This window comes from Hyphomonas jannaschiana VP2 (assembly GCF_000685215.1).
Classification (GTDB): domain Bacteria; phylum Pseudomonadota; class Alphaproteobacteria; order Caulobacterales; family Hyphomonadaceae; genus Hyphomonas; species Hyphomonas jannaschiana.
This window is the reverse complement of the sequence record NZ_ARYJ01000015.1, coordinates 1-57,095: the sequence shown is the minus strand read 5'-3', so window position 1 is coordinate 57,095 and position 57,095 is coordinate 1. Positions and strand designations below refer to the sequence as shown.

Here is a 57,095-nt window from a genome sequence, read left to right as displayed (position 1 = left end):
CAGGCGCAGCCGTGCAGAACCTCAATATTGCGCTGGGTCTGGACGAAACGGCCGGGCTCGACGCCTAGAGCGGCAGCTTGATGTCGGCCAGGCGCACTTTGGCATAATTGCCTGGGGCAGCGCCAAGGCCCATGTCCTTCGGCTGCTTTGCATCAACTTTTCGCCCCGATTTCGGGCGCAGCCAGTCCCACCAGGTCGGCCACCAGGAGCCGGGGACTTCTTCGGCATTTTCAAGCCACTCGCCGCCGGTTTCGGTCAGGTCCGGGTTCAGCCAGTGCTGGTATTTGTTGGCGTCGGGATGGTTTACCACTCCGGCAATATGTCCGGACCCGGATAGAACGAATTTCGTGTCGCCGCCAAACACGAGCGCCGTGCGGTAAACGCTTTCGAACGGACAGATGTGATCGTCCTTGCTGGCCTGCACCATGATCGGGATCTTCACGTCTTTCAGGTTCACCGTTTCGCCCAGCACTTCGAAGCTGCCGGTCGACAGGCGGTTCTCGTCGTAGCAGTCTTTCAAGTAGCGCTGATGCACCTTGCCCGGAATATTCGTCTGGTCGGCGTTCCAGTAGAGCAGGTCAAACGGGCGGGGTGATTTGCCCAGCATGTACTCGTCGATGACGTAGCGCCAGACGAGATCGATCGGGCGCAGCCAGTTGAACGTCTCGTACATCATCGAGCCCGGCATCACGCCGCCATTCTCTTCAATAATGCCGTTGATATAGCCGCGCCCCGGGCCGTCCGTGAAAACCTTCAGATCGCCGGCGAGTTCAAAGTCCGATTGCGAGGCGAAGAAGGTCGCGGATTTGATCTTGTCATAGCCCGTCTTGGCCATGTGCCCGAGGGCAGACGAGAGCATCGTGCCGCCGATACAATAGCCAACCGTGTTGACCCCCGTCGCGCCGGCCGCCTGCATTGTCGCCTCAACGGCCGCATAGGCGCCTTTCTGGACATAATCGTCCCAGGTGTAGTCCTGCGTGACTTCATCTGCCGAGCGCCAGGACACGACGAAAACCGGTACGCCCTTGTCGACCAGCCAGCGGATCATCGAGTTCTTTTCCTGAAGGTCCAGGATATAGAATTTGTTGATCCAGGGCGGGAAGATGAGAAGCGGGCGGGAATAGGTTTTTTCCTGAGTCGGCGCGTAGTGAATCAGTTCGATCAGGTCATTGCGGAAGACGACCTGGCCAGGCGCGGTCGCGATGTTCTCACCCAGTTTGAAAGGTGTCTCATCTGTCTGGCTGATATAGAGCTTGCCGCCGCCTTTCTTCACATCGGCCCGGGCGAGGCGCAGGCCGTCCAGCACACTTTGCCCCCCGGTTTCGAAGAAGGCGCGCAGCGCGGTCGGGTTGGAGCCGAGATAATTGGTCGGCGACAGTGTGTCGGTCAGGAGCTGGGTAAAGAATTTGGCGCGCAGCTGCAGGTTTTCCGGCAGGCCGGGTGCCTGGTCGGCCAGGCTGTTCATCCAGTTGGCGTTGACTTCATAGGCTTTCCGGATGAAGCGAAAGCCCGGATTGCTGGCCCATTCGGGATCGGAGAAGCGCTTGTCCTTCTCCTTTTCTGCCGGGCCTGAAACCGCCTCCATGGCCATTTCCTGCCACAGCTTCATCCAGCCGGTCATCAGTTCGAGATTGGCGTTGAACATGGCGGCGGGATTGGTGGCAAAACTCCAGCCGACAGCGCGGAAGGCTTCGCCGACCCGCATCGGGTCGCCCTGAGAGACCGTGCCCAGCGGGCCCGACCCCATCATCACATCTGCCAGCAGGCCCTGGGATTCGACGTTCGCCAACGAAAGTGTGGTCATCAGGACCTGCAAACGCGCCGGGTCCTGGCTCATCATCAACTCAGCCAGGGGTGCGGGGGTGTCCTTGATTCGCTCGCTACCACTCATTCGTACAAATTATGCCTGTTTTAGCTGTCCTTTACTATGCGCCTTAATATTTGTGATTTAGTGAGTCCCAGCATGAAAAACACGACGATTCCCCTTTTAAGTGTGTCGTTACTGCTCGTTGCGGGCTGTACGAGCTCTTTTTCGCGTGTTCGTGACGCAATTAACCAGGCGCCTGACTGGTATGATGCCCGCCGGAAGGAAATCCGGGGGGAAGGCTATCCGAAGCTGGCTGAGGTCAAGGAAATCCCGGCGGAGCAGCTACCCGGTCAGACATTACCAGCCTCTGCAGCCCGCGTGGACATATTGCAGGCCTATTTTGACTCTAATGAACGAGCGGAGCCTCCCGTGGATGTTGCCGGCCAGGTGGCCGCGCTGCTGAAGCGGGTAGAAGCGGATTTTGCGGGCTTTCCCGCAGATCCTGCTTTCCTGACGCAGGAAGAGATCGCCGAGATCGAAGCTGCGTTTAACGTTCCCAGAGTTACTGAAGGCCTCAAGGTCAGACGCAAATGAATACCGACTTTCACAAGATCCGCCGACTTCCCCCTTATGTTTTTGAACAGGTGAACCGCACCAAGGCGGCCCTTCGCGCAGATGGGGCGGACATTATCGACCTCGGCATGGGCAATCCCGACCTGCCGACCCCGAAACACATCGTCGACAAGTTGTGCGAAACGGCGCGCCGGCCAGACGTGAACGGCTATTCCGCCTCGCGCGGGATCCCGGGCCTGCGCCGCGCGCTGACCGACTATTACAAACGCCGCTTCGACGTGAAGCTGGACAAGGACCGGGAGGTGATTGTCACGCTCGGTTCCAAGGAAGGGTTTGCGAACCTTGCTCAGGCTATTTCGGCGCCGGGGGATGTGATCCTTGCGCCGGACCCGTCCTATCCGCTGCACCATTTCGGCTTCATCATCGCCGGAGCCTCGATCCGCGGCGTGCCGGCCCAGACGCCGGAGCAGTACCTCTCAAACCTCGGCAAGGCCGTGCACTATTCCGTGCCGCCGCCGACGGCGATGGTGCTCTGCTACCCGTCCAACCCGACGGCAGCCGTCTGCGACCTCGACTTCTACAAGGACGCCATCAAGTTCGCGAAGAAGCACGAGCTGTGGGTCCTCTCGGACCTTGCCTACAACGAGATCTATTTCGACGAACCGACGCCTTCGATCCTTCAGGTGGACGGAGCGAAGGACATCGCCGTCGAGTTCACGACCATGTCGAAGACCTATTCGATGGCCGGTTGGCGCATGGGCTTCGTCGCCGGGAACGAGACGCTGATTTCTGCGCTGGCCCGCGTGAAGTCCTATCTCGACTATGGCGCCTACACGCCGATACAGGTGGCCGCTGTGGCCGCGCTCGACGGTCCGCAGGACTGCGTGGACGAGACACGCGCGATCTACAAATCACGCCGCGATGTGCTGGTGGAGAGCTTCACCCGCGCCGGCTGGCCGGTGCCGAGCCCGGCGGCGTCCATGTTTGCCTGGGCCCCGATTCCGGAGCAGCTGAAGCATCTCGGCAGCCTCGAATTCGCTCTACAGCTGATCAACGAAGCGCATGTTGCTGTCGCCCCCGGCGCCGGCTTCGGCGAGCATGGCGACGGCCATGTCCGCATTGCCCTCGTCGAGAACGAGCAGCGCATCCGCCAAGCCGCCCGCAACATCCGGAAATTCCTGGAGAAACGCGGCGTGAAAGAGATCAAGCCAGCAGCTGCCGCCGCGGAATAACCGATCAGCTGTAGCTGAAACCACCATTATTGATGACGACACGGCCGTCTCCGCCAACGGTTTGGAAGATGGCTGTGCCGTCCTCGCCTTCGCCGGTCCAGATTTTGATGCTCAGTGCCTCGCCGGGCAGCACCGGTGATGAGAAGCGCCCGTCCATAGCCTTGAACCGTGCAGGTTCATTACCGCACAGCGATGCCAGCAGGGCCCGGCCGGTGAAGCCATAGGTGCACAGGCCGTGCAGGATCGGCTTTGGGAAACCGCCGACGTCTGAGAATTGCTTGTCGGAGTGGAGTGGGTTCCGATCGCCGCTGAGGCGGTAGAGCAGGGCCTGGTCAGGTCGCGTTTGATAGGTCACTTCATGATCCGGGGCCCGCTCTGGCGCGACATTCGTCTGGCCCGATGGGCCCTTGTCACCGCCAAAACCACCCTCACCGACAATGAAGACCGATGAGGTCAGGTCGAAGAGCGGTTTGCCGTCGGCCGTCAGGGTCGCCACGGCTTTTGTCGCAACGACGGCGCCTTTGCCTTTATCGTAGATGCCGGTGATTTCATCGACCATTGTAATCTCGCCCTCTACAGGGATCGGGCGGTGCAGGCGGATGCCCTGTTCTCCGTGGACAAGCATGCGGGGGTCATAGGTGCCGGCATTCGACATCGCGCTCTTGCCGCCTTGCGCATTGAACCCGGCCAGCACCCCGAATGTGGGTAGCACTTTCTGGTCCACACCCATCGTGTTCTCTGTCGTGAATTCCAGCTCTGACCCAACGGGGTCTTCCATCCCGCAGCCAACACCCAGCGCGTAGAGCAGGGCATCGCGCGAGTTCCACGCCCATGTACGTGGTGTGCCTTTTGATCCGACGGCATCCTGATTGATGGGCATGTTTGCGTCCTCCCGCTTTTTTCTTTGTTTGCCCATTAAGCACGGGCTCTGAAACCTCTGCAATGGGGACGGTTTGGGCGGTCGCCCCCTTTCCCCGGCGCGCCAAACCAGCTAGGCACCAGCCCGGACATTGAGCAACAAATAGGGGGCCCTGTTGGGACCTTTGAAGATAGGGATCGCCGGTCTGGGCCATGTCGGCTGCGGCCTGATCGAACTGGTCGAGCGCCAGCAGAACCTGCGCCTGCCGGGCGAAGTACAGATCACAGGTGTCAGCGCGCGCAGCCAGTCGCGCAACCGGCCGGTCGACATCAGCCCGTACCGCTGGTTCGACGACGCGGCGACGCTGGCTGAAGACCCGGATGTCGACGTCTTTGTCGAGCTGATGGGTGGGTCTGACGGCCCGGCCAAGTTTGCTGTGGAAACGGCCCTGAAAGCCGGCAAGCATGTGGTCACTGCCAACAAGGCGTTGATTGCCAAGCACGGTATGGCGCTGGCGCGCCTGGCGGAAGAAAAGCAGGTGGACCTGTTGTTCGAAGCCGCTGTCGCCGGGGGGATTCCGGTTGTGCGCGTGCTTCGCGACAGCCTTGCTGGTACTGAAGTCAAGCGCATCACGGGCATCCTGAATGGCACTTGCAACTACCTCACCACAGTGATGCTGGAGCAGGGCCGCGAGTATGACGATGTGCTCGCCGAAGCGCAGCGTCTCGGCTATGCGGAGGCCGATCCCACGCTGGACGTCTCCGGTATGGACGCGGCCCACAAGGCGGCCATTCTTTCCGCGATTGCCTTCTCGGCGGATCTCGATTTTTCCAAGGTCAGCGTGTCCGGCATCGACAAGGTCAGCCTGCTGGACCTGCGTCTGGCGGACCGGTTGGGCTATCGTATCAAACTGATCGCTGAAGGCGTTCTCACCGATGAAGGTGTGGTCTGCCGCGTGGAGCCGCTGGTCCTGCCGGCGAGCCATCCGCTGGCTCGCGTCAATGGCAGCCTGAACACGGTTCGCATCGAAGGCGACCCGGTCGGCGCGATCACGCTCACCGGTCCTGGCGCCGGTGCCGGGCCGACCGCGAGCGCTGTGATGGGCGACGTCGCAAAGATGTTCCGCCCGGCGATCCGTCCGGCATTCGGCCGCGCGGCTCATCATATGGGTCGCCCGTTCGTGCAGGGGGCGCCGACGGAGGTCGCGCCGTTCTTCCTGCGCGTTTACCTGCCTGATCAGCCCGGCGCGCTGGCCGCGCTCACGGAGGCCCTCGCAAAGGAAGGCGTATCCGTCGACAAGCTGTTGCAGGAGTCCGGCGAGGAATCCGGTGCAGCCCCTGTGGTGATCGTTACTCATCGGTGCCCGAGATCCAACATGCAGGCCGCGTTGGAGCGGTTGGAAAAAATCGCAAAGCCGATTGACGCACCACGGCTAATCCGTATCGAAGCGGCAAGCTAATTGCTTACCGTCTAGGCGATAAAGACAAGAATCCCGCGTTCGGAGACAAAATAATTATGGAAAACAACGTTCTGACGCCCAGCCTGGCGGATGCCATGGTGCGCGTGACCGAAGTCGCAGCGATTGCTGCATCAAAACTGGTCGGTCGAGGCGACGAGAAAAAGGCCGATGCGGCCGCCGTCGATGCCATGCGCACCGCGTTCAATCAGGTTGATTTTCAGGGCCGTGTCGTCATCGGTGAAGGTGAGCGTGACGAAGCCCCGATGCTCTACATCGGCGAAGAAGTCGGCACCGGCAAAGGCCCGGCGATCGATATTGCCCTCGACCCGCTGGAAGGCACCACGCTGACCGCCAAGGCGATGGCAAACGCGCTTGCCGTTCTGGCCATCGCGCCGAAGGGCGGCCTGCTGCACGCGCCGGACACCTATATGGACAAGATCGCCATCGGCCCGGGCTATCCGGAAGGTATTGTGAGCCTTGAGGCCAGCCCTGCTGAAAACATCACCGCGCTTGCCAAGCACAAAGGCGTTGAAGTCTCGGACATGACGGCCTGCGTTCTCGATCGCCCCCGCCACGAAGACATTATCGAAAGCCTGCGGTCTGCTGGCGCCCGCGTTGCCCTGATCACCGACGGCGATGTGGCTGGCGTCATCGCGACCACCAACCCTCATACGGGCATCGATCTCTATCTCGGTTCCGGCGGCGCTCCGGAAGGCGTGCTAGCCGCCGCCGCCCTAAAATGCGTTGGCGGCCAGATGTTCGGCCGCCTTGTCTTCCGCAATGATGACGAGAAGAAGCGCGCGGAACGGGTCGGCATCACCGATCTTGGCCGCACCTATGCCCTGAATGAGCTGGCGTCTTCGGACACCGTGTTCTGTGCGACCGGTGTGACCCAGGGCTCCATGCTGAGCGGCGTCGCGCACCGTGACGGCCGCGTCCACACGCACACGCTGGTCATGACCTCGACTGACGGCATGGTCCGCTACATCCGGTCGAACCGGAAGGCATAAGCCCGGGGCAATTGCTCCCTCCTTGTGATAAGCTCCGGGAAACATGATTCCCGGAGCCTCATGACTGCCACTGCCCGAAAAACTGAAGACAGGCTCTTTGCGGTAGACCGGTCTGCAACAGGACGGTTCTGGACGCTTGCGGACGCTGATGAGGCGCTGGTGCGTCGGCTTGCGCCTGCCGTTGGCGGTTCGGACCTGTTGGCGCGACTGCTGGCGGAGCGCGGCGTCGATCCGGATAGCGCAGGCGCCTATCTGGCGCCGACCTTGCGTGAAACGTTCCCGAACCCGTCCAGCTTCGCCGACATGGACAAGGCGGCAGAAGTTGTTCTCGACGCAATCCTCGAAAAGAAACGCGTCACCGTCTTTGCCGACTACGATGTCGATGGTGGCACCAGTTCGGCCATCCTCGCGCGCTATTTCCGCGCCTGGGGGCAGGAGCTTGGCCTCTATGTGCCCGACCGGTTGGAAGAGGGCTATGGCCCGTCACCACAAGCGTTCAGGCACCTCAAGGAGACGGGCTCTGATCTGGTCATTACGGTGGACTGCGGCGCAGCGGCTGTGGGGGCGCTGGAAGAGGCGCAGCGCATCGGACTGGAGGTCGTCGTTATCGACCACCACCTCATGGCCGGGCACAATCCGCCAGCCCTGGCGCTCGTGAATCCCAACCGGCCAGACGATACGTCCGGTCAGGGGCATCTGGCTGCTGCGGGTGTGGTGTTTGTCTTCGTCGCGGCCCTGAACCGTCTCGCCCGTGAGCGCGGTATAGCGCCGCCGGATGGTCTGCCGGACATCATGGCGCATCTGGACCTCGCCGCGCTTGGCACCCTGTGCGACATGGCCCCGCTGCACGGCGTAAATCGGGCGTTTGTCCGGCAAGGTCTCACCATGCTCTCGCGCGGCCAGAATGAGGGCCTGCGCGCCCTGGCTGAGGTGTCCGGCATCCAGAAAGTCGAAACGGTCTACCACGCAACCTTCATGCTTGGCCCGCGCCTAAATGCCGGCGGGCGGGTGGGAGACCCTTGGATCGCTGCGAAGCTACTTGCGACTGATAACCGGGCTGAGGCCATCGCGCTGGCCGAGCAGCTTCATGGCCTCAACGAGGAGCGAAAGGCGGTCGAGGCGGCGATCCTCGACCAGGCCGTCATGCAGGCTGAAAAGGCCCTCGAAAAGACCCCGGATCGGGGTATCCTGATCGCCGCCGGGGAAGGCTGGCATCCGGGCGTTATCGGCATTGTCGCCGGCCGCCTGAAGGACCGGTTCCACCTGCCCAGTATTGTAATCGGTTGGGGTAAAGGGCTGGGGCCCGTCGCCAAGGGCTCGGGCCGGTCCGTGACAGGGGTAAACATTGGCGACGCAATCGCTGCCGCTGCGCGCGAGGGCGTGATCCTTTCGGGGGGCGGGCATGCCATGGCAGGCGGTCTCAGCCTGGAGCCATCACAGCTGGACGCATTCGACGCCTGGATGGTCACTCATATGGCGCAGTTCACTGCAGAACGAGCTGCTGCGCTGGAACTACCCATAGACGCGATCCTGGCGCCAGGCGCAGCGACGCCCGAACTTGTCGACCGCGTGGCCGAGATTGGACCGTTCGGAGCCGGGGCACCCGAACCTGTATTTGCACTTCAGTCCGTGCAGGTGTCATATGCACGGCAGGTGGGCGCTAATCACTGGAAATTCACTGCAGAAGATGCGTCAGGCCGCCTCGATTGCATTGCCTGGCGGGCCGTAGGAGCACCTCTGGGCGAGGCCCTGCAGCCCGGTAGCCGTGTTCATCTGGCCGGACGCCTGAAGGCCGACGAATGGAATGGCCGCCGCCGTGTGCAGCTGGATGTCATGGATGCGGCCGAGGCCTGAATTTATGTGCAGAAACTGCCATCATGATGGCTTGCGCTCTCCGCCAGCAATGGCTATACGGCCTCTTCTTCGAACCGGTGCGGTCCCTTCGTCTATCGGTTAGGACGCCAGGTTTTCAACCTGGAAAGAGGGGTTCGATTCCCCTAGGGACTGCCACCGTCGATTTTCCCCGTCATGTCAGGATTGTGCTTGCCATGCCCATAGGGCTGACGGTGCGGGTAGTATGTGACATCGGCAGAGCCGGTCACTACATTCCTATTGCGGTATGACTTCAAGCGGATGGCGACGTGCTCAGACAGGATTTGCCTTGGCGGGAGCCGGCCGAACTTGCCCGGAAGCTGCACCGACAACCGGGATTTGTCTGGTTGGACAGTGCTGACGCTGCACTTCATCAAGGACGGTATTCTTACATCGCCATCAATCCTGTTTCTCGGTTCCAATGGGGATGCCGAGACAGCGCTGCCAATTTCGCGGGCGCGTTCCGCGCCTGGCGAAACCGGTTTCAGAGTGATGTGATTTCCGGTGGCGCGCCGTTTCAGGGCGGCGTCATCGGTTATGTCAGTTACGAGGCGGCGAGCATATGGATGAGGGATTTTCACTCCCGTCATGCAAGCAGTTGCGATGTTTTCCTGGAATTCTCTGCATACGATACAGTTCTCGCATTCGATCATCAGACGCAAAGCCTGTCGGTTTATTCCGCCGGGTTGTCCGGTCGCGGGGGGCAGCCCGATCCGCTGCTTGCGAGGCAAAACATCACCCAGTTGGTGGCGTTGATTTCCGAAAATGATGCTCCGTACGGGATATGTGAGGGTGAAGAAGCGGACTGGTCGATCTCCCCGCAACAGGCGGACTATACTGAAAGCGTTTCCGCAACGCGCGAAGCGATACTGGATGGCGAAATCTATCAGGCCAATATTGCGACCCTCTGGACCCGGCCTTCCCGATCCGCTGAACACGCATTCAACGACTACCTGGGCCTGAGGGATAAGACACAGGCGGGTGTTTCCGCGTTCGGCGCATTCTCAAACCGAACTATCGCGTGCCTGTCGCCGGAACGGCTTGTCACCATGACATCAGATGGCGCCGTTCGGGCAGAGCCGATCAAAGGCACAGCGCGGCGATCATCTGACCCGGAGGAAGACCAAAAGGCGGCTGAAGCGCTTTCTGCATCCGATAAAGACCGGGCCGAGAATATCATGATTGTCGATCTGCTGCGGAATGACCTTTCCAGAGTGTGTCAGCCCGAATCTATCCGCGTCAGCCGTTTATGCCGTGTCGAAACATTGCCCAATCTTTTCCATCTGGTGTCGACGATCGAGGGGAAGCTCTCGCCGGATAAGGATGCTGTGGACCTGCTCGGCGCAGTCTTTCCCGGCGGCTCAATTACCGGCGCACCCAAGCTTCGGGCGATGGAAATTATCGACCAGCTCGAACCGGCAGCACGTGGCGCATTCTGCGGTTCTTTCGGATATGTCGGTTATGATGGCGCCTGTGATTTCAATATCATGATCCGTACAATTGATCATTTGCCGGAGGAAGACAGGTATTGGTCTGGTGCCGGAATTACCTTGCTTTCTGATGCCGCGGCCGAATGGGACGAAGTCCGGCTGAAGGCTGAGCGGATCATTGGTGCGGCTCGAACAGCGGTGGATGAAGCATGATCCTGATGCTGAATAATCGAGACAGTTTCGTCTACAATCTTGCTCGCTACCTGACTCTGTCTGGTGCAGACATTCAGGTTGAGGACAGCCGCAGTGTCTCCCTTAAAGACATTGTGCGCCTGCGCCCAGAGGCGATCGTGATATCGCCCGGGCCTTCGCGTCCCGATCAGGCGGGTGTTTCCATTGAGGCTATTCAAACTTTCGGCGCAGACTTGCCGATACTTGGCGTGTGTTTGGGGCATCAGGCCATCGCGGTGGCGTATGGTGGATCCGTGAGACGGGCGCGCACTCCGACGCATGGGCGAGCAGCAGGCATTTCGCATCACTCGAGAGGCTTGTTCCGAGGGCTGCCTTCACCCCTGCCTGTCGGACTGTACCACTCTCTGGTCGTCGATCTGCCTTTGGCCGAAACCGGGTTACAGATCGATGCAACAGCGCCGGATGGTGAGATCATGGCGCTGTCCCACACAAAACACCCCATCTATGGTGTACAGTTCCATCCGGAATCGATCCTCACGGAGCACGGGCATGATCTGCTCAGAAATTTCCTAAGCCATTGTAAGTCTGTCCCATGCCTGTGATTCAGCTAAATCAGTCCGTGTCGTCTGCAAACTCAGTGCGTGCCTTCGACCTGACGGACCGGGGGCTGTTGCTCGGAGATGGCGTGTTTGACACATCCTTGGTGGTCGACGGGCATGTCGTCCTGCGTGATCGCCATATCGGGCGGTTGCTTGAGGCATGCGAAATCTTCGGTCTGGATGTATCTGACGCGTCTATTGAGGCGCTTATGGACAGCGCGGTTCCGGCAGGCGAAACCGGCGCGCTGCGTGTCACGGTGACCCGTGGTCCCGGCGCGAGGGGGCTGGTTGGAACCACAGCAACCACCCCCACCGTTCTGACTTCTTTCACGCCGCAAGCGCTGAATTACCCACCGCCGCCTGTCAGGCTTGGTGTAAGCGCCATTCATCGCAATCCAACAGCCCCCTCAGCCCTGTACAAGACACTTTCCTATGGCGACGCCATCATGGGACACAGACGCGCCCTGGAAGCAGGCTTTGACGATGCGCTGTTCGTGACGCCGGATGGCCGGGTGTCCTGTAGTTCCGTCGCGAATATCTGGGCAAGGTTTGGCTCTGCTCTGGTCACTCCGCCGAGAGGAGACGGGGTTGTGGCGGGGGTCATGCGGAACTGGATCCTGGAGCATGCCGCTCAGGCCGGATACCAAGTGTCTGAACGCAGTCTTCGTCTTGAAGACCTGCGTGATGCAGACGGCGTGTTCCTGACAAACAGTCTGCGCTTGCTGGTCCCGGTCCGCGCGATTGACGATCTCGACTTTGCACCGGAGCTTCCGGCGAAGCTGGTTGGGCTTGTCGGCGATCTGCTGACCCAGGCTGCGCGTACTAGGGAGGCGTAGCGCGGTGCCCAGCCTGCGCCTTGGTTCTCTACGGCGGGGTGCATATATGTGAAACTCCGCTACGACTCACGCAGGAGGTCGCATGCAGCCGGTCAGTTTCAAGGGATTTGCAGGCGTTGAGCTCAAAGGGGATGCGTTCGGCTCACCGGATGATCCGGCCGTTCTGCTGATCCATGGCGGCGCGCAGACGCGCGACGTATGGGACGAGGTTGCGGACGCGCTGGAAAAGGCAGGCCGCTATGTCATCCGGATTGACCTGCGCGGACATGGCGAAAGCGAATGGCCTGCAGACCAGCGATATGAGTTCAATGCTTTTGTGGAAGACCTGCGTGCTTTGTTGGCGCAAATGGCATCCCGGCCGGTCATCGTTGCTGCCTCTCTGGGCGGCTGGGCGGCGACGGCAGCGCTGGGGGAGGATGGGGGGCATCTGGCGGCCGGGCTCGTGCTGATCGATTCCGTACCTGAAATGGATTTTGACGCGGCTTGCCGTCCCGACTCGAGCGGCATGCATCGCGCGAGCTTTGACCCGGCTTTCACCCGCGGTTTTGATCCTGAGTCGGCTGTGGCGCGGGTGACTGATGCGGTTGCTCATATCAAGGTGCCTGTCCTTTTTGTCCGTGGGACGAAGAGCGAGCTGTCGGGCGCGGACGAAGCGAGCCGTTTTCTCGGCAATTTTGAGAATGTGGAATATGCGGAAATCCGGGAGGCCGGACAGATGGTCGCCGAGGAGCGGGCGGACATGTTCAGTGCCACGCTTCTGGACTTTCTCGAACGCAGGGTGCCGCGCTTTGCGCCGGAGTATCGCCAGGGATCTGACGCGAGAACGCTCAGAGATGCACTCGGCTGTTTCGCGACTGGTGTGACGGTCGTGACGACATTGGATAAAGCGGGTCAGCCAGTCGGACTGACGGCCAACTCGTTTACGTCCGTTTCTCTTGATCCGCCGCTTCTGCTGGTCTGTATCGCGAAAACCGCGAGTAGTCTTGAGGCGATGGAGGCTGCAGAAAACTTCGCCGTCAACGTCTTGCATATCGGGCAGCAGCCGACGTCCAACCTGTTTGCAAAATCAGGTGAAGACCGCTTTGCGTCCACGCCCTGGAGCCGGGGGCACAATGGGGCGCCTTTGCTCTCTGGTGCATTGGTGAATTTTGAATGCCGGCGCTACGCCCTTCATGATGGCGGAGATCATGTCATACTGGTGGGCGAAGTGATCCGTGCACGGTTTGAACCGAGGCGCGATCCGCTGCTTTATTTCAGAGGCAAATACCGGCGCCTGCATTTTGCCTGACTGCGCATTCTTCGAGATGGTCAGCTGGCGAAAAAGGCTTTGACTCGCTCGATGTCATAGGGGCGCTCGGCCAGGCTTTCTTCATCCCATTCGCTGCGTGGCTGGGCGAAGAAGTCACCCCCGTACACATGGATTGCTCCGGTGGGTCTGCCCAGCGGATTGGTCACGGAGTGAATGATGTCCTTGCCCAGTGGTGCGACGTCTCCGGCAAGAAGAGTGCGCGCCCCGGCGGCCTCAACGCGGGTTGGGTCGTCTTTCGTCCGGCGCCAGAAAATGTTGTCTTCCCGGCCGGTGTAAATTCCGATGATCGCCCACATTTCGTGATTGTGGGGCATCAGCGTTGCGTGTGCACCCCAGACGACATTCAGCACTGTAAGCGTATTCGAACGGTGCAGCACATCGATGCTGGCACCCGAAGGCTCCCCAACTGCCTTCAGAATTGCGTCAGGGGCGTGGAAGGCCGACTCCATCACTTCCAGAACGGCGCGATGCGTTGGATCCTTCGATACGGCGTCGCGGCAGTCGGCGACAAAGCTATGGACGTCAAACATGGCTCTCCTCCCAAAATAGGAGTGTCGGCTCGTAATCCGGCAACGTCAATCCTGCGGTAGGTCTATTCGGCGCGCTGCTTCGGCCAGGACCTTCGTTACGTCGATAGCATTTGTCTTGTGGGGCAACGCGTTGGTGGTGACGACACGGGCTGCGCCGGCGGCGATCAGTTCCTCATAGGCGCCATCGGCGAAAATGCCGTGCACCGCGCAGCAGATGGGACGTGGCTGGCCGCTTTCGCAAAGGGCACGCACCAAAGTTGCGAGCGTGGTGCCGGACGAAATAATATCGTCTACGATGACAGGCGTGTGGTCACCGGCGTCAATACCGGCAGGCACGTCGATCTGAACATCCTTGTCGCCATTCCGCGTTTTGCGGAACACGTCGTAGGGAGCATTGCAGGCTTCCGCGATAGCGCGAACCCATTGCTCGCTTTCTACGTCAGGGCCGTAGATGATCGGCTTGTCGATATGCTCCTTGATCCAGCGCGCGATTGGCGCCGTTGCATGAGCGAGTTCGCCAGGAATGGTGAACACATCGTCCAGGCTGGCGAGTCTGTGCAGATGCGGATCAAGTGTCGTGACCCAGGAGAGGTGAGCAGAGAGTAGCGAGCCGATGTGACGGGCACTGATTGATTCTCCGCGATTGAACGCGATGTCCTGCCTAAAATACGGCATATAGGGGGCGATCAGGCCGACCGAGTTTGCGCCGAGTTCCTTTGCTGTCATCGCTGCGAACAGGAGTGGGACCAATTTCGGATCCGGATGGTCAAGGCAGTCCACAAGCGCGATATGCCGGCCGTCAGGAGGCGTAAGAAAGCGCAGATAGCTTTCACCGTCAGGAAATTTGTGGAACTCGATTTCACCGATGTCGGCGCCGAGTTCATGGGCGAGTGGGGCTGCAAGATGGCCCGTGCCCGGGAGGAAATAGAGGAGGAAGCGCGTCATCGTGTCAGCTCAATAATGTCTGGGTTGGATTTCACATAGTCGAGCACATAGGTCAGCTCGCCAATGGATTCTGTGTGTAGAGTATACAAGGGAGTGCCCTGCCGCACAGCGTCACCGATCCGCACATGCAGGTCCAGGCCTGCGGCCTTGTCGTCCGGGGCACCGGCAAGTTTTGCCACGCGGGCCAGACGGTGATTGTCGATGGCGGCAACACGGCCACTGCGGGTGGCATTCACTGGCCGCTGGAATTTTGCGACTGGTGGATCAAAAACGCCGCCCTGAGCCTTGCAGATGGCAAGGAATTTGTCCCATGCTCGCCCACTGTCGAGTGTTTCGGTTGCAATCGCCAGCCCTTCACCTGTTCCGGCTTTTTCTGTCAGCTCCAGAACCGCGCCAGCAAGAGTGAGCGATTTTTCCCTCAGATCTTGCGGGGCGTTCGGCGCACGTTTCAGTACATTAACGACATCGCGGGCTTCCAGCGCCGGGCCGATACCGCGCCCGATCGGTTGTGACCCATCGGACACTTCTATACGCAGTGCCAGGCCGAACGTGCTGGCAACCGTCGTAAACAGGTCGGCCAGGTCCCGCGCCTGTGCACGATTCCGGATTTTTGCAGTCGGACCGACTGGAATGTCGATGACGACATGCGTCGCGCCGGCTGCGATTTTCTTGGACAAAACAGACGCTACCATGGAGCCGGCCGAGTCAAAATTCAGTGCACGTTCAACACGAATAATCGCCGTATCAGCCGGCGAAAAATCGACTGCATCTCCCCAGATGAAGCAACCGCCTTCGGTCTGAATCACTTTGCGCAATTCGTCCCTGTTCAGGTCCACCCGTGTCAGCGTTTCCATCGTGTCCGCCGTCCCGGCGGGGGATGTGATTGCGCGCGATGAGGTCTTCGGAATGAGCAGTCCGTTGGCAGCTGCGATTGAGACGACGATGGGTGTTGTGCGATTGGCAGGCAGACCGCCAACGCAATGTTTGTCCGCAACGGGTGTCACACCCCAGTCGATACGGTCTCCGGTGTCGATCATGGCGCGGGTGAGGGATATGACTTCGCGCGTAGACAGAGGCTTCGCGGCGGTTGCGGTCACAAAGGCGGTCAAATGAATGTCCGAATAGGCTCCTCGCACAATATCGGTAACGATCTCCCGGATCTGAGCTTCATTAAGACCATCATCAAAGATGCGTTGGCGTACAAACCCCAATGACATCAGAGGTGGGGCGTGCGTGATTCGAACTGTGTCTCCGGCTTCAACACCAAGACGTTCCCATGCCAAATCTGCCAGGCCGACAGTGCCAACCGGCAACCAGTCTTCCGTCACCTGATAAAGCGTGGCGATGATGGAATTGTCGCCATGTGTTATGGTCACCTGGCTGTGGGCGCTCATGCCTTCGGACCGGCACACAGGACAGTCCGCGTGAACCAGCACAATCAGTTCATGCTGGGTCAACACACCCAGGCGCTGAACGTGCATCAGGTTGGTAGGGTGATCGCTCATTTCAGCCGCAGCGTCTCGCCTTGCTCGGGAACCCTGCAGGACCAGCCGAGTTCTTCGCTGATCCGATGCCGGAATGTGTCGGAGGCCGTGGCTTCGCCATGCACGACAAAGGTTTCCTTCGGCGCTGCTTCAAAATTACCGAGCCAACGCATGAGCTCATCTGAGTCGGCATGGGCGGACAGCATATGGAGATTCTGGACCTCCGCATTCACCTCGTAATAACCGCCATGAATCTTGATCTTGCGTGTACCGGCCAACATCGCGGCGCCGCGGGTTCCGCCGGCCTGAAAGCCAGCGAACAAGATCGTGTTCCGGGCATCTGGCGCATAGACTTTGAGGTGGTGCAGGATACGCCCGCCCGTGGCCATGCCGCTCGCCGAGATAATGATCTTGGGCATCATTTCTGTATCGAGCTTTCGGGACTCTTGGCTAATCCGGGTGTAGGTTGCGACATCACATGCTGCCTGGGCCTCTTCCCGGGAGAGTTTGTGAGCCGCAGCATGGCGGACAAATAGTTCGCTGACGTTTATGGCCATCGGACTGTCGAGATAGACTGGCATGTCCGGAATACGACCGCTGGCCCGGAGCCGGCTGATATGAAACAGAAGGGACTGAGCCCGCCCCACTGCAAAGGACGGGATCACGACCGTGCCGCCTCTCTGAAAAGTACGGTTCACGATCGCTTCGAGCGCATCTTCCGGATCGGTCTCAGGATGAACTGTGTCGCCATAGGTGGACTCCACCAGGACATAGTCCGCGTGCCTGATGCCGGCAGGATCATGCATGATCGGATTATCATACCGGCCGAGATCGCCCGAGAACGCGATCTTCGTGGAGCCGGTATCGAGCAGAACAGACGCCGCCCCGAGGATATGGCCGGCCTCGATGAATGTGGCGCTCACACCATTTCCCAGTTCGACCATGTCAGAGAATCCGTGAGTCCGGAATGATTTCAGGCAGGCCTCGGCATCCTCCTGAGTGTACAATGGTAATGCCGGATGATGGCGGGAAAAGCCCTGCTGGTTCGCCATATCAGCTTCGCGTTCCTGTAGGTATCCGCTGTCAGGTAAAAGGATGTTGCATAGGTCTCGAGTGGGCGTGGTTGCGTGGATATTGCCTTTGAACCCGTCGCGAACCAGAAGCGGCAGATAGCCTGAATGGTCTATATGGGCATGAGTCAGAACGACCGTATCGATGTCTTTTGGTGCAATCGGCAAGGGTTTCCAGTTCCGGTTCCGGAGCTGTTTGAACCCCTGGAACAGGCCGCAATCCACCAGAATTCGCTGTCCTCGCGTTTCGACGAGGTATTTTGAGCCGGTTACAGTGCCAACCCCGCCGAGAAACGTGATCTTGTCAGTCATGCCAAGGTCTTTCCGCGCATTACTTGAGATGCCATCAAAGGACAGACCGGCCGCTTGCACAAGCGGCTCATTCGTCGCCAGCCGAGAAGGGAATCTACGGATGGCTGAAAGGCTGTGACTGGAGCTAGACTAATGCGTTTCAAGACCGGGAGGTAAGCTTGGAGGCAACGGAAAATGTCCTGTCTCTGGCAGTCAATCTGCTGGCGTCACTCGCTGTCGGTCTGATCGTAGGATTGGAACGGGGGTGGAAGGAACGTGGGGATCCGAGTGGCAGCCGTGTCGCCGGATTCCGGACTTTTGGCCTCATGGGTTTATCCGGCGGCCTGGTCGCCGTTCTCGACGGAGGTAATGGATTTGTTATTTCCGCAGGAGCAATCGGCCTGGCCTTGCTGCTTCGCCAGGGCTTTGAAGCGCAAATCGATGAGACACGAAATGTCAGTGCGACAACCGCCGTCGCGGCCCTGATCACGTTCAGTCTTGGGGCGGTGTCGGTGAAAATCTCCCCGTTACTCGCAGGTGGGGGAGCTGTCGTGGCGGCTTTTATCCTTTGGCTTCGGGAACCGATGCACCGTCTGCTGGAAAGGATAGATGCTCATGAAATGAGTGCTTTCCTGCGCCTGTTATTGATCACAATCGTGGTGTTGCCCGCCATGCCTGACATTGGGTTCGGGCCTTATGATGTGATCAACCCACGCCACATCTGGTGGATGGTCGTACTGATCAGCGCTCTCGGTTTTGTTGGATATGTCGGCGTCAAGGCGTTGGGGGAACGTGCGGGTGTCGGTTTGCTGGCACTGGCTGGGGGGCTTGCCTCATCCACAGCTGCCACCTTGTCATTGTCTCAACTATCAAAGGATGGCGGGCGTTCGGTCGCCTATGCTGGCGGTGTTGCGGCGGCTTGGGCCGTCATGGTGGCACGAACGGCTCTGATCGTTGCATTTATACGCCCGAGCCTGCTGCCGGTGCTTTGGTTGCCGCTTGGTGCCATGTTTGCGGTACCGTTGCTGTCTGCCGCTCTCATGCTGCGGAGGCAGACTGAGAAGACAGAAGCCGCGCTCTCTCTTCCGAACCCGTTAGACCTCAAATCGGCAATCGTGTTCGCTGCGGTTCTGACCGCGGCGCTTGTGCTGTCCCGCATCGCGCAGGAAGCTTGGGGAGACAATGGCGTCCTTGGTGTGGCATCCATTGCAGGCGCAGTGGACGCGGATGCTGTCACGCTTTCCATGGGACGATTGAGTGCCGCTGATCTATCAGACCTCACCGCCGCGCGTGCGATCGTCATCGCAGTCGTGGTCAACACCTTGTTCAAGGTCATGTTGGCCATCGGTGTGGGCGCAGTGGACTTCAGAAAGCTGGTCCTGCTGACCGGTGCGTTGACAGTTTCAGTTGGGGGCATCGCGATGTTTGCCGCGAGCGCCCTTGGAATGGCTTGAGCTGTCAGGCCCCGTTAATCAGCGCTTCGATGGCCTTAACCGGGCGATGGGCGTGGTCTCCGGTCACGGTATGATCTATCCGGCTCAATGTATGGTCATTCAACGACTGACGCAGGATGCCCATGGATTTTGGGTCTGCTACCAAGACGAACCGGCGTGAAGTTTCGGCCGTCGCCCAGCCGTCCATTTGTCTGGCCAGCGCTGAGACAAAGCGCGTTTCTTCCTGTTCATGCCAGTCCGTATTCCCAACGGATGCATTCTGTCCAGCCGGTCCCGGGAAGCGTCCGGGGCGGTCTGATCCTTGTTGGTGAGTTGGCGGATTGGTGTTTTCGTCAAAGCTCATGACGCGTAGGTCCAGCCGGTCCGTATCGCCCTGATTTTCATAGACGACATATTTTCCGGCATCGCAGACGACCACCCAGTCTCCGTTTCTCAGGTGCATTTGCCTTCTCCCTGTTTGTTTCCTCAGTGACCAATAATAGCGCGGTGTGGCAGGGAAAACGATGCGTAATTTCCGAAAGTTGGGCTAGCGAGCCCCTGTTAATGTTGTTTCCGGCGAGCGCTTCGCTTTCGTTTCCGAACGCACTTTTATTTTGGCGCCAGGCTCCAATTGACGCGGCGGGTGGACAATGACCCGTGTGCCTTCTGTCACACCGTCCAGGATTTCAGCATAATTTCGATTGGTGTGGCCGACTGACACGCCGCGCCATTCGGCGCGCCCATTGGCAACGACATATACAGCCCAGCCATCGGCATCCCGAAACAGGGCAGACATCGGCACAACCAACCGGTTTGTTCCTTCCCAAACGGCAATATTGGCAACAAAGCGATAACCGTGTCCGAGGTTCTGGCGGGCTGCAGGGTCATTCAGATCCATGACGATATTGACCCGTTGTTCTTCTATGCCGAGCGCCGACACCTTTGTGAAACCTGCCGGTTCCACACGGCGGACACGACCTGGAAGCGGTTCACCGCCCCAGTCGGTAAATGTGACAGGGTCGCCCGGTTTTACGCGCACAGCTTCCTCGGAGAGAAAGTCCGCGACACATTCCAGAGAGCCAAGGTCGCCAATCGCGACAATTGGTGTGCCCTGGGCAATCGGACCTTCGCTCTCCCGGTTTACGGTCAGGATCTGGCCGGAAAGGGGGGCGATGACAGCGATCATGTCGCTGCCATTCTGCGTCTCGCTGGGCATCAGGGCCGCACGTGCCGCCGCAAGCTCCTGGCGGCGGACACCGATCAGGGCTTCGCTTGAGCGCAAGGCCAGATAACCTTCCCGTTCCGCGGCTTCGGCGTTGTCGACTGCCTGCTGGGATACTGTCGCAGACTCCAGGAGTTTTTTCGCGCGGTCCAGGTCTCGTTTGAGGCGATTGTGTTCAGCTCGGTAACGTTCTGCGTCAGCGCGTGCCGCTGTCAGGGCAGCTTCTGCGGACGAGATATTCGACTTCAATTGGGCTGTCGTGCGGGCGGGCAGGAGCGGGGGCAACAGCGGGCGGATGGTTGATATAACGGTTTCTTCGGCGGTAACCTGATCCCCCGGTTCGACTTCCACACGCGACATTGTTCCGTCGAGTGGGGCAGACAATACGAACACGTCCCGGACCCGGGTCATGCCGTCGTCCGAAACGGTAACGATCATATCCTCGCGCGTCACATAGGCTGCATCCACCTCAATAGCGTGCGGGGAAAAGGCCCATGCAAACCCCAGGGCAGCGATCGCTGCGAGGCCAATCCAGAGACGCATGCGGACTGATGGCATCACTATTCCCTTGTTTTCAGCACTGCTATGAGATCCAGAGAGCGCACTCGCCGGACAACAAACAATGCGGCAATCGTTGAGGAGAACAGTACGATCATTGCAGCGACGCCCAAAGTGGAAGGGTTCACGACGACAGGGATGCGATATAATTCAGTCGCCATAGCAGTCGCGATCAGATGGGCCAATGCAATTCCCCCAATACAGCCAATCGGAATTCCGACGAGCGCAACCAGCGCGAGCTCTCCAAGCAGGATGTAACCCACTTCATGATGGGTGAACCCGAGAACACGTAGACTTGCCAGTTCACGTCCCCGTTCAGTCAGGCTGATGCGCGCAGCATTGTAAACGACACCTGCCGCGATCGCCCCGCCGATGACGGCATAAATGCTCATCATGATATAGATTGTTTCCTGCAGCGTTTCCTCAAAGGAGTCGATTGCGGCTGCGCGCAGTGAAACGCCTGCAATCCCGGGTCGTTCAATCACACTCTCCTCGAATGCAGCCTGGGCGAGCGGGTCAAGCTTCAGATAAGCGCCGGATATGGTTGGCGGCTGGTCCAGCAAGGCGTTCATTGTTTGCAGGTCCATGAACGCCGGTGTCCCGACAAATTCATCGACCACTGCGGTTACGGGCAAGTCGACCACGGGCCGGGTCGCATCCAGAAAATGAGCCGTTACGAGATCTCCAGTCGTTACGTGCAGCATGTCGGCCAGTTGTGATGAAAGGACAATCCCTGTCGAGGGAATGTCAACGTACCGTCCGTCTGCAGACAGGATGCGCCTCAACTGTGCGTCGGCAGGCAATCCGGTGATGCCAACGCGTTCGGAGCGGTGTCCGGCTTCAAGGCTGGCGGGAATATCCCGTACACCTTCGGCGCTCATGACACCAGGAAGGCGTGAGAGCTCGGACAGGGCCGTATCGTTCCGTCCCTCGAAGAAGGTGATGGCAGCATCATGCGCATTCGTACGGAAAAACATCTGCTCCATAATTGTGTCGATCGCGTCGAAGCTGAAAAGCGTGCTGACCAGCAGGGCGACGGCCGCGGCAATGCCGAACAGGTTGGCAGCCGTTCTTGCGGGAAAGCGGAACAGGTGACGCAGGATGAGGCGCGTAGGCTCATCCAGCCACCGCATCTGCAGGATGTAGCGAAGCCAGCCCTGATGGTAGTTGACCGGCGGGGCGGGTTGCATGGCTTCAGCCGGCGAAAGCTTCGCGGCCCCAAGAGCTGCGCTCATTGATCCGGCTATCGCGGATCCGAGCGCCGCCAGAGCGCTGGCGAAGAGGGCAAAACTGTCTATGCGCCAGGTCAGGTCCGGGATCCGGAACGTCTCGGCGTACAATTGTGTGATCAGGTTCTGGAGGATGAAGCCAAGTGCGAAACCGGCCAGGACGCCGCCAGCCGTTATCGCTATCGCGAATTTCAGATAGTGCCAGGTGATTTCCCGCCGGGAATAGCCGAACGCCTTGAAAAGACCAATCTGCTGGCGCTCCGTCTGGATCAGGCGATTGAGTATCGAGTGTATCAGCACGGCTGAAACAGCTAGGAAGACGGCGGGGATAATCCTCGCCATCGTTTTCAGCTGGTTCATCTCGGATTCGACAAAAGCATTCGACAATTGATCGGACCGGTCGATCGCGCCCGTCCCGCCATAAGGGGCGAGCACGTCGTCCACCTGGTCTATGACAAGCGCGGTATCCGTTCCTGGTGCCACGGTCAGGCTGACACTGTTGAAGGCGCCATCGAGATCAAATGCGGCTTCCAGCGCCTGCCTGCGCATCCAGAATATGCCGAACAGCCGGTCATCGGGCATCAGAGAGCCGGGACCAAGGGCGTAGATGAACTCCGGACTGTCGCCGATGCCGACGATAGTGAGCGCGCGCAGGCGACCATTCATGACGGCTTCAATCGCATCGCCAGTCTGCAGACCGTTCGCCTCGGCAAAGGCATTTGAAATGATGATCTCATCCGGCGAGCGTGTTTCCGGATACCGGCCGCTAAACAGGACGATCCGATTCAGTATGCTCTCGCCCGTATCGGGCAAGGAAACAATCTGTGCATTGGCCGGCTCTTCGACGTCGGGGATGCGTAAAATGACGAGGCGCACGATGCGGGTTTCGATCGTCTGAACGCCATCGATTGCCCGTAAGCGTGCCGCGGCACTCTCCGGGGCTCGGCGTACGGATGTGAAGACGTCTGCGAAGCGGTAACGCTCATAATAGGCGTCGCGGCTCGCGCTCAGTGTGCTGAGCGTGCCGAGGGCCATGACCATTATTGCAACACCGCAGGCTACAATGATGCCGACGGCTATCGCCTGGCCTCGCATGTGCCAGATGTCGCGAAGCAGCTTGATGTCGAGAGGGGAGAGGCCCTTCACCAGGAAATCTCCGAGGGTTTCAGCCGGCGCTTTGGCGCCGTTTCCTCAATGATCAATCCATCCTGCATTCGCAGGACACGGTCTGCAATTTCACCAATTCCGACATTGTGGGTGATGATCAGCATGGTTGTGGATAGTTCGCGGTTCACCCGGTCCAGCGCCTCAAGCACGCGAATGCCGGTCTGGCTGTCCAGAGCGCCGGTCGGCTCATCGCAGAAGAGAATTTGAGGGCGTTTCGCAATGGCTCTCGCGACAGCCACACGTTGCTGCTCACCCCCGGAAAGCTGAGCCGGGAAGTGCTGGACCCGGTTCCCCAGACCCACGAGCTCGAGCGCTTCTTCCGGTTTCATCGGGCTTTTCGCGATCTCTGTGACCAGGGACACGTTTTCTTTCGCGGTCAGGCCTGCGACGAGATTGTAGAACTGGAACACAAACCCGACCGAGCGTCGGCGGTATCGTGTCAGCTCGTCATCGCTTGCATGGGTGAGATCGTGACCGTCGAAATGCAGTGTGCCGGCGGTCGCCCGGTCCAGTCCGCCGAGTATGTTGAGCAGGGTGGACTTGCCGCTGCCGGAATGGCCGAGCAACACAACCAGTTCACCGCGTTTCAGGGAAATATCGACGCCGCGTAAAGCGTGGACGGACACTTCGCCTGTTATGAAGGTTCGCTCCAAACCGCGACCTTCCATCAAAATGTCGGTTTGCCCGGAGGTCTGTTTGTCGGATTTTGAAGCAGGCATTGTAAAATTTGATCCCAATGCGCGACTTATACCCGAAAATCGTGAGAATATCTGCTACGTAGGGACGCGTATTGAAATGAACGACTTTCAGCTATGGTGTGATGTGAAATCGACTATGCCAAGAATGGAGACTTCCCGTGAAGATCAAGGATATTAGCGTCTGTATGGCCTCTCCGGATGGAGACAAGGCCGCGTTCGATTTCGCCAAAATGCTTGCCGTGGCGAATGATGCACACCTCAGCTGTGCCGCATTTACTGTTCTTCCGCCCATGATCCTTGGGTATGGAGACGGTTCTGCAGGGGAAGTTTACGCCTCCATTCTTCAGCAGACGCGGGACACGATGTCCGGTGCCTGGAAAAAATTCGAGGATAGTGTCGACCAGCAGTCTCCCGCGATCGAGATGCGTCATTTCGAGGCGTTCCCGAACAGGGTTGAATCCCTGTCTGCCATGAATGCCCGCCATGCGGACATTGTGGTTGTCCGCGCGCCCGGGAAATCCGACGAACAACCGCATGCCGACCTGCTGGAAGGCGTCCTGCTGGGCGGCGGTCGGCCCGTCCTGATCGTGCCGGAGGAGTGGTCCGGCACAACGGTTGGCCAGCGGGCGATGATTGCCTGGGACGCAAGCCGGGAAGCGACGCGCGCCCTGCATGACAGTCTGCTCCTGATGAATGATGATGCTAAGGTTTGTGTCGCCACCGTCGATGCCAAGCCCGGTGATACGAGCCACGGAGCGGGGCCTGCCTGGGATGTCGGCGCACACCTGTCCCGCCATGTCGGAGATGTGGAAGTCAGGAATGAAGACAGCATTGGCCGCTCTACCGCCGAAGCCCTGATGGATGTTGCTACGTCCTTCGATGCCGACCTCATTGTTATGGGCGGGTATCGCCATTCCCGACTGCAGCAGGCATTCCTTCCCGGTGTGACCCGCACACTGCTGCGCGAGGCGAAAGTGCCTCTGCTGCTGTCGCATTGATGGGGGCGCGAATGAAAAAAGTCATTCAGGGGGATCGTGCCTTCGATCTGACGATTGATCCGGACGTCGCCTACCGTATCGCTGTTCTGGCCCAGTCCTATCAGGGCGAAGGCATCATGCCGATGGAAGAGGACGACGTGGTCGATAATGATCGCGGTGATGATCCGATTACCGATCTTGATGCAATCGCCGATGAGGCTGAAGAGCCGCATGAGGATGTGCTGGATGACGAGCTTGAAGGACTGATCCGCGGGCTCAATGTCGATGCGAAACATGACCTGCTCGCACTGATCTGGGTTGGTCGCGGAGACTATGAGGCGAGGGACTGGGCTTCCGCTCGCCGGGCTGCGCGCGAAGCAGAACCCTTCAATGTGATCGATTACCTGGAAGAGCTGCAAATGGGCAGCGACTATATCGAGAATGCACTCGAGGCGATGGGGTATCCGCCGCCGGATGAGTTATCCTGAGACATCCATGGGAGGCTGGTGGAAATGATGTCGTTGCCGCCTCCCGTTTTTCCTGCGCCAGTATCTGAAGACATCTGGCGACGGAAATACCGGTTTGGAAATGAGGCTGGTATTGATGAAACCTGGCGCCGTGTGGCCCGGGCTGTGGCCTCCGTTGAAGCAAAGGATCAGCCATTCTGGGCGGAGAAGTTTCTTGGCCTTCTGGCGGACTTCCGCTTCCTCCCGGGGGGGCGGATCCTCGCCAATGCAGGGACCGAACGTAGCGCGACCCTGCTGAATTGCTTTGTCATGGGCGCGCTGGATGACTCCATCGACGGCCTGTTCACCGCTTTGCGGGAGAGCGCCATCACCCTGCAGGCTGGCGGCGGAATTGGGCTCGACTTTTCACCTGTAAGGCCTGCGGGGGCGGCAGCCGTAAGGACGGGCAATATTGCCAGCGGCCCCGTCTCCTTCATGCGCCTGTGGGATGCGATGTGTGAGACCATGACCGCAGACCGCGCCCGCCGCGGGGCGATGATGGCGGTCCTTCGCTGCGACCACCCGGATATCGAAGCCTTCATTGATTCAAAAACGGCGGCCGGCGTGCTTTCGCACTTCAATCTTTCCGTCCTGGTGACTGATGAATTCATCCGGGCCGTGGACGCAGATGATGCGTGGCCGCTTGTGTTCGGAGAGCAGGTGATCCGGACCCTGAAAGCGCGCGATCTTTGGGACCGGATGCTTCGTGCGGCTTACGGGAGTGGCGAGCCCGGCGTTCTGTTCATTGATCGGATAAATCGGGAGAGCAATCTCGGCTACATCGAGACGATCCATGCCTGCAATCCCTGTGGCGAAGTGCCGTTGCCGCCTTACGGGGCATGTGACCTGGGCTCCATCAATCTTGCGCGATTTATCAGTCATCCCTTTTCCGACAAGGCCGGGTTTGACTTTGAGTCTGTCGCAAGCACCGTGCATCTGGCGGTGCGCTTTCTGGACAACGTTCTGGACCTCTCGCACTTCCCGTTGATGGCTCAGGCTGAGCAGGCAAGATCCGCCCGTCGGATCGGGCTGGGGATAACGGGGCTGGCAGATGCTCTGATCATGCTTGGGCTGGACTATGACAGCAATGCCGGGCGGGAATTCACGGCCCGTGTGCTGGGAACCATGCGGAATGCGGCCTATCAAAGTTCGGTGGAGCTGGCGGAAGAAAAGGGCAGCTTTCCTCTTTTTGAGGTGGACGCCTTCCTTGACCGTCCGTTTACGCATCGCTTGCCGGAAGGAATAAGGGCGTTGATCCGCAGGAAAGGAATCCGGAACAGTCATTTGCTCGCCATCGCACCGACCGGGTCGATCAGCCTTCTGGCAGGAAACGTCTCTGCAGGCATCGAGCCGGTCTATGCTGCTTCAGTCAACCGGCGCGTAAAGCGCCTGGATGGCGGAGACGACATCATGGAGCTCGAAGATTTTTCTGTGCAAGCTTGGCGGAAAGGTGCGCGTGGTTCAGTTCCGCCAGCTTTCGTCACCGCTTCGCAACTTTCCGCTGAGGCGCACCTGGCAATGCAGGCAACGGCGCAGGGCTTTGTGGACAATGCGATTTCCAAGACAATCAATGTCGATGCCAGCCTGCCGTATGACGATTTCAGGCAGGTCTATCGCCGGGCATGCGATCTGGGCTTGAAAGGGTGTACGGTGTACCGTCAGGGCAGCCGCGGGGAAGACGTGCTGACGCCTGTTGCTGCGGGGAGCATCTGCAACTCGGATACGTGCTGAAAGCCGACGGAGCTGACATCGCTTTAATGTTGCAATGCTAGGCGATCGCTTTCCGCGGCATTAGACTGACTGAACAGACTGAAAGGGATTCACATGTTTCAGCGACGTACCGGGTTTCTCGTTGCCGGGCTTATGACGAGCCTCGCACTTCTGGCAGCATGTAATACGACACCTGCACCGGAGGCCGAAGAAACTGCGTCAGCTCCGCCTCAAGCCGAGGAGGGGAGCGACGCATTCGCCTATGATAGCAAGGTCAAGGTCGGCAGATTGATCGCGGAAACACGGTGTTCCACCTGCCATGCCATCGGCCCGACCGGAAACAGCCCTCACCAGGATGCCAAGCCTTTCAGGCAACTGTCTGAAAACTACCCGGTACGAAATCTCGAAGAAGCGCTGGCGGAGGGCATTGTTGTCGGTCACCCGGACATGCCGATGTTCGTTCTCAGTCCTTACGAGATTGATGCCCTGCTGACTTATCTGGAAAGCATTCAGGAGCCACACCCGGCCTGAGCTCCGCGTCAGTCACTACGGGTCGGGTCATTCGTGGTTTCGGTCGATAGCTCCGGATCGATCGTGACGCCGGTGACCTGACGCTCCAGCATCCGGACGATCGGGGGCGGCCAGCTACCCTGGTGCAGGGTGTGCAGGATGATGAGACTGTCCCGGTCGGCATGGGTGCGCCGTTCATTGTGGAGCACATAGTCCATCCAGCGTCCGAACCGGTATTTTTCAATCCACAGGTCCGGATCGCTGAGGTCACGCACCAAAGCCCAGTTGCGTGCCCCATCGCGCAGTCTCACGCGGCGGCTCTCATTCATGGCGGCCAGGAAGCGCGGGACGTCTTCCTCCCGGATCCGGTAGTGCACGGCAATGTGGACAGGGCCTGCACGCGGTTCGATGGGCACCTTCACGTCCGGCACTTTCCAGCGTCCGACAAGCTCAAGGTTCAAATCCTGAACTTCAGGCAAACGCAGGAAGAAACCCATACAGAGGCCGATAGCCTGCACGCCCGCCATAATCAGGATCGCGTCGGAAATGCCCTGATGCTCTGAGAGCCAGCCGCTCATCCAGCTTCCGGCAGCCATCGTGCCGAACACACACATCTGGTAGAGCGACAGGGCCCGGCCGACCACCCAGCGCGGCGCGGACATCTGCACCGTCACATTCATGGTCGCCATGGCGAGCAGCCAGCCCCAGCCGAACACGACGAGACCGAACACGGTAACGAGCAGCCAGGGGCTGAGCGCGATCACGACCGCGCCGGCGATCATCGCAGTGACGGTCAGGCGAAGCGTGGCCTCATTGGTCAGGCGCGCGCGCACCGGCCGGTTTGAGAGGGCCCCCATCACCGCGCCGATGCCGAAGGATCCGGACAGGATGCCGAACGTGATCGCACTACCGCCAACGAGGTGACTGGCAACCAGTGGCATGAGCGACGGGACACTGGCCGCGGCGAAGCCAAACAGGGCCGACCTGAACATGACGCGCCGGATTGGCGGTGACAGCAAGACATAGCGAACGCCGGCCATCATGGCTGTGCCGAGGTCTTCGCGCAGCGTCGGGCGCGTCGGCTTCTCCGGGCGCCAGCTGAAAAGGACCCATATGATCCCGAGATAACTGAAGGCATTGACCGTGAAGGCGGCGGCGGATCCGAACGCTGCAACGATGGCGCCGCCGAGCGCTGGGCCGGCTGTGCGGGCCATGTTGAAGCCCATCGAGTTCATGGCCACCGCGCCGGCAATTGTGCCGCGCGGGACAATGTCGCCCACTGTGGCCTGCCATGAGGGCGCGTTCATAGCCGTCCCGCAGCCGATCAGGAAGGTGAAGCCCAGAAGCGCCCAGGGTGTCAGGTGCCCGAACCAGGCGAAAATGCATAAGGCAACAGACAGGATGAACATCCAGCTCTGGCAGACCAGCATGACGAGACGGCGGGGATAGTTGTCCGCAATGGCGCCGGACAGCAAGGCCAGGATCATGATGGGCAGGGTGACCGATGCCTGAACGAGGGCGATCTGCGTTTTGGTTCCCCCCAGTTCGACCATCAGCCACGCCGCACCGACACTCTGAATCAGGCTGCCAAACTGCGATGCCACATTGGCCACCCAGATCCGCCGGTACAGCGGAATGGAAAAGGGCGGCGGGGCGGGATTGTCTGGCATAAGGTGCGGCGGGCCTGAGTCTTGGTAGGCAATCGTGGAAGTGATTGCGGCCAGGTTCAAGATGCCTTCACGGTATGAACAGCTTCTTTGTGTGTCTTTTCGAGGCTCTTAGCGTGCCGTGTTTTCTGCAATTATGAACAATAGGAATACGATAAGTATTTCGAAAAAATTGTTGTAGATCACGTGCCCAAGCCATTGGGCGATAATCCAGATTGTACCGATTGCGAACGCAAAAAGCTCGTCTGGTTCCATTTTGGTTCCCTCCCGAAAATGCTTTAGGGGGAAGGTATCAAATCTTTTTGTCGTCGGCTTCCATTGCGGCGTGATAGGTCTGCCAGCATTTCCGGCCAGCCTTGTTGTACGCCACCATTGTTTCCACCATGCGAAGGAAACCTTCCTGATCGCCGAGCTCCGGTGGCAGCAGGGGGTCGAAGTTGATGGTCCGGATAACGGCCTGACCAATCAGCAGGGAATCGCGGGCCGCCTGGTCTCCCGGCAGGCTGGGTAACTGTTTCAGGCTGGTGGTCATGGCGTCGATCGCTTCAGCATAAGTGCGGGCTAGGTCTGCTGTTGACCAGAGGGTTTCCCATTCCGCGCCGCCAGACAGCGCCCGCTCGCTTACACGCAGTAGCGAGATTGCTTCGTCGGCTCCGATACCGACAAGATCTGCGCGATGGCCTTCCAGGTCCCGGGCCAGATTGGCGGGGCGTACCCAGAAGCCGGTCTCTGTTTCCTTGTAGCCCGACAAGGCCAGTGCGCGTTCGCGGGCCCGGACCTGCTTGCGATCTGTCCGGCCGAGATGCCCGGTGATCGCCACCAGCCAGTCGCCATTCCAGGGGACGATACGGCTGGACACGTCTTTCCAGCTCTGTACGCGCCGGGTCAGCGCCTTCGATTTCGGGCCGGGCTGGTAGACGCCGCGGTCGGGACTTTCCAGAAGTCCCTCCTTCTGCAGGCGGGTCACCGCGACACGAAGCGTGGCGGGCTCAATACCGAACAGCGCTGCGGCATTGATAAGACGCCCGATCGACTGAGGCGCCGTGAAGGCGCTGCTCATCAGCGAGAGGACTAGCGCGCGCGGCGAAACGTCTTTTGGATCGAGAGGCTGAAAATAATACATCAATTGACCTAATATGATGTTTGGCGTAATAAACCGTAAAAGAGCTCTTAGGGAGAGAGACGCCATGACGAACCAGCTCAAACTATCGGATGTCCTAACGAAAGACGAGTTGCGCGAACTTCGCCAGAAGTCGGACCTCCGGGCATTTGCGACGCTGAGCTGGAACTGGGCCCTGATCGCTGCGGCGTTTGCCGTGGCGATCATCTGGCCGAACCCGCTGACCATTCTGGCGGGCATCATCCTTCTTGGCGGACGCCAGCTGGGCCTCGGCATCATCAATCATGACTGCGCGCATCATGCTTTTTTCAAAAGCCCGAAAGTGGACGAGTTTGTCGGTCACTATCTGGTCGGCGCGCCGATGAATATTTCGCTGCCGGCTTATCGCGCTTATCACCTGAAGCATCACAAATATGCTGGCACGCCGGACGATCCGGACATCGTCTTCGTGAAGAACTATCCCGTTTCCAAAGAGAGCCTGCGCCGCAAGTTCGTTCGGGACTTCACCGGCCGCACCGGCTTCCGTGACACCTTGCGGAAGATCCGGAACTTCAGACTGAAGCGGAACTGGCCGTGGCTGACCTTCCACGTCCTGCTGCTGGGCACGCTGACACTGGCTGGTGCGCCATGGGCTTACCTGATGTGGTGGGCGGCGGAACTGTTCGTGTACCCGGCCATCGTGCGCCTGCGCCAGATCGGCGAACACGGGACTGCCAAAGACCGGACCCAGCTGGACCCGCGCCTCAACACCGGCACAACGACCGCGCCTTTCTGGCAGCGTGTCCTGATTGCTCCGAACGATGTTAACTACCACCTGGAGCATCACATGTTCGCGTCGATCCCGCCTTACCGGCTGAAACGGTTGCACCAATTGCTGGCGTCACGCGGTTACTATGATGGTTTTGAGTGTATCTCGAAGGACTATTTCGACGTGCTCCGCCGGGCGGTGCGCCACGATGACAAGCCGTCGATGGTACCTGCCGAATAGCTTAATCTATTCGGAGTCGCTTTCCGGGTTGCGGACCTGGATCAGACCGTTCGACACCATGCTCATCACAATCTCCCCGTCCTGATTGTAGACCGTCTGCTCGGTCTTCATCAGGCCCATCTCGCGGCGGCTTTTCATGCGGCGCTTGCCGATCAGCTTGGATTCCACGCGCAGCGTATCACCTGGATAAACCGGTTTGCGCCAGCGCAGTTCATCGACGCCGGGGGAACCGAGAGACGCTGTCGGCTCCTGTTCGCTCCAGCCCTCCACCATCATCCGCATCGCCATGGCGGCGGTATGCCAGCCGGAGGCAGAGAGGCGCCCGAAATGTGTCTTCGCCGCTGCCTCATCGTCCAGGTGAAAGGGCTGTGGGTCGTACTTGCCAGCAAAATCGATCACTTCCTCGCGGGTTACCTCATAGGTCAGATCCGATTTTGTGACGGTGCCGATCACCAAGTCTTCATAGTAGCGCATGGATGAGGTTCCTCGATGCCAGAAAGAAAGCCGCGCCTGAATGGCGCGGCTTTCGTTACGTCAGGCAAGATAGCCAGGCAGCAGTACGGGATGCTTCAGGCGTCCGTAGCCGATTGCCTCACCGGCCACCCATATGCGGTAGCTCCGTGGAGACCTGTACGGCAGAAGCCGTGGTCAGCGGGTTCTTTGCCGGGGCTTTGTGGAAAGCGGTCCAGAGCATCAGGCTGGACGTGCACAGCAGGTAGACACCGAGGGCCTTCTTCAGCTTGGCCGAGTCGAGGCTGTGAGCCAGCGCGGCGCCGATCGGGGCAGTGATCATGCTCATCGAGATGATGGCCAGCATGGCGATGACGTTGACATAGCCGATAGAGCCAAAGGGCAGGCCGCTTTCTCCCAGACCGCTAATGACCGAACCGATCGTGCCCGGGACAGCGATAATTGTGCCGAAACCGGCCGCTGTAGCGATCGCACGGTGCACCGGCTGGCCGGACAGTGTCATGATCAGAATGGCCGGCGTGCCACCTCCGATCCCCAGCAGCGTACAGAAGCCGCCGAGGAAACTGCCAAGTCCGCCGCGTGCCACACCCTTCGGCATTTCATTCGAAACGGTACGCTTGGACAGGATCGGGAACAGGAAGTGCCAGGCCATGATGAAGACGCCGACACCGAAGATGATTTTCAGGGACTTACCATCCAGGAAGCGGGCGACGCTGAGCCCGAGGACCACGCCAAGCACGACCCAGGGCGCCCATTGTTTGAGGATATTGAAATCCACTGCTCCACGCTTCGCGTGCGCCTGCACGGACCGGAGGGACGTAAAGATGATCGTGGCCAGCGAAGTACCAATCGCCACGTGCATGATTTTGTCGTCGGACATCGGATGATCCGCTGTCGACAGGAGTGTGAAGACTGCCGCGAGTGCCGGCACGACGACAAAGCCGCCGCCAATTCCGAACAGGCCCGCCAGGAGGCCGGCAAAAGCGCCGGCGACCAGCATGGACAGGATAAGTGGAAGTGCATCAGCTAACATGGGTTTTACTCGGTGATGATTGAGAAGTCATTTTGCTGTCTGGCACGATCAGAAGCGGACCGTCAGGGTCGCCTGGAACGTGCGCGGGTTGAGTGGGCGGAAATAGGCGGAACCGGCAAAGACAAAGGCCGTCGGCACTTCTTCATCCAGCAGGTTGTCGACGTTGAAGCGCAGGCTGACATTTTCCGGCACACCGAAATCGTTCGGGCCGCCAAGGTCGAGATAGCCGCTCAGCACGGCGAAGCTGTCCATCTCGTAGCCCTCGGTATAGTCGGCATAGCGCTTGCCGGTGTATTTTCCGGAGATGTTGGCAACCATCCATTCGGTCGGCTCATAGGTCACGCCGCCAGTGAATAGCCATTCCGGGCTGTCGGCGAGGATGAAGCCAGCTTCGTCTTCGGCGTGGTTGTATGTCAGGTTGCCGTCCAGGTAGACCTTGTCGTCCAGGAACGCGGGTTGGTAGACGCCCGAAAGTTCGAAGCCGTAAGCCTCGGTTTTGCCGGCATTGATGTAGAAGGCTTCCGGCTGTTGGGTCGCCGGGTTGATCACACTGCCAGCCACAAGACGGTTGTCGAAGCTGGTGAAGAACAGCGCGGCAGAGCCATAGAACTGCGCGCGGTTAGTACGGTAGCCGATTTCGAAGTTCTGTGACTCCTCGCCTTTCGGCGCCGGCAGCGGCTCGGTGGATGCATCAGTGGACGCGATGGAGAAGATGTCGTCCGCACCGCGTGGGAGCGCATAGTTCTGCGAGTAGGATGCGAACACCTGATCGCTGTCGTTCATGTCGTAGACTGCGCCCACCATGGGCAGGAAGTTGTCGCTGTAATCCTCACCAACCGTCTGTGGGCCGAACAATTCATAGTCGTTATAGTCGCGATAGCCGCTCAGCTGGTAATCGACATTGAGGCTCTTCACCCCGATTTCGAGGTTCAGCTTCTCATCCATCAGGCTGATCGTGTCCTTCAGGTAGAGTTGGGTCGTCTTGCGGGTGGAGGTGTAGTTGCGGCGGTAGTAGGCGACTTCGTCCCAGATCACGTCGCCGTCGGCCGAGCCGTTGGTTTTATTCAGGCGCTGCTGGGTGCGGTTGTAATCTTCGTCTTCATACCAGGCGCCGAACTCAACCTTGTGATTGGCGACCTGCCATTCGAGACCGGCGACAGCGCCCTTGCGCGTACCGCCCACGCCGGAGAGGCCATACTGCACGCCGCGCGGGTGAACGACGTCGAGGCCGGCGGCGACCTGGCGGTTATAGATGCCGAGCGAGTTGGAATAGCTGTCCGGCGAGACACCGAAGCCGTCCTTGTCTTCCTGATAAGCCGTGGCTGTGAACATCAGGTTTGGCGTGATGTCGGTCTGGAAGTTCAGCGAGTAGAGGCTGTCGTCGCGGACGTTGATCCGGTCCTCATAATAGCTGGTGCAGGTCGAGCCGGTGAAGATCGGCGAGAAGTCATTCTCGTCGATGACGTTGTCGCCATTATAATCATACACGTTGGAAATCGGTTCGATACAGCCGGTTTCCGGAATGGAGTCCTGGTAAGCGTAGTAATAGTCGTTCTCGAACACAGACTCCGGGGCAGACGGTGAGTCGTAGTCGTGGAAGTCGTTGTGGACGTAGCCAAACTTCACGAACGTATCTTCGTCGAACTCGTACTTGATCTTGCCCTCGATATGTTCGCGGTCGATCGTGCCGGGGCCGCGCCACAGGCTGCTGTCCGTTTTGGAGCGGCTGACATAGGCCGACAGGCCGTTCCAGTTGCCAGTTTCCAGCTTGATGAAGCTGCGCTCCAGGTCGTCGTCGCCTATCGTGTAGGAGATCATGCCGCCGGGCGTGTCGGATGTGTCGACTGTATTATAGGAGACGATCGGGCCCAGTGAGGCATAGCTCGGCAGCGAGACATCGCCGGCGCCCGGAGACGCGACAACGGAGCCAAGGTTTTCATTGTCCACATAGCGGAAGATCGGGCTGCCGCCGAAAGCATCGGAACGACCCATCGGCACACCGTCCAGCACGAAGCCGATCTGCTGCAGGTTAAAGGCACGCACGGTGACCGAGTTGCCGAATTCGTAGAGGCCAAGTGCGCCGTCTGTCTGTACGTTGAAGCCCGGCAGGGACTCCAGCATCTTCAGGCCGGAGATGCCGCCCGGTGCAGACAGGAGTTCATCCCGGGTGACGGCGACGGTATTGGTCGCTTCACCCTGACCAATCGCCGTGTCAGCGGTCGAAACGCGGCGGCCCTGAACGACAACCGCCTTCATCGTCGCCTGTTCTTCTGTGCCCGTCGCTTCCTGCGCATGCGCGACCGTCGCCATCGACGCGGCCATCAGTGAGGCAAGACAGATTCCAAATTTCAGACGATTGGTCAGAAGGCGCATCGCAGTATTCTCCCGGCGACTTGTTTAATACGCGCGCAAGATGTCGGCGGGGCGGAGAGGCGGGAACTGCGCACCACAAAGTGCGCATGTTAAAATCGGTAACTTGCCTGCATTCGGGCGCAAATACCCGGACCTGAGTGTTTCTTGTGCAGTGCAGGATGGCTCAGGCTGGCACAGCGCCGAGTCGGGTTTGCCAGGATCGCAATCTCAGGTGGGTGACCGGCAATTTTTGGTTACAGGGCGGCGATCACTCCGGAAGCGCTCAATCAGCTTGCGTCTGCTGTTGCTGCCAGTGTCTGGACCAGTCTGTCAGTTGCAAAAGAATTTCACCAAGCTCTTCGCAGAGCGGCGTCGGGACATAGCCATCATCGCCCAGATCGACCAGGCCATTGTCGCGCAACAGGGTAAGTCGCTGGTTCAGGACAGTCGGAGAAATCTGGTCGCACCGGGCGCGCAGCGCCCGAAAATTCAGCGGCGCATCGCGTAGCTCCCATATTATCCGCAGGACCCATCGCTGACCGAGAATGTCGAGCAGGGCCATGATGGGACGCTGTGCCTTTTTGTCGTTTTCCGGCATTTTCTCTCTTGCGCTACGGAATTAGTAGCATTAAGTCGTGCTACATAATATGTAGCAAGTGGGGAAATTGTCCAGTGCCGACCGGATCACAAAAGCCAGAAGAGCGATCCTTGCGGCGCGGACGGGAAACACAAGCACCGTCCGTTATATTGAACAAGGAAGTCCTGACATGAAGACGAACGGATAATCGTCCGGCTCTGATCCGTAACGACAGGTGGGGCCAGGCCTCCGGCCGCTACCACCTGTTCCCTTAATATCATTCACATTGGTGGGTCTCCGATGAGGTCCACAGGAGATACTCATGACTCGCAGTCTCGCTGCGCGTGCAGGTTCGCTCGCGCTGAATTCCGCTTCCGCTCTGTTGACGGGCGCGGCTGTCCTCACGGTTTTCGCGCCTCTGGCTCATGCCGAAACGGGCGATGGCAATTGGTACTTCTTCGGCGACAGTAATGTCGGCCAGGGGAATTTTTCCGCGATTGTCGGTTCGCGCGGAGAAGACTTTTACCCGAACTCGTCGAACAACGGGTTTGAACGGGATTCCAATGGCCTGATCTGGGCCGAAATGATGGGGCGCGATGTCGACATCATTCTCGATCCCGACATCGACTCTCCGAACATCAATTTCGGGATTTCCGGAGCTCACATGGACCGGGGGGGAGACCTCGTGCCTTACGGCATCGAAACAGGTGTCCGTGTGCAGACGGAGGGCTTTACTGGCCTGGTCGGACAGGGGGCGATCGGCGTCGGCAAGGACGATGTCGCCTTCATGATCGCCGGGGCGAATGACTTTCTTGACCGCCTTGCCATCGATGATCCCGTAGACGCGATCATCGCAGATGTGGCTGCCGCAGCTGCGGCAAATGTCACAGAGCTTGCCAGTGTGGGTGTAAAGACAATTATCCTGTCTGAAATCCAGCCCCTGCAATTCGCGCCGGATTATACAGATGACCCTGAAGCACAGGCCGCACTGACGGAACTGGTTGAAGTGGCGAATGCAGAGATGTTCGCCGCCATCGAGGCGGCCGGACTTCCCGATGACGTCAATCTCGTCACGATGAAGTATAAGGACTTTATCACCCATGTGACCGCGCATGGGGAGACGCTCGGCTTTTCCAACACCACAGATGCCTGTTATCGCGAAGACGAAGGCACGCTGTGCGCAGCCGATTTTGCTGGCCAGAACAAATATCTCTGGCTCGATGAGCTGCATATGACAGAGGCAGGTCACCGCCTTGCCGCACAATGGTGGATGGCGACGCTGCACGGTGCCAGCGGCCAGGCCGCCCGCCAGACCGGGCGGATGCCGCGCATCGCCTACGAGCAGATGGAGAGCCATCGCGCCCTGGTGCGTCCCGGCACGCATACGGCGCCCGACCAGAGCTTTGCGGCCTGGCTTTCGCCGGTCTCCTCAGACCTGAAACTGGAGACAGCCGGGAGAAATCCGGCTGCGCAGCTGAAGCTGGATGGGGCTGTCTTCGGAATGGAACGCCGGTTCGCCGAACACTTCCTCGTCGGCGGGGCGCTGTCGGTCGGCAAGACGGAAACCCTGTTCAAAGATGGCGGGCGCTACCGCCTGGAAGGCGGGGCAGTCTCGATCTACACAGCGCTCGACTATCAGGACGAAGGCCGCCTCAGCCTGAATGTCACGAAAGGTGGGCACGACATCACGGGCATCAGCCGGGCGACCGGTGTCGACCTTCTCTCGGCTGGCGGAGAAACCTCTTCTTCCTACTGGGATGTCGAACTGGCAGCGCGCAGTGTGGACCAGATCGGCCTGTTGGAGATCGATCACGGCTTGTCCATGTCGATGGGGCGCGTGTCTGTCGACGGCTATGAAGAGACCGGCGCGGCCGGGTTGGCGTTGGCCTATGAGAAGCAGGCCTTCAGCTATCAACGTCTCGGCCTGGATGCCGTTATGCGCGGGCCTTCCTACAATTTGTCGGAAACGGTCCGCATCACGCCGGTCGCCGATGTGGCCTATGCCTGGCAGTTCGGGGATGACGACTATGGCGTCACGTCCCGGCTGATCGGCAACACGGCGCAGGCCGCTCATATCCGCAGCGACGCTCCGGCGGAAGACCGTTTTGATGTCGGTGCAGGGTTCCAGCTTGGTCTCGGCGCCCGCTGGACCCTTTCAGCCCGCTACGCCCAGACATTCGCCAGTGACCTGTCACGCGCCGATGAAACCATGGTCTCCCTACGGATGGCCTTCTGAACCTCTCTTCCAAAACCTGTCAGATAAAAGGAAAAACAAGATGACACGTATTCACCTCGCAGCGGTGTTTGCCGCTGGTTTCACTCTCGCCGCCTGCGCAAATTCCGGTGCGAGCTATGAGCCGATTGCCGATGGCCCTACAGATGCCGTCTACGCACAGGACCTTGATGCCTGCCAGGCCATCGCCACGGAGCGCGGCTATATCAATGGCGATACCCGCAACAATGCGATGATCGGCGCCGGACTCGGCATGCTCGCCGGTATCGCCGACGATGAGGTCAACGATACCGAAGGCGCGATCACCGGGGCGATCGTCGGTGCCGTTGCCGGGGTAGGCGCGACAATGATCGAAACGCGCGGAGAGCGCCGTGAGATTGTGGTCGACTGCATGAAGGGCCGTGGCCACCCCGTTGTGGGTTGATCCGGTCTCTTCCGGGCGCGTGGCGTATTGTCCCCACACCGCTACGCGTCCCTTTTGCGGCCATGCAGCTCTGCCCGCATATCCCATATTCTACCGGAGGGGGTATGTTTCACGTTTTGTAAACCAGCGCAGCCTAGCCCCGTTCAGACGCTCAACGTGATGCAGGATGTGGCACGATGTATGTTTCAGGCGCCGGTTCAAATGCTGGCATTTTCGCACTTCAGGCCCGTCAGGGGGCAGAGGGTATCACCGGCCAGACAGCCAGCACGCAGGAGGCTGGTGCTACCAGTGATCCTGTCGCTGACGTGATGAGCCGCTACAACCTGCAGGATATTTCCCCGCTTGAGATCGACCAGTTGGTCGAGGAGCTCCGGGCTGTGGGACATCCCATGAATGAGACTCTGATGATGCTGTCATCGCGTGGGGCGGAGTTCATGAGTCATGCTCAGGACCTGCTGGGTGGCACCTATAATCCCAATCAGCGCCTCAACCTCATTTCCCAGACAGAGGCGCAGCTGCGCATGGCGCGCAGTATGGGGGACCCGACAGAGGCGACAGAAAGTTTCCTGGATTTTCTGAAATCGCATGATCGTGACCGTCTGAGCGCAGGCTTCGCCAATGCAGACCTGACCCGCGAAACCATCATGCGGGAAGCCTTCGCCGCCAACGCAGAGCGCGCCACCGGCTAAGCCCTCTTGCGCATGGGGGAAAACCGGCTCAAATACCGCCCGGCGCGCGGGTGTAGCTCAATGGTAGAGCAGCAGCTTCCCAAGCTGACGACGAGGGTTCGATTCCCTTCACCCGCTCCAGTTACCCGCTGTTCCGCAAGACGGGCGCGCTGGCATGAGCCGCTGGTGTCGCTCGCCGGATGCGGTTAGAAGGCGGGCCATGAACGGATTTCTTGCAGTTGCAGCAGGCGGCGCGCTCGGCGCAGCCATGCGCCATGGGGTCGGGCAGCTGGCGGTGCGCCACATGCCGGATCACTGGCCCTATGGCACATTTGCCGTGAACATTCTCGGCAGCTTCTTCATGGGCTTCCTGATCAGCTGGCTGGCCTTCCGCGGGCAGGGCGGGCCGCAGGAGCTGCGCCTGTTCCTGGCGACAGGGCTGCTCGGCGGTTTCACCACGTTTTCGGCGTTTTCCCTGGAAGTGGCGAACTATGTCCGCGCCGGCGATATGACCCGCGCCGCGGCGTATGCCGGCCTGTCGGTCGCCCTGGGGCTGGCGGCCCTCTTTATCGGTCTCTGGATCGCCCGGAAGGTGTTTGCATGAGCGGCCAGATTGTCACCGAAACCGTCACGTCGAAGGAAGAAGGCACGCGCCTCGACCGCTGGATCAAGCGGCGTGTCCAGCTGACCCAGGGCCAGGTGGAGAAGATGATCCGCACCGGGCAGATCCGGGTGGATGGCTCAAGGGCGAAGTCCAACACGCGCCTGTCCGCCGGCATGCAGGTGCGCCTGCCGATCCTCAGCGGAGATGCAGCCAAACCGGCCCCGGACAAGACCAGCAAAGCCTCAAAGGAAGACCGGGACTTTCTGCGCGAGATCACGCTCTACGAAGACGATGACATGATCGCGCTGAACAAGCCCGCCGGCCTCGCCGTGCAGGGCGGCTCGGGGCAGGGCAAGCATATCGACGGCATGCTGGCATCCCTCGGCGACGGAACACACAGGCCGGTGCTGGTACACCGCCTGGACAAGGACACGTCCGGTGTCCTGCTGACGGCAAAGCACCCGGCTGCCGCGGCGCGCCTCGCCGAACTGTTCCGCAGCCGTGACATGGACAAGGTCTATTGGGCCGTCACGGTTGGTGTGCCCAATCCGCCTTTCGGGCAGATCCGTTGCTGGATGGTGAAAGGCGTGCCAGACGAGCATGAGGAAGACGGCTATCGTGTTGTCAATCCGAAGGCGCGCGGCCGCCGGGACTCAGACCGTGAACGGATGTTCCGGTCAGCACAGGGCGTTGAGGGCGCAAGGCACTCGATCACGGACTATGCCGTGATTTCGACGGCGGGCCAGCGCGCAGCCTGGGTGGCACTGAAACCGCTGACCGGGCGCATGCACCAGCTGCGCTTCCACATGCTGGAAATGAACACGTCGATCCTCGGCGACTTCAAATACCAGTGCCGCCGGGAAGTGCCGCAAGGGCTCGCCCCCGGACTGCACCTGCACGCACGCGCCCTGATGATCCCGCGCCAGAATGCCAAGCCGCTGAAGATCGTCGCGCCGCTGCCGCCGCACATGGCGCAGACCTTCGAAACGCTCGGCTTCCTCGAACAGGAAGCCGGCAAGGATCCGCTTGCCCCTTTCGTCTGATACTGGAAGCCAATGACTGACCTGCGCCTCGCCATCTGGGATGTGGACGGAACCATCGTCGACAGCCGTGAGACGATCCACAATGTCATGGTGGAAGCCTTCCGGCAGTCCGGTTTAGTGCCCCCGGAGTATGATGATACACGCCGGATCGTCGGTCTTAGTCTGCATGAAGCCTGCGCCCAGCTGGCACCGGGCGCCTCGGCGGAAGACATCGAGCGGCTCGTCACGGACTACCGGAATACCTGGGTGCGGGCCCGCGCCCGCCCGGATTTTCATCAGCCGCTCTATGAAGGCGCGCTGGAAACGCTGGAAGCCCTGCGCGACGAAGGCTGGCTGATCGGCATGGCGACCGGCAAGACACGGGCGGGCATCGCCAGCCTGTTCAAGCTGCACCAGCTGGAGCATTTCTTCGACACGATCTGGTGCGCCGATGACGGCCCCGGCAAGCCGCACCCGCACATGGTGCAGCAGGCCATGAGCGCCCTCGGCGTGGCGCCCGGCGCGAGCCTGATGATCGGCGACGCCATCCACGACATCGCCATGGGCCGCGCGGCCGGCGTCCGAACCCTCGGCGTCAGCTGGGGCTTTGGCGAAGCGCATGAGCTGGAAGACGCCGGTGCACATGAAGTCCACCACGATTTCGGTACGCTGAATTCGAGTTTAAGGGCGTTTGTTCCTGTTTCGGGTGTAGGTTGAATTTTGAGGCTGTGTTATCATTTCTCCAACAGGGAGGCATGCTATGGGGCAGACGTTTCGGCCAACAGTTGATGAAATCGTCAGTGTTTTGAAAAATAAGAACTATCGAGTCTACGATAATTCAGACATCGATTGGAATCTCAACATTATTGGGATCCGCAACACACCCGTTTCACCAAAAACCTTTGACGATACTTTGGTTGTATTCCATCGGTTTATGGGGGAGTGGGATATTTCCTACTACCCGATAACGACTGATCCGAGCAGGAAGTATCTTCTGAAGCCTATACGCTCTGAAGGGACGGCAATTTTGGCACCTGGCCAATATGAGGGTGTATATAAGCTTGATATTCACAATCGTGGAAGAAAGTCTGGACACAAAGCACTATGTCAGCGTCTTGGTGATGTAACGGTTTATCGTGACAACACTCGTGATGGCGAATTGAATCTGGTCAACCCGCATAAAGGCCGGTTCGGAATAAATATTCATCAGGGACCGATGAACGGCAACTACGACTCGGACAACTCAATCTACTCTGCTGGTTGCCAAGTATTTGCTGACCGTCGGCACTTTTCTGAATTCTTGCTCAAATGCGAGCATGGCGAACAGGCGTTCGGAAACAGTTTTACTTACACGCTGCTTGATCGAGCGGATTTCGATGCCTGAGACGAGCTGGACGGTGTTGGTGCTGCTATCTCTTGGAAGGTAATGTAAGGTGTCGTACATGCGCGGCCATGACAACTTCTCCTTCAGATAAGCCCAAGCGCTTCTACAAAGAGGCCGCCGCAGAGCAGATGCCGGGCGGCTGGACCGTGACCCTCGACGGGCGCTCCATCAAGACACCCGCCCGCGCTGCGCTTTGCCTGCCAAGCCAGCGCCTCGCGCGTGCCATCGCTGCCGAATGGAACGATCAGGGCGAAGCCATCGACCTCGTCGGCATGCACCTGACGCGGCTCGCCAATGTCGCCATCGACCGCACGCCGGAAGCGCGGGACGAAATGGCGGACGAACTGGCCCGCTATTGCGAGACAGACCTCCTGTGCCACCTCGCGGAAGGCCCGATGGAACTGGTCGAGCGGGAAGAGGCCTATTGGCGCCCGGTGCGCGAATGGGCCGGACAGGAGCTGGATATTCTTCTGGTGCCTGTGGAGGGCCTTCTGGCGTCGCCCCAGCCGGATGCCTCGCTGGAAGCCGCCCGTCAGGTCGCTTTGGACATGGACGATTTCCGTCTCACCGGCACGCTCTATGCCTGCGGCCTGTTTGGATCCGCGCTGTTGGCCCTTGCTGTGGCCGAAGGGCAGCTCTCTGCGGCCGATGCCTTCGAGGTCTCCCGCGTCGATGAGGCCTGGCAGATCGAGCAATGGGGTGAGGACGACGAGGCCAAAGCGGCCACCGAAGCCCGCCGCAAGGAAGCGCGCGCGCTGGAAACCTGGATGCGGGGCCTCGGCTAAGCCGTTCGCTGGCCGCGCTACAGGATGTTCTGCACCGGGTTGGGGGCCGTAAAGTTGCCGAGGTTCGGCAGGGCGGCGGCGAGGTCGCTATCGCTCAGTCCGAACCAGCGGCCCATCGGCTCAGCATATTGCTCAACCGAGATTGTCGGGATCAGGCGGCCGCTGTCGGCGTCCTGTGAATGCCCGAACTCTGCCGGGGGCACATCGCCATAAATCCGCTGGCCCTGTACGGCTCCGCCGACCACAATGTGGTGAGAGCCCCAGCCATGATCGGTGCCGTCGCCATTGGCGGCGAGTGTGCGGCCGAAATCCGACGCGGTGAACGTGGTCACATCATTGCCCACACCCAGCTCCTTCATGGCGGCGTGGAAGGCGGTGATCGCTGCTGACACTTCCGATAGGTGACCCGGCAGGTCCGCCGCCTGGGTGGAGTGCGTGTCGAACCCGCCAATCGCGGCGAAAAACACCTGCCGGCGGACTGACAGGCTGTCCCGGATGGCGATAGCGTTTGCGATCGCCTTCATCTGGGAGCCAAGATAGGATTGCGGGAACTGGGTCGAGATCGGGACGAGGTTCGCCACGGCCTGGTTGTAGGCCTCGTTCAGGACAACGGACTTGTCCGCGATCCGGGCCACATCCTTTTCAATCAGGTTGCTGTCATTGAAGTCGCTTGCCGAGAAATGACGGCGTAGCAAGTTCGTGATGTCGGAATTGCTGAAATCGTCGAGGATGTCGATCTCATCCGCGCCATTCGTGCCGATCTGGTAGGGCAGGACTTCCTGTCCCGTCAGGAACAATTCATTCCCGACCGTCGTGATCGTGCTGAATTCCCGGTTGTTGTTCGCGCCAGACAGGACGGACGCATCGGCAAACCGGCCACCCCATCCATATTGTGCGCCTTCCGGGGCGCTCGCTGCCCAGGTCGACTGCTGGTCGTTGTGCGAGAACAGCTGTTTTGGCACCGGCACGGTTCCGCTTTGCCATTGCGAACGGTTTAGCGGCTGGATCAGCGGGCCGGTATTGGCAACGAAGGCTGCATCGCCAGACTCGAACAAGCCGTGCAGGCCGCTCATTTCTGGTGGCATGGCAAACTGCCGGCCGCCGAAATCACTGGCATTTGTGGGCGACAGCTGCAGCAACTGGCTCCGGTCCCGGCTGCCATTGTATCCGCCGAACATGGAACTGCGGATATTCCGGAAACTGTCATAGGACGACTGGTCGTAGGGCAGCAGCACATCGTGCGTGTCACATCCGCCGAGCAGGAAGATGCAGACCAAGGCCTTGTAGCCAGTGACTTCTGCGGCGTTGGCCGCCTGGAAGCCGTACATGGCATTGCCGAGTGTTGTCAGGGTTGCGGCGCTCAGCGCCCCGGCACCGATGCCTTTGAGGAGGTGTCTGCGGGAAATCGTCATGTCCGTCTCCTAGCGCTGCACGAGGTAATCAGGGGACGTCATGACCATCAGAACGGCGGTGCCGATCCGTGTCAGTTCTCCGTCATAGTTGGCGACGTTCTCATTCGTCAGGGGAATGGCCTGAACCGTCTGTACGATATTGTTCCGGGTTCCATCGGTCAGCTGTCCGGAAGCGAGCAGCGTATCGAGATGATCGACCAGGGCGGCCGGGTTGCTCGCCAGCGCGCGTTCATCGGTATAGTCCGGGATGAAACTGGAATTGTGCTGGTCGTTGCCGTTCAGGGCTTCAGCAAAGGCAAAGTGCCCCATGAAATTGGCATATCCGACCAGAGTTGAACTGTTCGTGATCTGCAATTCCGGAACGGTCATGCCTGCGGCCCCGGTGGCGCTGCCCGGTGCAATATATCCCGGCCGGTAGAAGTTGAAGACCGACGGGGATTCATAGGGGGACTGACCGAGGTCTGCCCGCGTGGTCGGGTCGTATGGGTCGAACGAATTCTGTGGTGTGACGGTCGAGGCGTCGAACGCGCGGGCCCATTGCACGAAGCGGATGGCGGGCTCCCGGATCTTGCCGAACGTGTCGAAGGCCAGCATCTGATCAGACCGCGCCTCGGAATCCATCAGGATCGCTGCGACCAGGGCTTCCATCGAGCCGCGGCGGCCGTCGCCGACAATTGTGCCGTCCGGCAGGGTGTAGTTTCCGTTCTCGAATGCCGTTGCCACCCGCCTGACATAATCAGGTGACGGGTCACTTGTTACCAGCCGCTGGATCATCTGTCGGCTGATGAAAGGGGCGAGGTTCGGGTGTTCGAAAAGCGTGTCGAGTGCAATGTCGATGCTTTCCGTTCCGCTCGTGCCGGCCGGAATTGTCACACCGAGGAACGTCTTCGCCGAGGTCGAATGATATTCAGGGAACATCTTCATCGGGGTCGACTGGAGGCTTTCCGGTACGTCCCAGATGGAGTCGAAAAAGCCACCGCTGTTCAGGCTGAGCCCGGTGAACACTTTGGCGAGCCCTGTCACATCGGTATTATCATAGGTCGGAATGGGCTGTCCGTCGGCGCCGGTCTTCTCGGTTCCGTCGAGGTTCAGCTCGTTCAGGCCGATCGTGAACAGCTGCATGATTTCCCGCGCATAGTTCTCGTCGGGCATGCGCTGGGTGGCCGGGTCTTCCTTCTGGTTCTGGTAGTAGGTCAGATAGAGACCCATCGCTGGCGAATAGGTGATCTCTTCCAGAATGTCTCGATAGTTGCCGAATGCGTTCCGGGTCAGGATGTCCTGGTAGTAGGCTACCGCGCGCGGCCGGTTATAGGTGGCGCTGGCAGTTTCATGGTGAGACACGACGATGATCTGCGACAGGGCGAAGGCCACGCGCTGGCGCAGCTGATCGTCGGCCGTGATCGCATTTATCCAGAAGGAATAGGTCGGCGCCGCACCGCCGCGGTCATTGATATAGCCCTCGATCGTGCGGGAATTCGGCTGGTCCATGAAGTTCACGACCCAGTCGAGGTTGAGAGTCGCCGGTTTGGCGAATTCCTGAGCGAGCCAGGCCGAGCCGCTGGTTCCCGTCAGCCGGTCGAGATCTTCCGTGGTCGGGCCGAACGTCGCCTGGGTCAGGAGGCGGGACGTGCTTGCCTGCGTTTCGAAAGCGGAGTCCCCGATTGACGCCGGAGGTGGCGGCGGCGGCGGAGGTGGTGGCGGAGGCGGCGGAGGTGGCGGTGGAGGAGGGGGCGGAGGCACAGGCGTGGGTATGCCGCCGGGGTCGCCGCCGCTGCTTGTGCCGCCGCCGCCACCGCATGCAGTCATCAGTACCGCGAGCGAAACAGCCGTTGCCGTAAAGGCCAATGATTTTTTCATGGCTCCACCATCCGTTCTGGATTGTCGGTTTATCCACCCGCATGCCTGTGTCACGGAGTTTCGTCACCTTAATTATAGGAATGGTTGGAAAAACTGCAGTTGTGACCAGAAGGTCCGCTGCAAAAATCCCCGATCAGGCGAATTGTGGCGCAATTGGTCATTTTTGTGTCGAAACGAATAGGCGATGCCCTATTTGTCCGGCAACGGGATGTGAACGCGTATTTCAGCATCCGTTCCGGTACGTCGTGTTTTCTGAAAGCCATGATGAAACACGTCATGACTTCTGGAGCGGCTGCCGTTGCCCTTGCTGCGTCGGCGCTCTTCGCACTCCCTGCCGCAGCGGACAGTCCGCAGCTCCGGGCGGCTGTTGTCACGGATATTGGTGACACTTCCACACTCTTTATCGAGGTTGGACATGGCGGCGATGATTATCGCCCGGCCGCATACAGCTATCGTGGTGCCACACGCGGATATACTCCGAACGACCGTGACCGGATGAGCCGCGAGGCCATACGGGCCTGCCGTGCCGGTATCAAATACGAAGCCCGCCGGCTTGGGTATCGTGACGTCGATTTCGACAGCAGGGCATGGGCGCAACCTTTTGGCTGGGCTGGTTACACCATTCGATTCCGTGAAGTGGAGTTCGAGGGCCGGCGCCATGACTTCGATAGCAGTGTCAGTTGTACGGTCCGTCATGGCCATGTGACCGACATTCAGGGCATCCCTTATCGCAGTGGACACCATCGGTATGGCGATCGCCGGGGGCGGTGGTAAACGCTCACAGGTTTTCAGTCAAAAAGACAGAAAAGGAAAAACGCCCCGGACCGAACATCCGGGGCGTCTCTTGTTCGGGTTCAGCTGCGTATCAGAACTGGAAGTAGATGAAGGGCCGGTAGCCGAGCGGTACGAAGGACAGCGCCAGTGCAGCAAGGGCACCCGTGGCCAGCGCGAAGCGGGCGGGCGGGATCTGCGCCAGCATTTCGCCCAGCTTGATCCTGTGGCTGATGATGTGGAATACGCCCATCGCCAGGATGAATGGCCACACCACGGCCGGCAGGCTCTGCGAGCCCTCCGAGCTGAACGTGACATAAGTCTTCGCGATGGCAAGGGATTCCTCCAGTGTCGGGGCGCGGAAGAAGATCCAGGCGAGGTTCACCCAGTAATAGGTCATCGCTGTGCCGATGATGATGCCGATCAGGCCCATCGGATTGAAGCGCTTGGCGACGTGATCGCTCCAGGTCCGCTCCACCATCAGGGCGAGGCCGTGCAGGAAGCCCCAGATGATGAAGTTGAAGGATGCGCCGTGCCACAGGCCGCCGAGCACCATCGTGGTCATCAGGTTCACATCGCGGCGCATGTCGCCTTTGCGGTTCCCGCCGAGCGGAATGTAGAGATAGTCGCGCAGCCAGCTCGAAAGAGAGATATGCCACCGGCGCCAGAAGATCTGGATGTCGCGCGACAGGTACGGCGAGTTGAAGTTCGGCGGGAATTTGTATCCCAGCAGGCCGGCCGTTGCGATGGCCATGTCGGAATAACCCGAGAAGTCGCAATAGATCTGGATGCCGTAGAGCAGCACACCTGCGATCACGCTATGCGCGGTGTAGGCGGACGGATCCGCGAAGATAAGGTCAACATAGGGCGCGATATTGTCTGACACGCAGGCCTTCTTGAAGAAGCCTACCAGGAACAGGGCCACGCTCGCCCGCACGGCGACGTCGCTCCACTTCCGCGCGGTGTCCATCTGAGGAATGAAGTCCGAGGCGCGCACGATCGGGCCGGCCACGAGCTGCGGGAAGAAGGCGATATAGAAGGCCACATCCAGGAAGCTGCGCCGCGCGCCGATCACGCCGCGGTGGACATCCACCATGTAGGAGATGGCCTGGAAGGTGTAGAAGCTGATGCCCACCGGCAGCACAAGGTTCAGCGTCACATGACCGGCGCTGAAACCCATGAGGCCCGCAAAGTCGACAAAACTGTCAGCGAAGAAGTTGAAGTACTTGAACAGTCCGAGGACGCACAAGGAAAACACGATACCGGCGCCGAGCGCCCATTTGCGCTTCTTCGTTTCTGACTCGGGCAGGGTGGCCGCATTGCCGACCAGATAGCTGACAATCGTCACCAGCATGATCAGGCCGAGGAACCGCCAGTCCCACGCGCCATAGAACACATAGGAGGCCAGCGTCAGAACGCGCTTGCGCCACAGATTGCTGCGCAGCGCCCAGACAAGACCGAAGACGATGCCGAAAAAGAGGAAAAAGCGGGCTTCAACGAACAGCATTGGCGACCGTGTCCTTTCCGGTGGATGACATGGCGCAGTATTCCGCGCCCACTTTGCGGCTCAGCATGCGCGCGCCGGTTTCGCCGAAATGGCTGAAGTCGAACCAGAGGTCGCGCTCGAACAGCTCCGGATAGACATCCGGCCGGTTGAAGTTCAGCACCTTGTAGTCGCCAAGCGCCTTGACCGCTTCGCCTGTGCGCGGTGTGCGGTCGAGTTCCGGCAGGTCTGGCGAGATATAAAGCGCTGCGTTCAGGCCGCGCGCATTCAGCCGGTCCAGCCGCTGAGCCAGATAGGCCGCGCGGGCGCTGACATCTTCGTCGCTATGTGCGCCATAAAGGGCGAGGTCCTGTTTGAACTGATCCGGCTTGTCCTCGAAATCCTGGCGGCGGGCTTCGATGTCCGGGGTCATGATCGAGCCCAGCGCCTCGAAGCCGTCATTCGACAGGTCGAAGCTTTTCGGCTCTTCCGGATCGCCGGGCGGGAACAGGAGTTCCGCGCCCCGGCCGACACCGGAGAGGTCGAAGCCCGTTCCCAGTGCGAACATGCCGCCCCGGAATACGCGCTTCGGCAGCGATTCCGGATAGGAGGTGATGCTGGCGATCTGGGCCGGCCACATGTCCGGGCTGCTGAAATAGCGCGCGCGGTTGGTGGTGACGCCGTCCAGCGTGCGCTCGTTCGGCAGCGCGTCCTCGATCACGATCCGCTTCAGCGAGTCCCCGCCTGCTGCGGTCACCTGGTCGATCATCCAGTCCTGCTCGGCGCCGGTCAGGCCGAAGACGCCGAGATTGTAGACGTTCCAGTTGGGGCAGCCGGCTTCCGCCGCGCCGGCTTCCACCGCGTCCGGCAGGATATGGTAGAAGGTGCGCGAGCTGCCGATAAAGACGGTATCGTATTTCTCCGGCGCGGCCTTGTAGGCCTCCAGTTTCGGGCTGAGGACGAGCAGGTCCGGCATCGGGGTCGCTGCACGCAGGCCGAGCGACAGCGGGATCGCCACGACAACAAAGCCGATGGCGAACAGGATGGCGGAAAACAGGGCAGTTCGGATTTGGGTAATCATGGCAGCCGGAACAGGAGTTTCGTATCGGGCAGACGGTGCAGGATGTATGCCAGTTCGCCAGACAGGGGAATCAATTTCCCGGCTGTTCCAGCGCGACGACGCGGTAACCCTCAGTCTTCAATGACTGCAGCAGAAGGCGCGTACGCCGCGCGGATCTGGAAAACGGATCGTGCAGCAGCACCATGCCGCGCCGGTCGTGCTGTTCCAGCATGGCCAGGATCTGCGCGACGGAGTCTTCCGGGGAAATCCCGGTCCAGTCGGCGCCGTCCACGCTCACGGTGACGTCGATCAGGCCGGCCTTCCTGATCGCTTCAGACAATTCCGGCGTGGTGGCGATGAAGGGAAAGCGGAAAAGCGGTGTGTCCTCTCCGATTGCCGCGGACACGGCCGCCTGGCCATGCCGGGCGTTCGCCACGGCCTCATCCAGCGGCAGGTCGGCCAGGTTCGCATGATCCCAGCTATGGCTGCCGACCGAATGGCCGGCCTCGCGGATCGATTTTGCGATGCCGGGCCAGGCTTCCGCCTTGTTTCCCTGAAGGAAGAAGGTGGCCTGTGTGCACTCTTTCGACAGTTCATTCATGACGCGCTTGGTGCGGTACCAGGCCGGGCCGTCATCAAAGGTGAGGATCACTTCGCCGCGCTTTAGAAGTTCATAAGGCGGCGGCGACTCAGGCGTCAGCAACAGCGTGCGGGATACCCCCAGCGCATCCGGCCCGCACTCTGTTTCTGATGCAGCATCAAGGCATGCAGAGATCATGACAAGGCCTGCAAAGGCAGTCGCTCGCAGCAGGGGGCGCAGGGCAGGTCGCATTGGAGAATCCCGTTCCGGAAGGGCTCTCCGGACGCTAGCAAGGAACGGGCCGCCCTGTCAGCCATCCGCCCCGGAAGCGCGATGACGCTGCGGCAATCCGCGGGGGGAGCGGCGAGATTGCCTCCCGCTTGCCCTTGCCATTGAAATTGGGGCGATTATCAAGCACTTCGGACAAAACATATGACACTCTTTTGGCAAGGAGCCCGGGCGAATGCAGGATGTGATCGAGGCACTGGAGCAGAAACGCGAACAGGCCCGCCTCGGCGGCGGTGAGCGGCGGATCGAATCCCAGCACGCCAAAGGCAAGCTGACGGCGCGCGAACGGATCTCCGTCCTGCTCGATGAAGGCAGCTTCGAAGAGTATGACATGTTCGTGGAGCACCAGTGCTCCGATTTCGGCATGGAAAGCCAGCGCATCCCGGGTGACGGCGTCGTCACCGGCCAGGGCACGGTCAATGGCCGCCTCGTTTATGTCTTCTCGAAAGACTTCACCGTCTTCGGCGGTTCGCTCTCCAAGGCCCACGCCGCGAAGATCGTGAAGGTCCAGCAGGCGGCGGCCCGTGTCGGCGCCCCGGTCATCGGCATTTTTGATGCCGGCGGCGCGCGTATCCAGGAGGGCGTCGACTCGCTGGCTGGCTATGCCGACATCTTCATGGAGAACGTGCTCTCCTCCGGCGTGATCCCGCAGATCTCCGTCATCATGGGGCCGTGCGCGGGTGGGGACGTCTATTCCCCGGCCATGACGGACTTCATCTTCATGGTGAAGGACACCTCCTACATGTACGTCACCGGCCCGGACGTGGTGAAAACCGTGACGAATGAGGAAGTTACCCACGAGACGCTCGGCGGCGCTTCCGTGCACGCGGCCAAGTCCGGCGTGGTGGACGGCGCGTTCGAGAACGACATCGAGGCGCTGGTGCAGATGCGCCGCCTGATCGACTTCCTGCCGGGATCCAACCGCGAAGATCCGCCGGTGCGTGACGTGTTCGACGACGTTGAGCGCATCGATGAGAGTCTCGACACGCTGATCCCGCCGAACCCGAACTCGCCCTACGACATGCGCGAGCTGATCGAGAAAGTGGCCGACGAAGGCGACTTCTTCGAGATCAGCCCGAAATTCGGCGCCAACGTGCTTTGCGGCTTCGGCCGGATTGAGGGCTCGACCGTGGGCTTCGTCGCCAACCAGCCGATGACGCTGGCCGGCGTTCTGGACATCGACGCCTCCCGCAAGGCGGCGCGTTTCGTGCGCTTCTGCGACTGTTTCAACATCCCGATCGTCACCTTCGTGGACGTGCCGGGCTTCATGCCGGGCACCAAGCAGGAATATGGCGGCCTCATCAAGCACGGCGCGAAGCTGCTCTTCGCCTATGCCGAAGCCACGGTTCCGAAAGTTACCGTCATTACACGGAAGGCCTATGGCGGCGCGTATGACGTGATGAGCTCCAAGCACCTGCGCGGCGACGTGAACTATGCCTGGCCGACGGCCGAGATCGCCGTGATGGGCGCCAAGGGCGCAGTGGAAATCATCTTCCGCAAGGACATCGGCGATCCCGAGAAGATCGCTGCGCACACGAAGATGTACGAGGACAATTTTGCAAACCCGTACGTCGCCGCGCGCAAGGGCTATATCGACGACATCATCATGCCCCACTCAACCCGCCGCCGCGTCGCCAAATCTCTCCGCACGCTGAAAAACAAGCAGCTGGAAAACCCGTGGAAGAAGCACGACAATATTCCGCTGTGAGGTGTGTCAGAAATTTTCGTCGTCCAACTCAGAAAAGTCGAATGCCTGTTCAATTTTTCTGATCAAGTCGAGAAGACTGGAAAGTGCCTCATCGTTGGTCATTTCGCCATATATTATTGAATTGAGCGTAGTCGAAACGTCCACGTTCAACTCAATAAGTCGAGTGTGTGCTTCTGCCGCCACGTCTGGTTCTAGTGTCAATAGGCTCCTAATTTGTGAGTGAAGTTTGCCAAATGCACCGCCTACTTGAGCGGCGATCACTGCAACTTCTCCCATTCGCTGCCGATTCAGGTAGATTTTCGTATTGCCGAGTCGGAAAATTTTGTTGATCGCTGACGTGCCTTCGATTTCAGCGTCCCGAAGAATCAAGATTAGATCTTCACATGCTTCCGATAGTGTGCGGCATTCGTGCCTTATGCTGCGTACGGTAGATCTAGCCCTGTCACGGGCATCTCGTCTTGCCGCTCGTCGGTCATGGGCGTCGCGGGTCTTATCATAAATCCAGCCAATAGAGCCAATAGCGCCAATGACACCGAGCACGATGCTGATCGGGTCCGGATCGACCAATGATGAAACGGTATTATGCGGGCGCTTTGTCGTCATAGGTTTGCCCCTGAATTTAAATGAGAAACCACATTTGGTTGACAACATACCACACCATTGATGGAAATCCTATCTGCCGGTCGAGCAAGCGCTCAACTAGCTTGAAGCGTGTAAGTTAGTCTCTAAATGGCCTTAGGACATTCAAACAATGAGAGTGCATCAGGCTTTTGATCCTTCGACTTCGCTCAGGATGAGTTCCGGTCTTGTCGCAAGTCCGTAGCGCTCATGCTGAGCGAAGTCGAAGCATAAGCGTGGGCTCTTTGGGGTTGCTTCAAGCGCCCCAGATCGTCTCCGCGTAGCGCAGGAAGTTCAGTCCCATGATCTTTTCGATCCGGGCTGAGCTCCAGCCCTTCGCCGCCAGCAACCTCTGCAGTTTGCGGAACTGGTCCGGCCCGCGCAGGTCGACGACGAACGGATATGTATCCGGTCGTTCGCCTTTGGCGCTGATGCCCGCGGCGCGGCGCTCGGCGATCTCTTTCACCAGCACGGCTTCATAAGCGGCGAGGTCGTCGATCTGCGTGACGCTGCCATCGGTGCCGATGCCGACCTGGTCTTCGCCGCAGATGTTCACCGCATGCTCCAGATGCGCCACCACATCCGCCGCCGTTGCGTGGCCGGTGGGGTTCAGGAAGGGCATGAAATAGATGCCGACAAAGCCGCCGCGCTCCGCCACCAGGCGCAGCTCTTCATCAGTCTTGTTGCGCGGCAGATCGGTCAGCGCGCGGCAGCCCGTATGATTGATCGAGACCGGCTGGGCCGAAGCTCGCGCCGCTTCAAGGCAGGTCTGCTCGCCGCTGTGTGACAGGTCCACCATCACATGGTTCGCATTGCAGCGCGCGATCACCTCCCGGCCAAGCGCCGTGATGCCCCGGTTCTCCGGCGCCATGGAGCCGTCGCCGAGCTGGTTGGCGGGGTTATAGGTCAGCTGGAAGATACGTACACCGAGGTTCGCGAACGTGTCGACCCGTTCCGGCTTGTCGCCCATCATGGCGCCGTTCTGGAAGCCATAGATCAGCCCGATCCTGCCTTCATCCTTCGCCCGGCGGATGTCTGCCGCGGTGTAGACCTTCATCAGGTTCGCCGGATGCGCGCGCACCAGCGCATCGGTCGCGGCAATGTCGTTCACGGACGCTTCGAAAGGATCCTGCGGCCCGGCGACGTAGCCGAGCGTGACGTTCACCGCCGTCAGGCCGGAGGCGTGCGCCTCGGCCAGCACGCGCGGCGACACATCCGGCACAAGGCTGTCGCCTGGATGGTTCGGATCGCCGAGCCCGCCGAGGGCGTTGACGACGATCATGTCACGGTCTGCGCCGCTACCGGCCATCGGCTGTGCACCGCTTGCCGCACAGCCCGATACGGCGGCCATGCCAGCCAGGAAGCCTCTCCGGTCAATGCTCACCGCTCAACTCCTCTTCGGTCACCGGCGGATAGTCCGCCCGGCGGTATTGCGTGCCGCGCTTCACCGTCATCCGGATGGAGCGGATGTTTTCGATGTCGGCCAGCGGGTCATCCGCCAGCACGACGAAATTGGCGAGCTTGCCGGGCGCAACTGTGCCCATCTCATCCGCCACGCCGATCGCCTCAGCGCCGACTTCCGTGGCCGAATGGATCACCTCAACCGCCGGCATCCCGACATCTTCCGCCAGGAAGAAGAGCTCGTCGAACACATCCGGCCAGGCATGGTCTGCGCCGGAGACGGTATCCGTGCCGGTCGAGATCGGCACGCCCGCTTTCCAGGCCTGCCGGGTCAGCCGGGTGGTCGCCGCGCCGGTGCAGCGCAGCGGCTTCGCGTTCGGGTCCGCCTTGCGCTCGGCCTCCTGCAGCACGAACAGGCTGCCGGTCGCATCGAGAATGGTGCCGTGGTCCACCATGCGGGCGAACAGGCCGGCCATCACCGGGTCTTCCGGCTGTTCCAGATAGGTCTCGTCCACCGGCGTGCGGTCTTCATAGGCATCCAGCATCTGCGTCCCGGTTTCGTAGGCGAGGTAGCAGACATGGCTCACCGTATCGACGCCCGCATCGATCCCTTCGGAGGGCTTGCTGGGAAAAACCGCGCTGTGTGCCCAGACTTTCAGGCCCTGACGCTGCGCTTCTTCCGTGATGGCGGCAACGAGGTCTCCCGGCAGGTCGGCATAGATCTTGATCGCCGTCGCGCCGGTGCCGCGGGCGAGGGTGACGGCGTCTTTCAGGTCGGTCTCCCGGTCAATCGCCTGCATCCACGGCGCGGTGCCGGGCTTGTAGCCCTGGCTGGCCGCCGCGACGCGCGGGTCGGCAAAGAACATCCGGCCGGCGAAGAGGGCGACATAATAAATGTCCGGTCCGGGGATCTCTTCATAGCGGGCCTCGCGCGCCAGTTCCGCGACGGAGCGTACATCGTCGGCCATGTCGCGCACGGCGGTGACGCCGCCATAGACGTTCCGGCGCAGCATGGCCTTCGCCATGGCAGGGGCGGGCGGCGTGGCCATGTGCACATGGGTGTCGATCAGGCCGGGGATGACATATGCGCCGGAGAGATCGACGATCATGGCGGACGTCGCTTCCTGCGCGGCCGGATCGCCGTGCGGCACGATGGCAACAATGCGCTCGCCCTCGACAATGATGTCCTGATGGGTCAGGGCAGGGGCGCCCGTGCCGTCAATCAGCGTCGCATCGGCATAGACCGTCCTGACAGGCGCGTCCGCCATGGCGGCCGGGGCAGAAGCGAGAAGCGAGGCAATCAGCATCGCGGCGGTGGCGGGTCTGGCAGGAAGATTCAGCATGCCCGCTAGGTTCCACCTGCAAGGGCATCCGTCAATGCGTCAGCGAAAGCCCGCGCGCTTCACGGCCGGGGCCGGTGCTGCTATCCCCGTCAATGATGGAGACGCGCGCATGAAGACCGCCATCGTCGGAGACGTGCACGGCGCCCTCGGGCCGCTGGAGACGCTGCTGGCGAAGCTGGACCTTGGCGCCGGTGACCGGCTGGTCTTTGTCGGCGATCTGGTCGACAAGGGGCCGGACCCGGCCGGTGTGGTGAAATTCGTCCGCCAACTGAGCGAGTCCGCGCCTTATGAGGTTGTGCTCGTCGAAGGCAATCATGAAGACCGCCACCGGCGCTATTATGTGAACACGCAGAAACGTCCGAAAGTGGCGCGTATCATGGCCCGCGAAGCGCCGGAGCTGCCCGCACTGGATGCAGAGCTGTCGGAAGATGACCGTGCCTACCTCGCCACTGCCATCCCGTTCCTTCATCTGTCGGCGTGGGGCGCGCTGGTCGTGCATGGCGGTATCCCGGGGACGCAGCGCAGTTTCCCGGAGACGGTGGAGGAAGCCAGCCGATGGCATGGTCGCCGGGCCAAGGCCTTCCGGAAAATCCTGCGCACGCGTTACGTTTCAGCGGAGACTGGAAAGTTTCTCGCGCTGGGGGCCAACCAGCCGGGGGACCCGTTCTGGGCAGACATCTATGACGGCCGGTTCGGCCATGTCATCTTCGGGCACCAGCCCTGGCTGGACGGGCCAGCCTGTTTTCCCCATGCCACGGGCATCGATACCGCCGCCGTGCATGGCGGCCGGCTGACGGCGCTGATCCTGCCGGAAGCCGGCGCCCCCTTTTTCGAAAGCGTGCCCGGTATCGACTATGCGCCGCGCAAAACCGCCGACTGGCCAGACCATCCGGGCAAAACATTGAAACTGGTCCGGCCTGGTCCGGTATAGTCGCCTATAGTCCGGTATGGTCATGGTTAGTCATGCATGGTCATGGCGTAGACGGATGTAATCCTGTGGCAGTCATGCTTCGACTTCGCTCAGCATGAGTCCCGTTCTCGTGAGCGCTCGTCACCTCCCGCACGCGTCACGCCCGATGGCCAACGGCCATCTGGGCGCCCATCTCTGAACGAGGCGGCAGGCGCGTCATGACATGACGTATCCGAGGCAGCCTTCAGAGATGGATCCCCAGACCGCTGCGCGGTCGGGGATGACGCGTGTGGTGGGGCTTATCCACCATCCAAACCACCCCATCCTGCCGCAATCACTGCCGCCCAAACAAACTTATCCGACACCTCCGTGAGCTGACGTATAGTGCGGGCCATGTCACTCTTTCACCCTCCCGCCTGGTTCCCGCCGCAGCTCGCCTTTCTCTGGCCCATCATCTGGGTCCAGGTGCTGATGCTGCGCGCACAGATCCGGGCTGCCTATGGCCGCGGGGTGGTGTATCGCTGGAGCGTGACGGACAATCTGCGCGTCTATCTGGTCAGCATTGAATGGATGCCGGGGCAGAAAAAAGCGCGGACGCACCTGCAGCCCGCTTCCCATTATAGCGACCGCCTCGCCGCTGCGTGCGATGGTCGTGCCGCCATGCCGGAACATCTCCGCACGCTGCCCCTCATCCCCAAACCCTTGTTCGGGCGAACGCAGTGCGTTCGCTTTTCCTCACAAGCCCCATGGAGAAAGGGCTCACACCTCCCGCTGCCGGAAACCTGAAGCCGACCCTGACCCCCGAAAACTCACCCCAAACACCAAGCG

52 protein-coding genes and 2 tRNA genes (1 of these 54 running past the window's edge) are annotated in these 57,095 nt (G+C 60.2%); 30 read left to right on the top strand and 24 right to left on the bottom strand.

Translation table 11 applies throughout. The features are described 5' to 3' along the window. Positions 1–68: the 3' portion of an N-acetyl-gamma-glutamyl-phosphate reductase gene (gene argC / locus HJA_RS16245; RefSeq protein ID WP_035584245.1), read on the top strand. Its footprint begins 868 nt before the window's first position; the window shows 68 of its 936 coding nt (coding positions 869–936); its start codon lies beyond the left edge, outside the window; the stop codon is at positions 66–68. Here argC and HJA_RS16240 read toward each other — a convergent pair. Next, positions 65–1,804, bottom strand: a complete 1,740-nt coding sequence (locus tag HJA_RS16240) for a PHA/PHB synthase family protein (RefSeq protein ID WP_241764391.1) — start codon at positions 1,802–1,804, stop codon at positions 65–67. The two genes, argC and HJA_RS16240, sit on opposite strands and share 4 nt — an antisense overlap. Positions 1,805–1,963: 159 nt before the next feature. On the opposite strand from HJA_RS16240, the gene HJA_RS16235 reads away from it, so the two are divergent. Further along, on the top strand, positions 1,964–2,401 hold the full coding sequence (locus tag HJA_RS16235) for a hypothetical protein (protein ID WP_155840082.1): 438 nt from the start codon (positions 1,964–1,966) through the stop codon (positions 2,399–2,401). After that, the gene (locus tag HJA_RS16230) at positions 2,398–3,612 is read left to right on the top strand and encodes an LL-diaminopimelate aminotransferase (protein ID WP_035584239.1); all 1,215 of its coding nucleotides are present in this window, start codon (positions 2,398–2,400) and stop codon (positions 3,610–3,612) included. The genes HJA_RS16235 and HJA_RS16230 overlap by 4 nt, the downstream gene beginning before the upstream one ends. Positions 3,613–3,616: 4 nt before the next feature. Here HJA_RS16230 and HJA_RS16225 read toward each other — a convergent pair whose 3' ends face one another. Then, entirely contained in the window at positions 3,617–4,492 is an 876-nt protein-coding gene (locus HJA_RS16225; protein ID WP_035584317.1) for a MaoC/PaaZ C-terminal domain-containing protein, read from the bottom strand. Positions 4,493–4,646: 154 nt separating this feature from the next. Here HJA_RS16225 and HJA_RS16220 point away from each other — a divergent pair, with 154 nt between their 5' ends. From HJA_RS16220 to HJA_RS18435, 8 genes are all read left to right on the top strand, one after another. Next, positions 4,647–5,930, top strand: coding sequence for a homoserine dehydrogenase (locus HJA_RS16220; RefSeq protein ID WP_081814771.1), 1,284 nt, complete (start codon positions 4,647–4,649; stop codon positions 5,928–5,930). 56 nt (positions 5,931–5,986) lie between these two features. Continuing rightward, complete coding sequence (gene glpX / locus HJA_RS16215) at positions 5,987–6,940, top strand: class II fructose-bisphosphatase (RefSeq protein WP_035584234.1); 954 nt, start codon at positions 5,987–5,989, stop codon at positions 6,938–6,940. A 60-nt stretch (positions 6,941–7,000) separates the two neighbouring features. Then, on the top strand, positions 7,001–8,794 hold the full coding sequence (gene recJ, locus HJA_RS16210) for a single-stranded-DNA-specific exonuclease RecJ (protein WP_035584231.1): 1,794 nt from the start codon (positions 7,001–7,003) through the stop codon (positions 8,792–8,794). Between the two features lie 81 nt (positions 8,795–8,875). Then, positions 8,876–8,950, top strand: a tRNA-Glu gene (locus HJA_RS16205). Positions 8,951–9,081: 131 nt separating this feature from the next. Further along, positions 9,082–10,455, top strand: coding sequence for an anthranilate synthase component I family protein (locus HJA_RS16200; protein ID WP_081814770.1), 1,374 nt, complete (start codon positions 9,082–9,084; stop codon positions 10,453–10,455). Then, positions 10,452–11,036, top strand: a complete 585-nt coding sequence (locus tag HJA_RS16195) for an anthranilate synthase component II (RefSeq protein ID WP_035584228.1) — start codon at positions 10,452–10,454, stop codon at positions 11,034–11,036. Before HJA_RS16200 ends, HJA_RS16195 begins: the two co-directional genes overlap by 4 nt. Positions 11,037–11,119: 83 nt before the next feature. Continuing rightward, complete coding sequence (locus tag HJA_RS16190) at positions 11,120–11,869, top strand: aminotransferase class IV (RefSeq protein ID WP_162177084.1); 750 nt, start codon at positions 11,120–11,122, stop codon at positions 11,867–11,869. A gap of 82 nt (positions 11,870–11,951) precedes the next feature. After that, positions 11,952–13,157, top strand: a complete 1,206-nt coding sequence (locus HJA_RS18435; RefSeq protein WP_081814769.1) for an alpha/beta fold hydrolase — start codon at positions 11,952–11,954, stop codon at positions 13,155–13,157. Between the two features lie 20 nt (positions 13,158–13,177). On the opposite strand, the gene HJA_RS16180 is transcribed toward HJA_RS18435, so the two are convergent. From HJA_RS16180 to HJA_RS16165, 4 genes are read right to left on the bottom strand one after another with little or no spacing between them, the layout of a single operon-like run. Beyond that, a complete protein-coding gene (locus HJA_RS16180; RefSeq protein WP_035584225.1) occupies positions 13,178–13,708 on the bottom strand; it encodes a cysteine dioxygenase family protein in 531 nt (176 codons plus the stop codon). A 45-nt stretch (positions 13,709–13,753) separates the two neighbouring features. Beyond that, positions 13,754–14,653 carry a ribose-phosphate diphosphokinase gene (locus HJA_RS16175; RefSeq protein WP_035584222.1) on the bottom strand — a complete coding sequence of 300 codons (900 nt, stop codon included), beginning with the start codon at positions 14,651–14,653 and terminating at the stop codon, positions 13,754–13,756. Then, a complete protein-coding gene (locus tag HJA_RS16170; protein WP_035584219.1) occupies positions 14,650–16,158 on the bottom strand; it encodes a thymidine phosphorylase family protein in 1,509 nt (502 codons plus the stop codon). Before HJA_RS16170 ends, HJA_RS16175 begins: the two co-directional genes overlap by 4 nt. Further along, the gene (locus HJA_RS16165; protein ID WP_035584216.1) at positions 16,155–17,519 is read right to left on the bottom strand and encodes an MBL fold metallo-hydrolase RNA specificity domain-containing protein; all 1,365 of its coding nucleotides are present in this window, start codon (positions 17,517–17,519) and stop codon (positions 16,155–16,157) included. The genes HJA_RS16170 and HJA_RS16165 overlap by 4 nt, the downstream gene beginning before the upstream one ends. 158 nt (positions 17,520–17,677) lie before the next feature. On the opposite strand from HJA_RS16165, the gene HJA_RS16160 reads away from it, so the two are divergent. Then, a complete protein-coding gene (locus tag HJA_RS16160; protein WP_051597800.1) occupies positions 17,678–18,952 on the top strand; it encodes an MgtC/SapB family protein in 1,275 nt (424 codons plus the stop codon). Between the two features lie 4 nt (positions 18,953–18,956). On the opposite strand, the gene HJA_RS16155 is transcribed toward HJA_RS16160, so the two are convergent. The 4 genes from HJA_RS16155 to HJA_RS16140 all read right to left on the bottom strand — a co-directional run bounded on the left by HJA_RS16155 (position 18,957) and on the right by HJA_RS16140 (position 23,826). After that, positions 18,957–19,394 (bottom strand): host attachment protein, encoded by a 438-nt coding sequence (locus HJA_RS16155; protein WP_051597799.1) that lies wholly within the window; start codon positions 19,392–19,394, stop codon positions 18,957–18,959. Between the two features lie 84 nt (positions 19,395–19,478). Then, a complete protein-coding gene (locus tag HJA_RS16150; RefSeq protein ID WP_081814768.1) occupies positions 19,479–20,711 on the bottom strand; it encodes an efflux RND transporter periplasmic adaptor subunit in 1,233 nt (410 codons plus the stop codon). Between the two features lie 2 nt (positions 20,712–20,713). Then, positions 20,714–23,086 carry an ABC transporter permease gene (locus HJA_RS16145; RefSeq protein ID WP_035584213.1) on the bottom strand — a complete coding sequence of 791 codons (2,373 nt, stop codon included), beginning with the start codon at positions 23,084–23,086 and terminating at the stop codon, positions 20,714–20,716. Next, the gene (locus HJA_RS16140) at positions 23,083–23,826 is read right to left on the bottom strand and encodes an ABC transporter ATP-binding protein (RefSeq protein WP_199285808.1); all 744 of its coding nucleotides are present in this window, start codon (positions 23,824–23,826) and stop codon (positions 23,083–23,085) included. Before HJA_RS16140 ends, HJA_RS16145 begins: the two co-directional genes overlap by 4 nt. 137 nt (positions 23,827–23,963) lie before the next feature. On the opposite strand from HJA_RS16140, the gene HJA_RS18240 reads away from it, so the two are divergent. The 4 genes from HJA_RS18240 (at position 23,964) to HJA_RS16120 (ending at position 27,529) form a co-directional block, all read left to right on the top strand. Beyond that, entirely contained in the window at positions 23,964–24,803 is an 840-nt protein-coding gene (locus HJA_RS18240; RefSeq protein ID WP_155840081.1) for a universal stress protein, read from the top strand. Positions 24,804–24,814: 11 nt separating this feature from the next. Continuing rightward, positions 24,815–25,270 carry a DUF3775 domain-containing protein gene (locus HJA_RS18235; RefSeq protein WP_162177083.1) on the top strand — a complete coding sequence of 152 codons (456 nt, stop codon included), beginning with the start codon at positions 24,815–24,817 and terminating at the stop codon, positions 25,268–25,270. Positions 25,271–25,294: 24 nt separating this feature from the next. After that, a complete protein-coding gene (locus HJA_RS16125) occupies positions 25,295–27,019 on the top strand; it encodes an adenosylcobalamin-dependent ribonucleoside-diphosphate reductase (protein WP_155840079.1) in 1,725 nt (574 codons plus the stop codon). A 93-nt stretch (positions 27,020–27,112) separates the two neighbouring features. Continuing rightward, complete coding sequence (locus HJA_RS16120; protein WP_206741737.1) at positions 27,113–27,529, top strand: c-type cytochrome; 417 nt, start codon at positions 27,113–27,115, stop codon at positions 27,527–27,529. Positions 27,530–27,537: 8 nt separating this feature from the next. On the opposite strand, the gene HJA_RS16115 is transcribed toward HJA_RS16120, so the two are convergent. Continuing rightward, positions 27,538–29,178: an MFS transporter gene (locus HJA_RS16115; protein ID WP_035584281.1), complete on the bottom strand. Its 1,641-nt coding sequence runs from the start codon at positions 29,176–29,178 to the stop codon at positions 27,538–27,540. A gap of 289 nt (positions 29,179–29,467) precedes the next feature. Then, positions 29,468–30,298, bottom strand: coding sequence for a hypothetical protein (locus tag HJA_RS16110; RefSeq protein WP_035584211.1), 831 nt, complete (start codon positions 30,296–30,298; stop codon positions 29,468–29,470). A 64-nt stretch (positions 30,299–30,362) separates the two neighbouring features. Here HJA_RS16110 and HJA_RS16105 point away from each other — a divergent pair, with 64 nt between their 5' ends. Further along, positions 30,363–31,283, top strand: coding sequence for a fatty acid desaturase family protein (locus HJA_RS16105; protein WP_035584208.1), 921 nt, complete (start codon positions 30,363–30,365; stop codon positions 31,281–31,283). 6 nt (positions 31,284–31,289) lie between these two features. Here the strand turns inward: HJA_RS16105 and HJA_RS16100 are convergent, their stop codons facing one another. The 4 genes from HJA_RS16100 to HJA_RS16085 form a co-directional block, all read right to left on the bottom strand. Beyond that, on the bottom strand, positions 31,290–31,757 hold the full coding sequence (locus HJA_RS16100) for a MaoC family dehydratase (protein WP_035584205.1): 468 nt from the start codon (positions 31,755–31,757) through the stop codon (positions 31,290–31,292). Between the two features lie 118 nt (positions 31,758–31,875). Further along, complete coding sequence (locus HJA_RS16095) at positions 31,876–32,787, bottom strand: sulfite exporter TauE/SafE family protein (RefSeq protein WP_051597795.1); 912 nt, start codon at positions 32,785–32,787, stop codon at positions 31,876–31,878. Positions 32,788–32,835: 48 nt separating this feature from the next. Next, complete coding sequence (locus tag HJA_RS16090; RefSeq protein ID WP_035584202.1) at positions 32,836–35,160, bottom strand: TonB-dependent receptor; 2,325 nt, start codon at positions 35,158–35,160, stop codon at positions 32,836–32,838. Positions 35,161–35,422: 262 nt separating this feature from the next. Then, entirely contained in the window at positions 35,423–35,737 is a 315-nt protein-coding gene (locus tag HJA_RS16085) for a winged helix-turn-helix transcriptional regulator (protein ID WP_035584199.1), read from the bottom strand. Between the two features lie 301 nt (positions 35,738–36,038). Here HJA_RS16085 and HJA_RS18230 point away from each other — a divergent pair, with 301 nt between their 5' ends. The 9 genes from HJA_RS18230 (at position 36,039) to HJA_RS16030 (ending at position 42,836) form a co-directional block, all read left to right on the top strand. Further along, a complete protein-coding gene (locus HJA_RS18230) occupies positions 36,039–37,952 on the top strand; it encodes an autotransporter domain-containing protein (RefSeq protein ID WP_051597794.1) in 1,914 nt (637 codons plus the stop codon). Between the two features lie 40 nt (positions 37,953–37,992). Further along, positions 37,993–38,373 (top strand): glycine zipper family protein, encoded by a 381-nt coding sequence (locus HJA_RS16065; protein WP_035584188.1) that lies wholly within the window; start codon positions 37,993–37,995, stop codon positions 38,371–38,373. A 176-nt stretch (positions 38,374–38,549) separates the two neighbouring features. Next, complete coding sequence (locus HJA_RS16060) at positions 38,550–39,062, top strand: hypothetical protein (RefSeq protein WP_035584184.1); 513 nt, start codon at positions 38,550–38,552, stop codon at positions 39,060–39,062. A gap of 46 nt (positions 39,063–39,108) precedes the next feature. Further along, positions 39,109–39,182: transfer RNA gene (locus tag HJA_RS16055), tRNA-Gly, on the top strand. A gap of 79 nt (positions 39,183–39,261) precedes the next feature. Further along, positions 39,262–39,645, top strand: coding sequence for a fluoride efflux transporter CrcB (gene crcB / locus HJA_RS16050; protein ID WP_035584181.1), 384 nt, complete (start codon positions 39,262–39,264; stop codon positions 39,643–39,645). After that, complete coding sequence (locus HJA_RS16045) at positions 39,642–40,688, top strand: RluA family pseudouridine synthase (protein WP_035584177.1); 1,047 nt, start codon at positions 39,642–39,644, stop codon at positions 40,686–40,688. The genes crcB and HJA_RS16045 overlap by 4 nt, the downstream gene beginning before the upstream one ends. 12 nt (positions 40,689–40,700) lie before the next feature. Next, positions 40,701–41,384, top strand: a complete 684-nt coding sequence (locus HJA_RS16040; protein WP_035584171.1) for an HAD-IA family hydrolase — start codon at positions 40,701–40,703, stop codon at positions 41,382–41,384. Between the two features lie 43 nt (positions 41,385–41,427). Then, entirely contained in the window at positions 41,428–42,051 is a 624-nt protein-coding gene (locus HJA_RS18595; protein ID WP_155840071.1) for a hypothetical protein, read from the top strand. A 68-nt stretch (positions 42,052–42,119) separates the two neighbouring features. After that, positions 42,120–42,836 (top strand): ATP12 family chaperone protein, encoded by a 717-nt coding sequence (locus HJA_RS16030; RefSeq protein WP_035584165.1) that lies wholly within the window; start codon positions 42,120–42,122, stop codon positions 42,834–42,836. Between the two features lie 17 nt (positions 42,837–42,853). Here the strand turns inward: HJA_RS16030 and HJA_RS16025 are convergent, their stop codons facing one another. Both HJA_RS16025 and HJA_RS16020 read right to left on the bottom strand, forming a co-directional pair. Further along, complete coding sequence (locus tag HJA_RS16025; protein WP_081814767.1) at positions 42,854–44,248, bottom strand: DUF1501 domain-containing protein; 1,395 nt, start codon at positions 44,246–44,248, stop codon at positions 42,854–42,856. Positions 44,249–44,257: 9 nt separating this feature from the next. Then, positions 44,258–46,105 (bottom strand): DUF1800 domain-containing protein, encoded by a 1,848-nt coding sequence (locus HJA_RS16020; protein WP_162177082.1) that lies wholly within the window; start codon positions 46,103–46,105, stop codon positions 44,258–44,260. A 276-nt stretch (positions 46,106–46,381) separates the two neighbouring features. Between HJA_RS16020 and HJA_RS16015 the strand changes: the two genes are divergently transcribed. Next, entirely contained in the window at positions 46,382–46,879 is a 498-nt protein-coding gene (locus tag HJA_RS16015; protein WP_155840067.1) for a hypothetical protein, read from the top strand. Between the two features lie 91 nt (positions 46,880–46,970). Here HJA_RS16015 and HJA_RS16010 read toward each other — a convergent pair whose 3' ends face one another. The 3 genes from HJA_RS16010 to HJA_RS16000 all read right to left on the bottom strand — a co-directional run bounded on the left by HJA_RS16010 (position 46,971) and on the right by HJA_RS16000 (position 50,251). Further along, positions 46,971–48,383 (bottom strand): MBOAT family O-acyltransferase, encoded by a 1,413-nt coding sequence (locus tag HJA_RS16010; RefSeq protein WP_035584155.1) that lies wholly within the window; start codon positions 48,381–48,383, stop codon positions 46,971–46,973. Beyond that, positions 48,370–49,440: a hypothetical protein gene (locus HJA_RS16005; RefSeq protein ID WP_035584154.1), complete on the bottom strand. Its 1,071-nt coding sequence runs from the start codon at positions 49,438–49,440 to the stop codon at positions 48,370–48,372. Before HJA_RS16005 ends, HJA_RS16010 begins: the two co-directional genes overlap by 14 nt. Before the next feature lie 70 nt (positions 49,441–49,510). Then, positions 49,511–50,251 (bottom strand): polysaccharide deacetylase family protein, encoded by a 741-nt coding sequence (locus HJA_RS16000; RefSeq protein ID WP_051597793.1) that lies wholly within the window; start codon positions 50,249–50,251, stop codon positions 49,511–49,513. A 211-nt stretch (positions 50,252–50,462) separates the two neighbouring features. Between HJA_RS16000 and HJA_RS15995 the strand changes: the two genes are divergently transcribed. Then, positions 50,463–51,995 (top strand): acyl-CoA carboxylase subunit beta, encoded by a 1,533-nt coding sequence (locus HJA_RS15995; RefSeq protein WP_035584153.1) that lies wholly within the window; start codon positions 50,463–50,465, stop codon positions 51,993–51,995. A 6-nt stretch (positions 51,996–52,001) separates the two neighbouring features. On the opposite strand, the gene HJA_RS18590 is transcribed toward HJA_RS15995, so the two are convergent. The 3 genes from HJA_RS18590 to HJA_RS15980 all read right to left on the bottom strand — a co-directional run bounded on the left by HJA_RS18590 (position 52,002) and on the right by HJA_RS15980 (position 55,357). After that, positions 52,002–52,598 carry a hypothetical protein gene (locus tag HJA_RS18590; RefSeq protein ID WP_155840065.1) on the bottom strand — a complete coding sequence of 199 codons (597 nt, stop codon included), beginning with the start codon at positions 52,596–52,598 and terminating at the stop codon, positions 52,002–52,004. Positions 52,599–52,869: 271 nt separating this feature from the next. Continuing rightward, a complete protein-coding gene (locus HJA_RS15985) occupies positions 52,870–53,964 on the bottom strand; it encodes a dipeptidase (RefSeq protein ID WP_199285809.1) in 1,095 nt (364 codons plus the stop codon). Between the two features lie 22 nt (positions 53,965–53,986). Then, on the bottom strand, positions 53,987–55,357 hold the full coding sequence (locus HJA_RS15980) for an amidohydrolase family protein (protein WP_035584148.1): 1,371 nt from the start codon (positions 55,355–55,357) through the stop codon (positions 53,987–53,989). A gap of 109 nt (positions 55,358–55,466) precedes the next feature. On the opposite strand from HJA_RS15980, the gene HJA_RS15975 reads away from it, so the two are divergent. Further along, a complete protein-coding gene (locus HJA_RS15975; RefSeq protein ID WP_081814772.1) occupies positions 55,467–56,288 on the top strand; it encodes a metallophosphoesterase family protein in 822 nt (273 codons plus the stop codon). A 372-nt stretch (positions 56,289–56,660) separates the two neighbouring features. After that, a complete protein-coding gene (locus HJA_RS15970) occupies positions 56,661–57,053 on the top strand; it encodes a hypothetical protein (protein ID WP_035584145.1) in 393 nt (130 codons plus the stop codon). Positions 57,054–57,095 lie beyond the last annotated feature (42 nt).

Bases quoted from the DNA above. Each gene is read 5' to 3' on its own strand.
- HJA_RS18435 (WP_081814769.1), top strand. From the start codon at position 11,952: ATGCAGCCGGTCAGTTTCAAGGGATTTGCAGGCGTTGAGCTCAAAGGG.
- HJA_RS16120 (WP_206741737.1), top strand. From the start codon at position 27,113: ATGTTTCAGCGACGTACCGGGTTTCTCGTTGCCGGGCTTATGACGAGC.
- HJA_RS16140 (WP_199285808.1), bottom strand. From the start codon at position 23,826: ATGCCTGCTTCAAAATCCGACAAACAGACCTCCGGGCAAACCGACATT.
- HJA_RS16105 (WP_035584208.1), top strand. From the start codon at position 30,363: ATGACGAACCAGCTCAAACTATCGGATGTCCTAACGAAAGACGAGTTG.
- HJA_RS16095 (WP_051597795.1), bottom strand. From the start codon at position 32,787: ATGTTAGCTGATGCACTTCCACTTATCCTGTCCATGCTGGTCGCCGGC.
- HJA_RS16010 (WP_035584155.1), bottom strand. From the start codon at position 48,383: ATGCTGTTCGTTGAAGCCCGCTTTTTCCTCTTTTTCGGCATCGTCTTC.
- HJA_RS18230 (WP_051597794.1), top strand. From the start codon at position 36,039: ATGACTCGCAGTCTCGCTGCGCGTGCAGGTTCGCTCGCGCTGAATTCC.
- HJA_RS15985 (WP_199285809.1), bottom strand. From the start codon at position 53,964: ATGGCCGCCGTATCGGGCTGTGCGGCAAGCGGTGCACAGCCGATGGCC.
- HJA_RS16040 (WP_035584171.1), top strand. From the start codon at position 40,701: ATGACTGACCTGCGCCTCGCCATCTGGGATGTGGACGGAACCATCGTC.
- HJA_RS16060 (WP_035584184.1), top strand. From the start codon at position 38,550: ATGTATGTTTCAGGCGCCGGTTCAAATGCTGGCATTTTCGCACTTCAG.
- crcB (WP_035584181.1), top strand. From the start codon at position 39,262: ATGAACGGATTTCTTGCAGTTGCAGCAGGCGGCGCGCTCGGCGCAGCC.
- HJA_RS15975 (WP_081814772.1), top strand. From the start codon at position 55,467: ATGAAGACCGCCATCGTCGGAGACGTGCACGGCGCCCTCGGGCCGCTG.
- HJA_RS15995 (WP_035584153.1), top strand. From the start codon at position 50,463: ATGCAGGATGTGATCGAGGCACTGGAGCAGAAACGCGAACAGGCCCGC.
- glpX (WP_035584234.1), top strand. From the start codon at position 5,987: ATGGAAAACAACGTTCTGACGCCCAGCCTGGCGGATGCCATGGTGCGC.
- HJA_RS15980 (WP_035584148.1), bottom strand. From the start codon at position 55,357: ATGCTGAATCTTCCTGCCAGACCCGCCACCGCCGCGATGCTGATTGCC.
- HJA_RS16065 (WP_035584188.1), top strand. From the start codon at position 37,993: ATGACACGTATTCACCTCGCAGCGGTGTTTGCCGCTGGTTTCACTCTC.
- HJA_RS16165 (WP_035584216.1), bottom strand. From the start codon at position 17,519: ATGACTGACAAGATCACGTTTCTCGGCGGGGTTGGCACTGTAACCGGC.
- HJA_RS16195 (WP_035584228.1), top strand. From the start codon at position 10,452: ATGATCCTGATGCTGAATAATCGAGACAGTTTCGTCTACAATCTTGCT.
- HJA_RS16005 (WP_035584154.1), bottom strand. From the start codon at position 49,440: ATGATTACCCAAATCCGAACTGCCCTGTTTTCCGCCATCCTGTTCGCC.
- HJA_RS16100 (WP_035584205.1), bottom strand. From the start codon at position 31,757: ATGCGCTACTATGAAGACTTGGTGATCGGCACCGTCACAAAATCGGAT.
- HJA_RS16090 (WP_035584202.1), bottom strand. From the start codon at position 35,160: ATGCGCCTTCTGACCAATCGTCTGAAATTTGGAATCTGTCTTGCCTCA.
- HJA_RS18235 (WP_162177083.1), top strand. From the start codon at position 24,815: ATGAAAAAAGTCATTCAGGGGGATCGTGCCTTCGATCTGACGATTGAT.
- HJA_RS16025 (WP_081814767.1), bottom strand. From the start codon at position 44,248: ATGACGATTTCCCGCAGACACCTCCTCAAAGGCATCGGTGCCGGGGCG.
- HJA_RS18595 (WP_155840071.1), top strand. From the start codon at position 41,428: ATGGGGCAGACGTTTCGGCCAACAGTTGATGAAATCGTCAGTGTTTTG.
- HJA_RS18590 (WP_155840065.1), bottom strand. From the start codon at position 52,598: ATGACGACAAAGCGCCCGCATAATACCGTTTCATCATTGGTCGATCCG.
- HJA_RS16085 (WP_035584199.1), bottom strand. From the start codon at position 35,737: ATGCCGGAAAACGACAAAAAGGCACAGCGTCCCATCATGGCCCTGCTC.
- HJA_RS16015 (WP_155840067.1), top strand. From the start codon at position 46,382: ATGACTTCTGGAGCGGCTGCCGTTGCCCTTGCTGCGTCGGCGCTCTTC.
- HJA_RS16240 (WP_241764391.1), bottom strand. From the start codon at position 1,804: ATGACCACACTTTCGTTGGCGAACGTCGAATCCCAGGGCCTGCTGGCA.
- HJA_RS16110 (WP_035584211.1), bottom strand. From the start codon at position 30,298: ATGTATTATTTTCAGCCTCTCGATCCAAAAGACGTTTCGCCGCGCGCG.
- HJA_RS16000 (WP_051597793.1), bottom strand. From the start codon at position 50,251: ATGCGACCTGCCCTGCGCCCCCTGCTGCGAGCGACTGCCTTTGCAGGC.
- HJA_RS16180 (WP_035584225.1), bottom strand. From the start codon at position 13,708: ATGTTTGACGTCCATAGCTTTGTCGCCGACTGCCGCGACGCCGTATCG.
- HJA_RS15970 (WP_035584145.1), top strand. From the start codon at position 56,661: ATGTCACTCTTTCACCCTCCCGCCTGGTTCCCGCCGCAGCTCGCCTTT.
- HJA_RS16125 (WP_155840079.1), top strand. From the start codon at position 25,295: ATGATGTCGTTGCCGCCTCCCGTTTTTCCTGCGCCAGTATCTGAAGAC.
- HJA_RS16230 (WP_035584239.1), top strand. From the start codon at position 2,398: ATGAATACCGACTTTCACAAGATCCGCCGACTTCCCCCTTATGTTTTT.
- HJA_RS16155 (WP_051597799.1), bottom strand. From the start codon at position 19,394: ATGCACCTGAGAAACGGAGACTGGGTGGTCGTCTGCGATGCCGGAAAA.
- HJA_RS16235 (WP_155840082.1), top strand. From the start codon at position 1,964: ATGAAAAACACGACGATTCCCCTTTTAAGTGTGTCGTTACTGCTCGTT.
- HJA_RS16045 (WP_035584177.1), top strand. From the start codon at position 39,642: ATGAGCGGCCAGATTGTCACCGAAACCGTCACGTCGAAGGAAGAAGGC.
- HJA_RS16150 (WP_081814768.1), bottom strand. From the start codon at position 20,711: ATGCCATCAGTCCGCATGCGTCTCTGGATTGGCCTCGCAGCGATCGCT.
- HJA_RS16020 (WP_162177082.1), bottom strand. From the start codon at position 46,105: ATGAAAAAATCATTGGCCTTTACGGCAACGGCTGTTTCGCTCGCGGTA.
- recJ (WP_035584231.1), top strand. From the start codon at position 7,001: ATGACTGCCACTGCCCGAAAAACTGAAGACAGGCTCTTTGCGGTAGAC.
- HJA_RS16175 (WP_035584222.1), bottom strand. From the start codon at position 14,653: ATGACGCGCTTCCTCCTCTATTTCCTCCCGGGCACGGGCCATCTTGCA.
- HJA_RS16225 (WP_035584317.1), bottom strand. From the start codon at position 4,492: ATGCCCATCAATCAGGATGCCGTCGGATCAAAAGGCACACCACGTACA.
- HJA_RS16030 (WP_035584165.1), top strand. From the start codon at position 42,120: ATGACAACTTCTCCTTCAGATAAGCCCAAGCGCTTCTACAAAGAGGCC.
- HJA_RS16170 (WP_035584219.1), bottom strand. From the start codon at position 16,158: ATGAGCGATCACCCTACCAACCTGATGCACGTTCAGCGCCTGGGTGTG.
- HJA_RS16115 (WP_035584281.1), bottom strand. From the start codon at position 29,178: ATGCCAGACAATCCCGCCCCGCCGCCCTTTTCCATTCCGCTGTACCGG.